At 72.1% G+C, this 41,314-nt stretch carries 30 protein-coding genes, 1 tRNA gene and 1 pseudogene (1 of these 32 running past the window's edge); 19 read left to right on the top strand and 13 right to left on the bottom strand.

Annotation, left to right across the window (positions count from 1 at the left end; all coding sequences use genetic code 11):
- Positions 1–584, bottom strand: a pseudogene (locus ABZZ04_RS09045) (protein phosphatase); the annotation flags it as partial.
- 222 nt (positions 585–806) lie between these two features.
- Positions 807–1,139 (bottom strand): hypothetical protein, encoded by a 333-nt coding sequence (locus tag ABZZ04_RS09040; protein ID WP_356931515.1) that lies wholly within the window; start codon positions 1,137–1,139, stop codon positions 807–809.
- Positions 1,140–1,499: 360 nt separating this feature from the next.
- Here ABZZ04_RS09040 and ABZZ04_RS09035 point away from each other — a divergent pair, with 360 nt between their 5' ends.
- A complete protein-coding gene (locus tag ABZZ04_RS09035) occupies positions 1,500–2,825 on the top strand; it encodes an alpha/beta hydrolase (protein WP_356931514.1) in 1,326 nt (441 codons plus the stop codon).
- A 52-nt stretch (positions 2,826–2,877) separates the two neighbouring features.
- Here the strand turns inward: ABZZ04_RS09035 and ABZZ04_RS09030 are convergent, their stop codons facing one another.
- Positions 2,878–3,420, bottom strand: a complete 543-nt coding sequence (locus ABZZ04_RS09030; protein WP_356931513.1) for an SRPBCC family protein — start codon at positions 3,418–3,420, stop codon at positions 2,878–2,880.
- Positions 3,421–3,613: 193 nt separating this feature from the next.
- Between ABZZ04_RS09030 and ABZZ04_RS09025 the strand changes: the two genes are divergently transcribed.
- The gene (locus ABZZ04_RS09025) at positions 3,614–5,914 is read left to right on the top strand and encodes an ATP-dependent RecD-like DNA helicase (protein ID WP_356931512.1); all 2,301 of its coding nucleotides are present in this window, start codon (positions 3,614–3,616) and stop codon (positions 5,912–5,914) included.
- 129 nt (positions 5,915–6,043) lie between these two features.
- Positions 6,044–7,333, top strand: coding sequence for a citrate synthase (locus tag ABZZ04_RS09020; RefSeq protein ID WP_283851652.1), 1,290 nt, complete (start codon positions 6,044–6,046; stop codon positions 7,331–7,333).
- Between the two features lie 550 nt (positions 7,334–7,883).
- On the opposite strand, the gene ABZZ04_RS09015 is transcribed toward ABZZ04_RS09020, so the two are convergent.
- The 3 genes from ABZZ04_RS09015 to ABZZ04_RS09005 form a co-directional block, all read right to left on the bottom strand.
- A complete protein-coding gene (locus tag ABZZ04_RS09015; protein WP_356931511.1) occupies positions 7,884–10,229 on the bottom strand; it encodes a heavy metal translocating P-type ATPase in 2,346 nt (781 codons plus the stop codon).
- Between the two features lie 121 nt (positions 10,230–10,350).
- Positions 10,351–10,659 (bottom strand): heavy-metal-associated domain-containing protein, encoded by a 309-nt coding sequence (locus ABZZ04_RS09010; RefSeq protein ID WP_356931510.1) that lies wholly within the window; start codon positions 10,657–10,659, stop codon positions 10,351–10,353.
- 90 nt (positions 10,660–10,749) lie between these two features.
- The gene (locus ABZZ04_RS09005; protein ID WP_356931530.1) at positions 10,750–11,622 is read right to left on the bottom strand and encodes a PrsW family intramembrane metalloprotease; all 873 of its coding nucleotides are present in this window, start codon (positions 11,620–11,622) and stop codon (positions 10,750–10,752) included.
- Positions 11,623–12,019: 397 nt separating this feature from the next.
- On the opposite strand from ABZZ04_RS09005, the gene ABZZ04_RS09000 reads away from it, so the two are divergent.
- Positions 12,020–13,075, top strand: a complete 1,056-nt coding sequence (locus ABZZ04_RS09000) for a zinc-dependent alcohol dehydrogenase family protein (RefSeq protein WP_356931509.1) — start codon at positions 12,020–12,022, stop codon at positions 13,073–13,075.
- 66 nt (positions 13,076–13,141) lie between these two features.
- Here ABZZ04_RS09000 and ABZZ04_RS08995 read toward each other — a convergent pair whose 3' ends face one another.
- Together ABZZ04_RS08995 and ABZZ04_RS08990 are read right to left on the bottom strand one after the other, a co-directional pair.
- On the bottom strand, positions 13,142–13,546 hold the full coding sequence (locus ABZZ04_RS08995) for a peptidoglycan-binding domain-containing protein (protein ID WP_356931508.1): 405 nt from the start codon (positions 13,544–13,546) through the stop codon (positions 13,142–13,144).
- 113 nt (positions 13,547–13,659) lie between these two features.
- Positions 13,660–14,646, bottom strand: coding sequence for a sugar phosphate isomerase/epimerase (locus ABZZ04_RS08990; RefSeq protein ID WP_356931507.1), 987 nt, complete (start codon positions 14,644–14,646; stop codon positions 13,660–13,662).
- A 132-nt stretch (positions 14,647–14,778) separates the two neighbouring features.
- Between ABZZ04_RS08990 and iolC the strand changes: the two genes are divergently transcribed.
- The 5 genes from iolC to mmsA are packed head-to-tail and all read left to right on the top strand — an operon-like array spanning position 14,779 to position 21,071.
- Positions 14,779–15,846 carry a 5-dehydro-2-deoxygluconokinase gene (gene iolC, locus ABZZ04_RS08985; RefSeq protein ID WP_356931506.1) on the top strand — a complete coding sequence of 356 codons (1,068 nt, stop codon included), beginning with the start codon at positions 14,779–14,781 and terminating at the stop codon, positions 15,844–15,846.
- Positions 15,843–16,775, top strand: coding sequence for a deoxyribose-phosphate aldolase (locus ABZZ04_RS08980; protein ID WP_356931505.1), 933 nt, complete (start codon positions 15,843–15,845; stop codon positions 16,773–16,775). The genes iolC and ABZZ04_RS08980 overlap by 4 nt, the downstream gene beginning before the upstream one ends.
- Positions 16,776–16,784: 9 nt before the next feature.
- Positions 16,785–17,669 carry a 5-deoxy-glucuronate isomerase gene (iolB, locus tag ABZZ04_RS08975; protein WP_356931504.1) on the top strand — a complete coding sequence of 295 codons (885 nt, stop codon included), beginning with the start codon at positions 16,785–16,787 and terminating at the stop codon, positions 17,667–17,669.
- The gene (gene iolD / locus ABZZ04_RS08970; protein WP_356931503.1) at positions 17,666–19,546 is read left to right on the top strand and encodes a 3D-(3,5/4)-trihydroxycyclohexane-1,2-dione acylhydrolase (decyclizing); all 1,881 of its coding nucleotides are present in this window, start codon (positions 17,666–17,668) and stop codon (positions 19,544–19,546) included. The genes iolB and iolD overlap by 4 nt, the downstream gene beginning before the upstream one ends.
- A gap of 25 nt (positions 19,547–19,571) precedes the next feature.
- Positions 19,572–21,071 (top strand): CoA-acylating methylmalonate-semialdehyde dehydrogenase, encoded by a 1,500-nt coding sequence (gene mmsA, locus ABZZ04_RS08965; RefSeq protein ID WP_356931502.1) that lies wholly within the window; start codon positions 19,572–19,574, stop codon positions 21,069–21,071.
- Positions 21,072–21,141: 70 nt separating this feature from the next.
- Here mmsA and ABZZ04_RS08960 read toward each other — a convergent pair whose 3' ends face one another.
- From ABZZ04_RS08960 to ABZZ04_RS08950, 3 genes are all read right to left on the bottom strand, one after another.
- Complete coding sequence (locus ABZZ04_RS08960; protein ID WP_356931501.1) at positions 21,142–21,564, bottom strand: hypothetical protein; 423 nt, start codon at positions 21,562–21,564, stop codon at positions 21,142–21,144.
- A 265-nt stretch (positions 21,565–21,829) separates the two neighbouring features.
- Positions 21,830–22,612: a VC0807 family protein gene (locus ABZZ04_RS08955; RefSeq protein WP_356931500.1), complete on the bottom strand. Its 783-nt coding sequence runs from the start codon at positions 22,610–22,612 to the stop codon at positions 21,830–21,832.
- A 221-nt stretch (positions 22,613–22,833) separates the two neighbouring features.
- On the bottom strand, positions 22,834–23,997 hold the full coding sequence (locus ABZZ04_RS08950) for a DUF3103 family protein (protein ID WP_356931499.1): 1,164 nt from the start codon (positions 23,995–23,997) through the stop codon (positions 22,834–22,836).
- Positions 23,998–24,492: 495 nt separating this feature from the next.
- Between ABZZ04_RS08950 and ABZZ04_RS08945 the strand changes: the two genes are divergently transcribed.
- The 3 genes from ABZZ04_RS08945 to ABZZ04_RS08935 all read left to right on the top strand — a co-directional run bounded on the left by ABZZ04_RS08945 (position 24,493) and on the right by ABZZ04_RS08935 (position 28,678).
- Positions 24,493–27,063: an alpha/beta fold hydrolase gene (locus ABZZ04_RS08945; protein ID WP_356931529.1), complete on the top strand. Its 2,571-nt coding sequence runs from the start codon at positions 24,493–24,495 to the stop codon at positions 27,061–27,063.
- Positions 27,060–27,941: an ABC transporter permease gene (locus ABZZ04_RS08940; protein WP_356931498.1), complete on the top strand. Its 882-nt coding sequence runs from the start codon at positions 27,060–27,062 to the stop codon at positions 27,939–27,941. Before ABZZ04_RS08945 ends, ABZZ04_RS08940 begins: the two co-directional genes overlap by 4 nt.
- Positions 27,942–28,063: 122 nt before the next feature.
- Entirely contained in the window at positions 28,064–28,678 is a 615-nt protein-coding gene (locus ABZZ04_RS08935; RefSeq protein WP_356931497.1) for a DUF4291 domain-containing protein, read from the top strand.
- On the opposite strand, the gene ABZZ04_RS08930 is transcribed toward ABZZ04_RS08935, so the two are convergent.
- Positions 28,675–30,261, bottom strand: coding sequence for an ABC transporter substrate-binding protein (locus ABZZ04_RS08930; protein WP_356931496.1), 1,587 nt, complete (start codon positions 30,259–30,261; stop codon positions 28,675–28,677). The genes ABZZ04_RS08935 and ABZZ04_RS08930 overlap by 4 nt on opposite strands.
- A gap of 1,020 nt (positions 30,262–31,281) precedes the next feature.
- Between ABZZ04_RS08930 and ABZZ04_RS08925 the strand changes: the two genes are divergently transcribed.
- The 5 genes from ABZZ04_RS08925 (at position 31,282) to ABZZ04_RS08905 (ending at position 37,196) form a co-directional block, all read left to right on the top strand.
- The gene (locus tag ABZZ04_RS08925) at positions 31,282–32,811 is read left to right on the top strand and encodes a von Willebrand factor type A domain-containing protein (RefSeq protein ID WP_356931528.1); all 1,530 of its coding nucleotides are present in this window, start codon (positions 31,282–31,284) and stop codon (positions 32,809–32,811) included.
- Positions 32,812–32,895: 84 nt separating this feature from the next.
- Positions 32,896–33,354, top strand: coding sequence for a DUF1772 domain-containing protein (locus tag ABZZ04_RS08920; RefSeq protein ID WP_356931495.1), 459 nt, complete (start codon positions 32,896–32,898; stop codon positions 33,352–33,354).
- Between the two features lie 316 nt (positions 33,355–33,670).
- On the top strand, positions 33,671–35,182 hold the full coding sequence (locus tag ABZZ04_RS08915; protein WP_356931494.1) for an FG-GAP repeat protein: 1,512 nt from the start codon (positions 33,671–33,673) through the stop codon (positions 35,180–35,182).
- 89 nt (positions 35,183–35,271) lie between these two features.
- The gene (locus tag ABZZ04_RS08910; protein WP_356931493.1) at positions 35,272–36,564 is read left to right on the top strand and encodes a sensor domain-containing protein; all 1,293 of its coding nucleotides are present in this window, start codon (positions 35,272–35,274) and stop codon (positions 36,562–36,564) included.
- Positions 36,543–37,196: a response regulator transcription factor gene (locus ABZZ04_RS08905; RefSeq protein ID WP_356931492.1), complete on the top strand. Its 654-nt coding sequence runs from the start codon at positions 36,543–36,545 to the stop codon at positions 37,194–37,196. Before ABZZ04_RS08910 ends, ABZZ04_RS08905 begins: the two co-directional genes overlap by 22 nt.
- A 159-nt stretch (positions 37,197–37,355) precedes the next feature.
- Here the strand turns inward: ABZZ04_RS08905 and ABZZ04_RS08900 are convergent.
- Positions 37,356–37,428 (bottom strand) — tRNA-Arg (locus tag ABZZ04_RS08900).
- A gap of 327 nt (positions 37,429–37,755) precedes the next feature.
- On the opposite strand from ABZZ04_RS08900, the gene ABZZ04_RS08895 reads away from it, so the two are divergent.
- Together ABZZ04_RS08895 and ABZZ04_RS08890 are read left to right on the top strand one after the other, a co-directional pair.
- Positions 37,756–39,405 (top strand): dynamin family protein, encoded by a 1,650-nt coding sequence (locus ABZZ04_RS08895; RefSeq protein ID WP_356931491.1) that lies wholly within the window; start codon positions 37,756–37,758, stop codon positions 39,403–39,405.
- Positions 39,405–41,314 carry the 5' portion of a GTP-binding protein gene (locus ABZZ04_RS08890; protein WP_356931490.1) on the top strand. It continues 133 nt past the right edge of the window, so only the first 1,910 of its 2,043 coding nucleotides appear in the window; its start codon is at positions 39,405–39,407; its stop codon lies beyond the right edge, outside the window. Before ABZZ04_RS08895 ends, ABZZ04_RS08890 begins: the two co-directional genes overlap by 1 nt.

The following is a 41,314-nucleotide window of genomic DNA, read 5'->3' as shown; positions in this document are numbered from 1 at the left end:
TGGTGCTTCTCCTCGACGGGGTCGCCCCAGGGGAGTTTGGCGTTCTTCAGGTCCTCGGCGTTGAACCCGTACTGGTCCTTGCGCTCGGAGCCGTCGCCGGCGACCATCTGCGTCCCGCCGAACAGGGCGGTGATCTTGTTGTGGCAGGTGCGTTCGGCGGCCCAGAACGCGGCGACGGTCGCGGTGATGTCGTCACGGAGCTGGTTGTGCTCCTCGACCTTGTCGCCGTCGTACTCCCACTCGTCGTCGTCCTTGTTCTCGTTGACGAACGTCGTCGCGTCGGTCTTGAGCTGGGCGAGCTTGGTGACCAGGGGGCGGATCTCGGTGGCGTAGTCCGACAGGGACGTGGCGACCTTCTCCAGGTCGTCGGCGAAGGTGTCGGCCCGGTCCTTGACCGGTTTCGTCGAGGCGAACAGCTGCTCGGCCTCGGGCGCCCGGTAGTAGGCGGACAGGGCCTGGAACTGGGTGTGGACGGAGGAACCGGTCTCCCGGATGTGCCCGGCGTCCTTCGTCAGGGACGCGTGGTCCTTCTCCAGCTGGCCCAGATCACCGGTGTACTGGGGGATGGCCTCGGGCTTGATCATCGCGTCCGCACCCCGGCCTTCTCAGCCTTCAGTACGTCCCGGACACCTTGTGCTTTCGGGCCACGCCCAGTCACCACGACACCCCCGTGAAACAGCCGGCCGCACCGGCCGGACGAACCTTGGTCAGGAAGAGAGACAGCAAGAAGAGAGCAGAGAGAACAGAGAGACGGAGAAGCGGAGAAGGGAACGGCCGAAGGGAATCGGCCGAGGACCCCGCCGTCGTCAGCGGGCGCCGAAGCGCGCCGCGTCGAAGTTCGCGGACGACATCTGCTGCCGCGCGTTGTCGCCCTGCTCCTGGTCGCCCGAACCGAACGCGGACTCCATCCCGGACTGACCGCCCAGGAGAGCCGCCAGCGAACCGTTCAGCGCCGCCGTGATCTCGTCGGACCGGTTCTTGAACGAGTCGAACGCCACCCGCCCCGAACCGTGGAACTTCCCCTCCATAGGGGCTGCCGCCTGCAGCAACTGACGGATCAGCAGCCCCAGATCATCACTCGACCCACGAGACTTCGACGACAGAGTCGTCAGAACCTGCGCCCCCATGTCGAACTTCATGTCGGCTCCCCCTGCCAAGCTGCGTGAACACATGTTTCGTCATGCCTATCAACTCCGTGTGGCCGGTGCAATCAAAAGCGGGATCGGGGACGGAGGTGTGACGAAGCAGACCGGCTCCACCAGGAGTTGAATCGCTGCCAGTCACGAGGAGGGCGCGGAGCGGATTGCCCGTACCGTCCGCGACATCACCTGCGACGGACAACGCCGGGCCGTGGGCGGACGACATCCCTACGCCGTGCTCACAGGTTCCTGACAAGTGCGGGCCAGGGTGGGACGCGTCCGCCCGCGACGCGTGGAACAGAGCGATCCGGTCGCGGTCGGGCACGAGCACCCGAGGCGACCCGAGAGGCAGGACCGCACATGGCGGTGGGGAAACACAGCAGCAGGACCTTTGGCGGCCGGACCCGTACGGAGGCTCTCGTCGCGGGCGTCGCCGCGGCCGCGCTCATGGTGCTGGTTCCCGCCCTGGCCGCGGGCGGCGAGCCCGCGCCCGCGGCGGACCCCGCTCCGGCGAAAGGCCCGTTCCCGGTGGCGCGGGCGGTCTACGACCTGGGCGACCGGGCCTTCGCCCCCGGAGCGCCGTACAAGGGGAGGAGCGAGATCGCCGGGGTGGTGCACTACCCCGTCGGGCCGGGCTCCGACGGGCCGGTGCGGGGCAGGCATCCGCTGATCGTCATGCAGCACGGGCAGTGGGCCACCTGCGCGGACTGCGGCGCACAGAACGCGCTGGTGAAGGCGGAGAAGGCGCTGGCCCTGGCCGAGAAGGCGGGCGACGAGGCGCGGATGGCCGCGCAGCAGAAGATCATCGACAGGATGAGCGACCGGCTGTGGGCCTGGCCGTGCGGGGCGGGAATCCCGGCGCTGCCGAGCAGTTCCGGCTACGACTACCTGGCCGAACGCCTGGCCCGGCAGGGCTTCGTGGTGGTCTCCATGGGGGCCAACGGAATCAACTCGACCAGCGGCGGCCAGGCGGACTCGGTGTATCGGGCGCGGGCCGCCCTCATCAACGAGCACCTGGACCTGTGGCGCCGGCTCGACGCGGGCAGGGGCCCCTTGAAGGGCGGGATCGAGGACCCGGGGACCGGCCGGTCCGTCGGCGCCGCCTTCGCCGGGCGACTGGACATGCGGAACGTCGGCACCCTCGGCCACTCCATGGGCGGCGGAGGCGTGATGCAGCAGGTCTCCGACGCGCGGCACGGCGACTGGCCCGCCGGGGTGCGGATCGGGGCGGCGCTCGGTCTCGCGCCCACCGCCACATGGGAGAACGAACCGGTCACCGAGGTCCCGCTGGCCGTGCTGTGGGGCACCTGCGACCAGGTCAACACCGGTGAGTACGTGAAGTGGAACAAGGGCGCGAACAAGGCGCCCCTGCACGGCATCACGCTCACCGGCGGCAACCACAACTACTTCAACACCCAGTGGTCCCCCGGCAGCGGCCAGGTGGCCGGTGCGAACGACGCGATCCCCGGCGAGCGGCGCGGGCGGTGCGTCTCGCAGGACGGCAGGAACCAGCAGCACCCGGGACTCGACGAGGCCACCCAGCGCCGGATCGCCACGGGCTACACCGTCGCCTTCTTCCGCCGCTACCTCCTGGGCGACACCTCGCAACAGGCGCTCCTGACCGGCCGGAAGAAGCTGCCCGGAGTGCCGGACGTGGTGAGGACGGAGTACGTGAAGCCGCACTGAAACAGCCGGGGCCGTACCGGAGTCCGGCTTCCGCCGGGCCCCGGTACGGCCCTTAGTCGCTCCGGCCGCCGTCCTCCTCGGCGAGTTCCTTGATGCCGTGGAGGGTGGTCGCCATCCCGGCGCGCAGCTCCTTCAACCGGAACTCGATGATCTGCCGCTCCCGGTCCGGCCGGCCCTCGATGGCCACGAGGAGCCCGCTGCGGCCCGGCCCGATCCTGGCCGTCTGCCGCAGCCGGGTGCCGGAGCCCTCGGCGGCGATCCCGTAGCGCCAGGACGCCATGCACCGCGCGGGGTCCAGCGTGGCTTCGCCGTACCGTCCGTCCGCGTCCGTCACGGCCCAGGCGAACGCCCGCTGCTCGTCCGCCTCGATCACATGGGAGACGGTCCGCCACTCGCCGATCATCGGATGGCGGTTGAAGCCCTCGAAGCGCGCGCCCACCACGGGCCGGGCCGCCCCGTCGAGCCACGCAACGCTCTGCAGCTCCGGGCTGAGCCGGGCGGGCAGGCCGATGTCCGACACCAGCTCCCAGACCCGCTGCACGGTCGCGTCGACGTGGACGGTGACCTCCACGCTCAGTCCGTCCGAGTACTTCACGACTTCCCCCTCCTGTCGGAGCCATCGACGTTCCGGCCGGGTCCGGCACGCACAACGGCACTCAGTGCCCCTTCCCGGCCCTCCCCAACCCTCCTCGGCCCGCTCGATCCTCCCGGCGCCCCGCGGTTCTCCGCGCAGCGGAGGGCTCCGGGACCGGGGAAACGCTGTCAGTGGGAACCGATACCGTCGGGACATGTCCAACATGGCCGTCCTCGAAGGTGTGCTGGAGCGCATCACGTACGCCAACGAGGAGAACGGATACACCGTCGCCCGTGTCGACACCGGCCGGGGCGCGGGCGATCTGCTGACCGTGGTCGGCTCGCTGCTGGGTGCCCAGGTCGGTGAGTCGTTGCGCATGGAAGGCCGCTGGAGCTCGCACTCGCAGTACGGCAAGCAGTTCACGGTGGAGAACTACACGACCGTGCTGCCCGCCACCATCCAGGGCATCCGCCGCTATCTCGGCTCCGGCCTGATCAAGGGCATCGGCCCGGTCATGGCGGACCGGATCACCACCCACTTCGGGGTCGACACCCTCGACGTCATCGAGCAGGAGCCGAAGCGGCTGATCGAGGTGCCCGGCCTCGGACCCAAGCGGACGAAGATGATCGCCGCCGCCTGGGAGGAACAGAAGGCGATCAAGGAAGTGATGGTCTTCCTCCAGGGGGTCGGGGTCTCCACCTCCATCGCCGTCCGCATCTACAAGAAGTACGAGGACGCGTCGATCTCCGTCGTGAAGAACCAGCCCTACCGGCTGGCCGCCGACGTCTGGGGCATCGGCTTCCTCACCGCCGACAAGATCGCCCAGGCCGTCGGCATCCCGCACGACAGCCCGGAGCGGGTCAAGGCCGGTCTCCAGTACGCGCTGTCGCAGTCCACCGACCAGGGGCACTGCTTCCTCCCCGAGGAGCGGCTGATCGCGGACGGGGTGAAGCTCCTCCAGGTCGACACGGGCCTGGTCATCGACTGCCTCGCCGAACTGGCCGAGGACCCGGAGGGCGTCGTACGGGAGAAGGTGCCGTCGCCCGAGGGCGGCGAGCCGGTCACCGCCGTCTACCTGGTGCCCTTCCACCGCGCCGAGATCGCCCTCGCCGCCCAGGTGCAGCGGCTGCTGCGGACCCCCGACGAACGGCTGCCGGCCTTCGCGGACGTGGACTGGGACAAGGCGCTGGCCTGGCTCACGAAGCGTACGGGGGCGGATCTGGCGCCCGAGCAGGAGGCGGCGGTCCGGCTCGCGCTCACCCGGAAGGTCGCCGTCCTGACCGGTGGCCCCGGCTGCGGGAAGTCGTTCACCGTCCGGTCGATCGTGGAGCTGGCGCGGGCCAAGAAGGCCAAGGTGGTGCTGGCCGCGCCCACCGGGCGGGCGGCCAAGCGGCTGTCCGAGCTGACCGGCGCCGAGGCATCCACCGTGCACCGGCTGCTCGAACTGAAACCGGGCGGCGACGCCGCGTACGACCGGGAACGCCCGCTGGACGCCGATCTGGTCGTCGTCGACGAGGCGTCGATGCTGGACCTGCTGCTCGCCAACAAGCTGCTGAAGGCGGTGGCGCCCGGCGCCCATCTGCTGCTCGTCGGCGACGTCGACCAGCTGCCGTCGGTCGGCGCGGGGGAGGTGCTGCGGGATCTGCTCGCCGACGGCAGCCCCGTACCCGCCGTCAGGCTCACCACGATCTTCCGCCAGGCCCAGCAGTCCGGAGTCGTCACCAACGCGCACCGGATCAACTCCGGGATCCCGCCCCTCACCCAGGGCCTCAAGGACTTCTTCCTCTTCGTGGAGGACGAGACGGAGGACGCCGGTGTGCTCGCGGTGGACGTCGCGGCCCGCCGCATTCCCGCCAAGTTCGGGCTGGACGCGCGCCGGGACGTCCAGGTCCTGGCCCCGATGCACCGCGGACCGGCCGGGGCGGGCACGCTCAACGGGCTCCTCCAGCAGGCCATCACCCCGGGCCGGCCGAACCTCCCCGAGAAGCGGTTCGGCGGCCGGGTCTTCCGGGTCGGCGACAAGGTCACCCAGATCCGGAACAACTACGACAAGGGGGAGAACGGCGTCTTCAACGGCACGGTCGGCGTCGTCACCGCCCTCGACCTGGACGAACAGAAACTGACGGTCCTCACCGACGAGGACGAGGAGATCGGCTACGACTTCGACGAGCTGGACGAGCTGGCCCACGCGTACGCCATGACGATCCACCGTTCCCAGGGCAGCGAGTACCCGGCGGTCGTCATCCCCGTCACCAAGAGCGCCTGGATGATGCTCCAGCGGAACCTGCTGTACACGGCGGTGACCAGGGCCAAGAAGCTTGTCGTACTGGTCGGCTCCCGGCAGGCGATCGGCCAGGCGGTCCGCACGGTTTCCGCAGGCAGGCGCTGTACGGCGCTGGATTATCGGCTGTCAGGGGGCTCCGGCGGAGGATCGACGGAAAAAATGATCGATCAAATCGGTGGGAAACATCACGCAGCCCTTCCGGAACCGGAACCGAGGGGGCAGGATGAGTAGGCTCGCGGCACTCAGTGCCGCGAGTAGGTCCAATGGACGACCCCGAGTGCACTCTCCTGAGCCAAATGGGGGAGGGTGGAGACAGTCAGGGAACCTCGAAGAAGAGGCACTACGTCGGTGAGGGATGACGTGAGCGACAACTCTGTAGTACTGCGGTACGGCGACGGCGAGTACACCTACCCGGTGATCGACAGCACCGTCGGCGACAAGGGCTTCGACATCGGGAAGCTCCGGGCCAATACCGGTCTGGTGACGCTGGACAGCGGATACGGCAACACCGCAGCCTATAAATCCGCCATCACCTACCTCGACGGTGAGCAGGGCATCCTCCGCTACCGCGGCTACCCCATCGAGCAGCTCGCCGAGCGCTCGACGTTCCTGGAGGTCGCGTACACGCTCATCAACGGTGAGCTTCCCAAGGTCGACGAGCTGTCGGCCTTCAAGAACGAGATCACCCAGCACACGCTGCTGCACGAAGACGTCAAGCGCTTCTTCGACGGCTTCCCGCGCGACGCCCACCCGATGGCCATGCTGTCCTCGGTCGTCAGCGCGCTGTCCACGTTCTACCAGGACAGTCACAACCCGTTCGACGAGGAGCAGCGCCACCTCTCGACGATCCGGCTGCTGGCCAAGCTGCCGACGATCGCGGCGTACGCCTACAAGAAGTCGATCGGCCACCCCTTCGTCTACCCGCGCAACGACCTCGGGTACGTCGAGAACTTCCTGCGCATGACCTTCTCGGTCCCCGCCCAGGAGTACGACCTGGACCCGGTCGTCGTCTCCGCGCTCGACAAGCTGCTCATCCTGCACGCGGACCACGAGCAGAACTGTTCGACCTCCACCGTGCGCCTGGTCGGCTCCTCGCAGGCGAACATGTTCGCCTCGATCTCCGCCGGCATCTCGGCGCTGTGGGGCCCGCTGCACGGTGGCGCCAACCAGTCGGTGCTGGAGATGCTCGAGGGCATCCAGGCCAACGGCGGCGACGTCGACTCCTTCATCCGCAAGGTGAAGAACAAGGAGGACGGCGTCCGGCTGATGGGCTTCGGCCACCGCGTCTACAAGTCCTTCGACCCGCGCGCCAAGATCATCAAGGCCGCGGCCCACGACGTGCTGTCCGCGCTCGGCAAGTCCGACGAGCTGCTGGACATCGCGCTGAAGCTGGAGGAGCACGCGCTCTCCGACGAGTACTTCGTCTCGCGCAACCTCTACCCGAACGTGGACTTCTACACGGGTCTCATCTACCGGGCCATGGGCTTCCCGACCGAGATGTTCACCGTGCTCTTCGCGATCGGCCGTCTGCCGGGCTGGATCGCCCAGTGGCACGAGATGATCAAGGAGCCGGGTTCCCGCATCGGCCGCCCGCGTCAGATCTACACCGGCGAGGTCCTGCGCGACTTCGTTCCGGTCGAGAGCCGCTGAGCCGGCCGCACCCCCCGCACGACCCCTGGCCGTCACGGCGGCCGGTCGACTTCGCCCCGCGTACCGCGCTTTCGCACAGAGCGCGGTGTTCGGGGCGATCCGCGTTCCCGGCGGAACACCGCGCCGGACAGAGAGAAGCGCCTCGCCATCGATCCCCCCACGGGCCGACAGCGAGGCGCTTCCCATGTCCCGGAGCGGATTCCCCCCACGGGATCCGGCCGGGCGTCTTCGGGAGCCGAAGCTCCTGGGTGCTCCTCGACCGCAGCGAACTGCGTCGTTCTTCCATCTGTACTGCGTGTACCGCTGTACTGCGTGTGGTGCCGTACTGCTGGTGGTGCCGTACCGCTCGTGCGATCTGCCGGGGTACGTACGCACGGGAGGGCCGCTCAAAGCTCCCCGGTGCACGTGCCCCGGCCAACGCTTGCCCGGAGCGTCCCCCAAGACACTCCGCGGACGTCCCCCAAGACATCCTTGGCATCGCACTCTTAGACTCACGAACCCGCCGGATGGTTACCCTGAAATCCATGTGATCTGGATCTCTTTGTGGAAATTAGGTGAAGGCGCGCAACCGCAGGCTGTTCGTCACGACGAAGACCGATGAGAACGCCATCGCCGCTCCAGCAATCATAGGGTTGAGCAGGCCAAACGCCGCAAGGGGTAGGGCGGCGACGTTGTAGCCGAATGCCCAGAAAAGGTTGCTTCTGATAGTGCTCAGGGTGCGTCGGGAGAGCCGGATCGCGTCGGCGGCCACCTTGAGATCTCCACGAACCAGCGTGAGGTCGCTCGCTTCGATCGCTGCATCCGTGCCGGTGCCCATCGCCAGACCGAGGTCGGCGGTGGCGAGCGCGGCCGCGTCGTTGACCCCGTCGCCGACCATGGCGACCGAACGGCCCTCGGCCCGGATCCGCTCGATGACGTGCACCTTCTCCTCGGGAAGCACCTCGGCGTGGACCTCGTCGATCCCGACGGCACGGGCCACGGCCTCGGCCGCGGCACGGCTGTCGCCGGTCAGCAGGACGGGGTGGAGGCCCAGGGCGCGGAACTCCGCGACGGCCTCCGCGCTGGACTCCTTGATCCGGTCGGCCACGGTGAGGACGCCGCGCGCCTCGCCGTCCCAGGCGACCGCGATGGCGGTACGTCCCCCGGCCGCCGCGTCCGTGACGGCGCCGGACAGTGCGCCTGGGAGGGCGATGCCCGCGCGGGCGAGGAGTTGTTCGCGGCCGACGAGGACGGCGTGGCCCTCGACGATGCCCTGGACGCCGAGTCCGGCGATGTTGGTGAAGTCCTCGGGGGTGGGGAGGGTGGTGCCGGTGCGTTCGGCGGCTCCGGCGGCGACGGCCTGGGCGATGGGGTGTTCGGAGGCGTGTTCGAGGGCGCCGGCGAGGCGCAGGACGTCGTTCTCGGTGGTGGTGTCGGTGGTGTGGACGGTGAGGAGGGTCATGCGGCCGGTGGTGACGGTGCCGGTCTTGTCGAGGACGATGGTGTCGACGCGGCGGGTGGTCTCCAGGACCTCGGGGCCCTTGATGAGGATGCCGAGCTGGGCGCCGCGTCCGGTGCCGACCATGAGGGCGGTGGGGGTGGCCAGGCCCAGGGCGCAGGGGCAGGCGATGATCAGTACGGCCACGGCCGCCGTGAACGCCGCGGTCACGTCGTCCGTGGCGAGCAGCCATCCGACCAGCGTGGCCAGTGCGATCAGCAGCACCACGGGGACGAAGACGGCGGAGATCCGGTCGGCGAGGCGCTGGGCGGCGGCCTTGCCGTTCTGGGCGTCCTCGACGAGCTTCGCCATCCGGGCCAGCTGGGTGTCGGCGCCGACCCGGGTGGCCTCCACGACGAGCCGGCCGGAGGCGTTCACGGTGGCCCCGGTGACGGAGTCCCCGACGCCGACGTCCACGGGCACGGACTCACCGGTGAGCATGGCGGTGTCCACGGCCGAGGCACCCTCGACGACGGTGCCGTCGGTGGCGATCTTCTCGCCGGGACGGACGACGAACCGGTCGCCGACGGAGAGTCGGCCGACGGGAACGCGCACCTCCGCGCCGTTCCGCAGGACGGCGACGTCCTTGGCGCCCAGGTGCATCAGCGCGCGCAGGGCGGAACCCGCCTTCCGCTTGGACCTCGCCTCCAGGTAGCGGCCCAGCAGGATGAAGGTGACGACACCGGCGGCCACCTCCAGGTAGATGGTGGAGGCGCCCGCGGTGCGCGAGACGGTGAGGTCGAAGCCGTGCCGCATCCCGGGCATGCCCGCGTCCCCGAGGAACAGCGCCCACAGCGACCAGCCGAAGGCGGCCAGGGTGCCGATCGAGACCAGGGTGTCCATGGTGGCCGCGCCGTGCCGGAGGTTGGCCCAGGCGGCCCGGTGGAAGGGCAGCCCGCCCCAGATCACGACGGGAGCGGCGAGGGTGAGCGAGAGCCACTGCCAGTGGTCGAACTGGAGGGCCGGGACCATCGCGAGCACGACGACGGGGGCGGCGAGGACGGCCGAGACGATCAGCCGTTGCCGCAGCTGCCGCAGCGGACCGTCCTCCTCCGAGGTGTCGGTGCCGGCGCCGGCGGCGGTGCGGGCTTCGGTGTCGGCGATGTCGCCGGTACCGGTACCGGCATCGGTATCGGTGTCCGGGGGCGGGGCGGGGGGAGCGGCTTCGGAGTGTTCCACCGGTTGCGCCGTGTAGCCGGTCCTCTCCACCGTGGCGATCAGATCCGCGAGGCCGGTCCCCGGACCGTAGGAGACCCGGGCCTTCTCGGTGGCGTAGTTGACGGTGGCGGTGACGCCGTCCATCCGGTTGAGCTTCTTCTCGACGCGAGCCGCGCAGGAGGCGCAGGTCATCCCGCCGATCGAGAGTTCGGCCCGCGAACCCTCCGCCGTCGGGGTCTCGGCCGCTGTTGCGCTGTGCATGTCCGAACTCCTGAAATGCCGACCGGGCCGTGCCCCACCAGTATCTGCTGGTGGGTCCGGCCCGGCGGCAAAGGGGGTGATTCGGCTGTATTCGATATGTGTCGGTGGTGCCCGATGGTGCTCAGGCCCGGCCGACGAGCTCGTAGCCGGCCTCGTCGACGGCGGCGCGCACGGCGTCGTCGGACAGCGGGGCCCCGGAGACGACGGTCACCAGGCCGGTGGAGGCCACGGCCTTCACCGAGGTGACGCCCTCGATGCCGGAGACCTCCTCGGAGATGGCACCCTCGCAGTGGCCGCAGGTCATGCCGGACACCTGGTAGACGGTGGTCACCGCGCCCGCCTGCGCACCGGTGTCCGCGCTGTCGTGGCAGGAACCGGTGGACGAGCAGCAGGAGCCGGTGGCCTGGGGGAGCTGGGTCTCGGCGGTCATGGTGTTCTCCTCTTCGACGGACGCGGAAGGTTGCGGTGCCGGGTGCCTCCGGGAGTTCCCCGGCGGCCCAACACGCATCACTATATACCCCTAGGGGGTATGAACGCGAGCCCCTGGCCGCCGATCCGGTCCGGCGGCCCGTGCACCCCGTGCCAGCGACCGCAGCCAGGCCAGTGCGACGAGCGTGATCACGACGAGGCCGCCGACCGAGAAGAGGGTGAACAGGTGCTGCTGCTCGGCGGTGGGGGTCGGCATGTATCCCTGGGCGAAGAGCGTCCGGCTCAGGCCCGCCCCGGTCACCCTGGCGACCAGCCAGATCGCGATGCCGTGCATCGAGTCCCAGAGCGAGTGCAGCACGGCGACGCCGAGATACGTGCCGATCACGGGCGCGGCGAAGCGGAAACGCCCGTTCGGCTGCCGGAAGGAGAGGAGCACGCCACCGGCGATCGCGGTCCACAGCCCGTGCCCGAACGGCGCGAGCACCCCGCGCAGCACCTCGGTCTCCAGCAGGGCGCGCAGGTCGATGCCTTTCATGGTGACGGCGGCGTTGAAGGCGTAGCCCGCGCTCTCGAAGGCGGCGAACCCGAACCCGACCGTCGCGCCGAGCACCAGCCCGGCCCGCATGCCGTGGACCCGGGGATGACGGCGGAGCACGAGCATCAGTGCCGCGAGCTTCACCGCCTCCTCGATCAGCCCGACGCCCAGGAACATCCAGAGGGACGGGTGCAGCAGGTAGTACTCCATGACGGAGGCGCCCAGCACGCCCAGGATCCCGCCGGTCAGGAAGCAGCCGAGGATGAGGTTCGCGCCGAGGTCGCGGCCGTGGCGCTCGTACGCCCACAGGACGAAGACGGCCGGGACCAGGAAGCTGCCGAGCAGGATGAGGGTCGGCAGCAGGGTGGTGTTCCGGGTGGCGTACGTGACGATCGCGGTCAGCAGCCAGAGGGCGATTCCGCCCCACAGGCACCGTTTCCAGAGTCCGGGGCGTGGCTGCGGCGGTTCCGGGGCGGCCCCGGGGCCCCTCGGCGCGGACTCGGCCCGCCGGTCGGAGGGGGCCGGGGGCGGCGGAGGTCGGCTGGGATCGGTGTACCAGTTCACACGGACTCCTGCGTGGATCACCCGATGGATCGATCGATGGTCAACCGCTGTGAGGCTTCCGGTTTGTCCGAATTTTATTCGGGGCGGCGCGATCGGGCATTCGGGGGAACGGGAGCGGCGGGCGGCCCGGGGCGTAGATTCGGCGGTCCGGACGGCGGGCCGCGGAACGGGAAGGACGAGGGGCGGGGGACACCCGGGACGTGTCGCGGCCGACCGGTCCGGGGCGTGGACGGACGAGGCTGGACGAAAGGCTGGGCGACCGGTGCGAGCAGTGGTGTTCGAGGAGTTCGGGCAGGAAGCACGGGTCCGGGAGGTACCGGACCCGACCCCCTCCGAGCAGGGCGTCGTGGTCCGTGTCGAGGCCACCGGGCTGTGCCGCAGCGACTGGCACGGCTGGATGGGGCACGACCCGGACATCACCCTGCCGCACGTGCCCGGCCATGAGCTCGCCGGTGTGGTCGAGGCGGTGGGCCGCGGTGTCGTCGGCCAACGCCCCGGCGACCGGGTCACCGTGCCCTTCGTCTGCGCCTGCGGTCGCTGCCCCGCCTGCGCGGCCGGGGCCCAGCAGGTCTGCGAACGGCAGACCCAGCCCGGCTTCACCCATTGGGGCTCGTTCGCCGAGTACGTGGCGCTGGAGCAGGCCGACGTCAATCTGGTCCCCGTGCCCGACGGACTGTCCTCCGCCACGGCGGCCGGCCTCGGATGCCGGTTCGCCACGGCGTTCCGGGCGGTCGTGGCACAGGGCCGGGTGGCGCCGGGGGAGTGGGTCGCGGTGCACGGCTGCGGCGGGGTCGGCCTGTCCGCCGTCATGATCGCGGTGGCCTGCGGGGCCCGGGTCGTCGCCGTCGACGTGTCGGCGCAGGCCCTGGAGCTGGCGCGGAGCTTCGGCGCGGCGGAGTGCGTGGACGCGTCCGGGCACCCGGACGGGGCGGACGGGGCGGTCCGGGAACTGACGGGCGGGGGCGCCCATCTGTCGCTCGACGCGCTGGGCTCCCCGGCCACCTGTGCCGCATCGGTGCGCAGCCTGCGCCGGCAGGGCCGCCACGTGCAGGTCGGCCTGCTGCCCTCGGCGGCCGGCGACCCCGTCGTGCCCATGGCCCGGGTGATCGGCCTGGAGCTGGAGATCCTCGGCAGCCACGGCATGGCCGCGCACGCCTACCGGCCGATGATGGACATGGTCCTGGCCGGCACCCTCCGCCCCGACCTGCTGGTGACCTCCACCATCGGCCTGGACGCGGCCCCGGCGGCACTGGCCGCGATGGGGACGGCGCCCGGGGCGGGGGTGACGATCATCGAACCGTGGCGATCACGTCCCTGACGAACACCGCCCCGGCCCCTTCCCGGCCGCCGCGCCGCGGCCGTGACGCGGCGGCGGGAGCGGGAGCTACGGGAAGGGGAGGGGCGTCACGCGGTTCGGGCCCGCGTGCCAGAGCGCCGACCAGGTGGCCGGGGTGACCCGGCCGGTCGGGACGAGCGGCGGGTGGTCCGCCTGGAAGCGCTGCACGGCGACGAGCGTCTGCGGCCCGAACGCGCCGTCGACCGCGGACCACGGCAGGTAGTGGCGGTTGGCCAGCATGCACTGGACCTGCGAGACGCGCTCGCCCCGCTCACCGGGGCCGGTCGGCCCGTCGCCGTCGTAGAAGGCGCAGACCGGGCTGGAGCCGGGCGGCGGCGCGGGATTGCCGGTGTCGGCCGAGGCGCCCGGCGCCGAGACGAGGGCGGCGGACAGAAGGGCCGTGGTCAGGGCGGTCGCGGCCGCCCGGCGGGGCGACGGCATCTTTCGGGTCATGGCGGGTTGCTCCCTGTGCGGTGGTGCGGTGATGTGGCGTACGGGGTGCCGGTGCCCGGCCGGGACCGGGCACCGGCTTCCCACCGAGGACAACACCGCGCACCGCCACCACGTCACTGCCCCGGACCGCCCGGCGTGTCCGGAGCCCGCCCCGGCCCGTCGCCGGCCGGGGCCGCGCCACCGCCCCGCGGCCCGCCGCAGGAACGGAGGAACTCCCGGGTGCGGCGGGCGACGGGGAACGGCCGGTCGGGCGGACACGGGTACATGTCCTGCTCGACGATGGCGAAGAGGTCGACGTCCAGCTTCCGGGCCGCGGCGAGCACCGGCTCCAGCGCAGGGACCCCGCCCGGCGGCTCGCACATCACGCCCCGGGCCACGGCCGGCCCGAACGGCACCTCCTCCGCCACGACCCGGGCCAGCACCTCCGGATCCACCTGCTTGAGGTGCAGATAGCCGATCCGTTCGCCGTAGGTTTCGATCAGTTCGACGCTGTCGCCGCCGCAGTAGGCGTAGTGCCCGGTGTCGAGGCAGAGCGAGACGAGGTCGGGATCGGTGGCGTCGAGGAAGCGGCTGACGTTCTCCTCGGTATCGATGTGGGTGTCGGCGTGCGGATGGACCACGATCCGCAGCCCGAACCGGTCCCGCACCTCGCGCCCCAGCCGCTCCGTCTGGGTGGTGAGGTCGCGCCACTGCTCCGCCGTGAGCTCGCGGTCCTCCAGGACCTCGCCCGTCCGGTCGTCGCGCCAGAACGAGGGGATGACCACCAGATGCCCGGCCCCCATCGCCCGGGTGAGTGCCGCGATGTCGGCGACATGCGCCCAGGTCCGGTCCCAGACGCCCGGCCCGTGGTGCAATCCGGTGAAAACCGTTCCGGCCGAAACCGTGAGCCCCCGGCGCCGGGTCTCCTCGGCGAGGCGGGCCGGGTCGGTCGGGAGGTAGCCGTACGGGCCGAGCTCGATCCACTCGTAACCCGCCGCGGAGACCTCGTCGAGGAAGCGCCGCCAGGGCACCTGACGCGGGTCGTCGGGGAACCACACCCCCCACGAGTCGGGTGCCGAACCGATGCGGATGCGGGACGGGGCGGGCGCCGAGGACGTCATGGCGCCCAGCCTTCCGGCCGGGGCGGCGGGTGTCAATCATTCGTCCGTATGTCCGGACAAAGCATTGACACGATTGCGGGGCAGGGTTAGACCTGGGGTCAGTCGCCCCGGACGCCGGTCGAAGGGATGCACATGCCTGAGCCGTACGACGTGATCACCATGGGGCGGATCGGGGTGGATCTCTACCCGCTGCAGACCGGGTTGTCACTGGCCGAGGTCGACACGTTCGGAAAGTTCCTGGGCGGCTCGCCGACCAACGTCGCCGTCGCGGCGGCCCGGCTCGGACGGCGGACGGCGGTGGTGACCCGCACGGGCCGGGACGCCTTCGGGGAGTACCTCCACCGGCAGCTGCGGGAGTTCGGGGTGGACGACCGGTGGGTGACACCCGTCGACGCGTACCCGACACCGATCACCTTCTGCGAGATCTTCCCGCCCGACGACTTCCCGCTCCACTTCTACCGCCGGCCCAAGGCCCCCGACCTGGAGATCCGCCCCGGGGAGCTGGACCTCGGGGCGATCCGTGCCGCCCGGGTCTTCTGGATGACGGGCACCGGGCTGTGCGCCGAGCCGAGCCGCGCCGCGACCCTCGCCGCCCTGCGCGCCCGCGACCGGTCCGGCACCACCGTCTTCGACCTCGACTGGCGCCCGATGTTCTGGGACGAGGCGGAGGAGGACACGGCGGAAGCGGACGCGGTGGTGGGGAAGGCCGTGGAAGGGGACGTCACGGCGCAGGACCCCGGCCCCGCGCCCCGTTCCGTCCCCGCCGCCCGCTACCGCGAGGCCCTCGCCCACGCCACCGTCGCCGTCGGCAACCTCGACGAGTGCGAGATCGCGACCGGTGAACGCGAACCGCGTGCGGCGGCCCGCGCCCTGATCGACGCCGGGGTCGAACTCGCCGTCGTCAAGAAGGGCCCCGGGGGAGTGCTCGCCGTCCACCGCGACGGCACGGTGGCCGACGTGCCACCGCTGCCCGTCGAGGTCGTCAACGGCCTCGGCGCCGGGGACGCCTTCGGCGGGGCGCTCTGCCACGGGCTCCTCGCGGGCTGGGACACCGGCCGCGTCATGCGGTACGCCAACGCCGCCGGCGCCATCGTCGCCTCCCGGCTCGCCTGCTCGTCCGCCATGCCGTTCCCGTACGAGGTCGAAGCGGCCCTGGCCGAGGGCGCGGTCGTCCCCCACCCCGCCGGAGCCGCCCCGTGACACCCCCGGCCTCCTCGGTCCGCGACCTCGTCCGGCTGCGCGTGCACCACCCCGAGGCCGTCGCCGAAGCGGCGGCGCGCCGCCGCAGACGCCCCCTGATCGGCGACCGCGGACGGCTGATGATCATCGCGGCGGACCATCCGGCCCGCGGCTCCCTCGCCGTCGGCGACCGCGAACTGGCCATGGCCAACCGCTTCGAACTGCTGGAACGGCTCCGTCTCGCCCTCTCCCGCCCCGGCGTCGACGGCGTGCTCGCCACCGCCGACATCCTCGACGACCTGCTGCTCCTCGGCGCGCTGGAGGACAAGGTCGTCATCGGCTCGATGAACCGCGGCGGCCTCGCGGGCGCCGCCTTCGAACTCGACGACCGGTTCACCGGCCACCGCCCCCAGGACCTCGCCCGGCTCCGCTTCGACGGCGGCAAGCTGCTGCTCCGGATCGACTACGACGACCCCGGCTCGCTCGACACCATGCACGCCACCGCCCGCGCCATCGACGCCATGGCCGAGCACCGGCTGCCGGTCTTCGTCGAACCGTTCCTCTGCCGCCGCAGCGAGGGCCGCGTCCACAACGACCTCGGCGCGGAGGCGGTCACCACCTCGATCGCCATCGCGTCGGGGCTGGCCGGGACCTCCGCGTACACCTGGCTCAAGGTCCCCGTCACCACCGACCCGCACGACATGGCCCGGGTGATGGAGGCGTCGACGCTGCCCGCCGTCCTGCTGGGCGGGGAGGTGGGCGACGACCTGGACGGCGCGTTCGAGAAATGGCGCACGGCACTGCGACTGCCCACCGTCCAGGGGCTGGTGGTGGGGCGTTCGCTGCTCTACCCGGCCGGCGGGGACGTGGCCGCGGCCGTCGACACGGCCGTCTCGCTGCTGGAGCCGGCCGGATCCGGGGAAAACGGAAACGGGCCGGAGAACGGGTAGGGAACGGCCATGACGACGGACGACGAACGGCAGCACCACCACCTCCGCGCCGGAACCACGGCGAACGGCCCGTACGCCCTCGACATCGGCCCCGAGCAAGCCGGATGGGACCGGTCGGGCCTGCGCGTCCTGGAACTCGGACCCGGCGGAATTCACACGCTCGTCACCGGGGAGTGCGAGTGGATCGTCCTTCCGTTGACCGGTGGCTGTACGGTGCACATCTCAGGTGAGATCTTTGAACTGCTGGGCCGGGAAAGCGTGTTCAGCGGCGTGACCGACTTCGCCTACGTACCGCGCGACGCCCATGCACAGATCGCCTCCGGCGCTGGAGGCCGCTTCGCCCTGGCAGGAGCGAAGTGCGAGCGACGACTCCCCGCTCGCTACGGCCCCGCGCCGGAGGTACCGATCGAACTGCGCGGCTCGGGGACCTGCTCGCGCCAGGTCAACAACTTCGCCGCCGCCGACACCTTCGAGTGCGACCGGCTGATCGCCGTCGAGGTCCTCACCCCCGGCGGCAACTGGTCCTCCTACCCGCCGCACAAGCACGACGAGCACATCCCCGGCGTCGAGTCCGTCCTGGAGGAGATCTACTACTTCGAGGTGGAGCACGACGGCCTCGGCTACCACCGGGTGTCGCCGTCGCGGACCGGCGGCACGGACGTCCTCGCCGAGGTGCGCACCGGCGACACGGTCCTGATCCCCGACGGCTGGCACGGCCCGTCCATCGCCTCCCCGGGCCGCACCCTCTACTACCTCAACGTGATGGCGGGCCCGGGGGAGCAGCGGGAATGGCTGATCAGCGACCACCCGGAGCACGGCTGGATCCGCGACACCTGGCCGTCGCAGCCGATGGACCCCAGACTTCCCCTCCACGGGACGGAGGAACGCCCATGAGCACCCGCCGCCTCACCACCGCCCAGGCCCTGGTGGCCTTCCTGGCCCGCCAGTACACCGAACGCGACGGCCGGCGGCAGCGGCTGATCGGCGCCACCTGGGGCATCTTCGGCCACGGCAACGTCGCCGGCATCGGCCAGGCGCTCGTCGAGTCGGGCCGGGCCATGCCCTACCTCCAGGGCCGCAACGAACAGGCCATGGTGCACGCCGCCGTCGGCCACGCCCGCCAGTGCGGGCGGCTCTCCGCGCACGCCGTCACCACCTCCATCGGCCCCGGCGCCACCAACCTCGTCACCGGCGCCGCCCTCGCGACCGTCAACCACCTCCCCGTACTCCTCCTGCCCGGCGACACCTTCGCGACCCGGCCCGCCGACCCGGTGCTCCAGCAGATCGAGGTCCCGTACGCGGGCGACGTGTCGGTCAACGACTGCCTGCGCCCCGTCTCCCGCTACTTCGACCGGATCACCCGCCCCGAGGCCCTGGTCCCGGCCGCCCTCCAGGCCGTACGGACCCTGACCGACCCGGCGCAGACCGGTGCCGTCACCCTCGCGCTGCCGCAGGACGTGCAGGTCCAGGCGTACGACTGGCCGGAGGAGTTCTTCGCCGAACGCGTCTGGCACGTACGCCGCCCCGCCCCCGACCCGCAGGAGTTGGACCGGGCGGTGCGGGCGGTGCGCGCCGCCCGCAGACCGCTGATCGTGGCGGGCGGCGGCGTCCACCACAGCGCGGCCGAGAGCACCCTCGCCGCGTTCACCGCCGCCACCCGCATCCCGGTCGCCTCCACCCAGGCCGGCAAGGGCTCCCTGCGGTACGACCACCCCGCCGACGTCGGCGGCATCGGCCACACCGGCACCGCGACCGCCGACGAGCTGGCCCGCACCGCCGACCTGGTCATCGGCATCGGCACCCGCTACTCCGACTTCACCACCGCCTCCGCCACCCTCTTCGCGAACCCCGGGGTCCGCTTCCTCAACCTCAACATCACCGGCTTCGACGCCCACAAGCTCGGCGCCCTCCCGCTCGTCGCCGACGCCCGTACCGCCCTCGAAGCCCTCACCACCGCGCTCGCCGAACGCGACCACCGCGTCGACCCGGCCTACGAGACCGAGTACACCGACGCCAAGGAGCGCTGGGAGCGGCGCGTCACCGCCGCGTTCACCGCCCCCGACCCGCACGCCCGCCCCACCCAGGCCCAGGTCGTCGGCCTCCTCGACGGCCTCGTCACCGAGGACGACATCCTGATCAACGCGGCCGGTTCGCTCCCCGGCGACCTGCACAAGCTCTGGCGGGCCCGCTCCCCGCGGCAGTACCACGTGGAGTACGGCTACTCCTGCATGGGCTACGAGATCCCGGCCGCGATCGGGGTCCAGCTGGCCGCCCCCGACCGCCCGGTCTGGGCCCTCGTGGGCGACGGCACGTACCTGATGAACCCCACCGAGATCGTCACCGCCGTGCAGCTGGAGCTCCCGGTGAAGCTGGTCGTCCTGCAGAACCACGGCTACGCGTCCATCGGCGGGCTCTCCGAGGCGGTCGGCGCCGAACGGTTCGGCACGGCCTACCGCCACCGCGCCGCGGACGGCACGTTCACCGGCCCCCCGCTGCCCGTCGATCTCGCGGCCAACGCGGGCTCGCTCGGGATGCGGGTGCTGCGCGCCGGGAGCGTGCGCGATCTGCGCGAGGCCCTCCGCGAGGCGCGGGCCGCGGACCGTCCCACTTGTGTCTACGTCGAGACCGAAACGGCAGACACAGTGTCGGGCCCCCCTCCGGCGCAGGCGTGGTGGGATGTTCCCGTTGCCGAGACGGCCACCCGGCCGTCGGCCGTGAAAGCCCGGGAAGAGTACGACCGCCACGTCGCCGACCGTCGCCACCACCTCTGAAGACGCCACCGAAGGAGTTTCTGTCATGAAGACCGTCAACCACTGGATCGGTGGCAAGACCGTCGAGGGCGCGTCGGGCAACTACGGCCCGGTCACCGACCCGGCCACCGGAGAGGTCACCACCCGGGTCGCGCTCGCCTCCCTCGACGAGGTCGACGCCGCGGTCGCCGCCGCGAAGGACGCCTACGCCTCCTGGGGCACGTCCTCGCTGGCCACCCGCACGGCGATCCTGTTCCGCTACCGCGCGCTGCTGGACGCCCGCCGCGACGAGATCGCCGCGCTGATCACCGCCGAGCACGGCAAGGTGCACTCGGACGCGCTGGGCGAGGTCGCCCGCGGCCTGGAGATCGTCGAGCTGGCCTGCGGCATCACCACCCAGCTCAAGGGCGAGCTGTCCACCCAGGTCTCCAGCCGGGTCGACGTCGCCGCGATCCGCCAGCCGCTCGGCGTCGTCGCAGGCATCACCCCGTTCAACTTCCCGGCCATGGTGCCGATGTGGATGTTCCCGCTGGCCATCGCCTGCGGCAACACCTTCGTGCTCAAGCCCAGCGAGAAGGACCCGTCGGCCGCGAACCTGCTGGCCGAGCTGGCCGCCGAGGCCGGCCTGCCGGACGGCGTGCTGAACGTCCTGCACGGTGACAAGGTCGCCGTCGACGGCCTGCTGAACCACCCGGACGTCGCCGCGGTCTCCTTCGTGGGCTCCACCCCGATCGCCCGGTACATCCACACCACCGCCTCCGCCAACGGCAAGCGCGTCCAGGCGCTCGGCGGCGCGAAGAACCACATGCTGGTGCTGCCCGACGCGGACCTGGACGCCGCGGCCGACGCCGCCGTCTCCGCCGCGTACGGCTCCGCGGGCGAGCGCTGCATGGCGATCTCCGCGATCGTCGCGGTCGGCTCGATCGCCGACGAGCTCGTCGCCAAGATCAAGGAGCGCGCCGAGAAGATCAAGATCGGCCCCGGCAACGACCCGGCGTCCGAGATGGGTCCGCTGATCACCGCCGCCCACCGCGACAAGGTCGCCTCCTACGTCGCGGGCGCCGCCGCCCAGGGCGCCGACGTCGTGCTCGACGGCACCGGCCACACCGTCGAGGGCTTCGAGAACGGCCACTGGATCGGCCTCTCCCTGCTCGACAACGTGTCCACCGACTCGGACGCGTACAAGGACGAGATCTTCGGCCCGGTGCTGTGCGTCCTGCGCACCGAGACGTACGAGGAGGGCGTGGCCCTCATGAACGCCTCGCCGTTCGGCAACGGCACCGCGATCTTCACCCGGGACGGCGGCGCCGCCCGCCGCTTCCAGCTGGAGATCGAGGCCGGCATGGTCGGCGTCAACGTGCCGATCCCGGTGCCGGTCGGCTACCACTCCTTCGGTGGCTGGAAGGACTCCCTCTTCGGCGACCACCACATCTACGGCAACGACGGGGTGCACTTCTACACCCGCGGCAAGGTCGTCACCACCCGCTGGCCGGACCCGGCCGACGCCCCGGCGGGCGTGGACCTGGGCTTCCCCCGCAACCACTGATCCGTTCCGCATCCCCTCCCGACGGCCCGCGCGGAAACTCCCCCCGTCCGTGCGGGCCGTTCCCGTGCTCTCACACGCGTCGCAGACCCAGGTACTGGAGCGCGCCCATGGCCGCCACCGTCAGGCCCTGGAACACGATCCATCCGTTGCCGACGCCCGTCGCGGTCAGCGCGTCCACGGCGACCGCCACGACGCTCGCCACGGCCCAGGCCGTGTTCAGGGCGATGATGGCGACGACCGGGCCGCGGCCGATGTTCTCCTGGCGGGAGACGGCCAGTACCCACAGCGCGTACCCGACGAGGAACACGCCCACCGGGTACTGCACCGAGAGGCGCACGCCGAGGAACGAGTCCAGGACCGTGGCGAGCCCGAGGTATCCGAGGCCGTTCGCACCGGTGAGGACGGCGTCCGCCAGGAGGGCGAACCGGAGAAGGCCGTCGGAGCGGTCGGTGCCCGTCGCAGTGACCGTACCCGCGTTCCGGAACGACATCATGAGGTCTTCCTTTCGTTGCTGTGGCGCCGGTCCGGGTGCGGGACCGGAGGGGCGCAGGCCCCTGCGGGGAAGGTAATGACCGGCCCGTGAACGCCTCAATTACCGGAGAGGTAATGGCAGTCCGGCAGAAAGGGCCGGGGAAGGGCCGACGGAACGGACCGGCGGAGCGGACGGAAAAGGGCCGGGGAGGAGCCGCGAACGGCTCCTCCCCGGCCCTCGGCCTCCGGCCCCCCTCCGGCCGGTGGCCCGTCATCGGGTCATCGGGTCACCGGGCGGCGGTCTCCGCCTTCGCCGCCTTCTCCGCGCAGACGGCCTCGGCGATCATCCGCTGCATCGGGACGGCTCCCACCCGCCCCGAGACCAGGAACGCGGACACCATCGTCATCACCATGATCACCGTGCCGAGCCACACCATCGTCTCGACCGGCACCGTGTACGCCCCCACCGTCCGCACCACGCACTCGCCCAGCAGCGCCGCACCCCACACCATCGAGAACCGGATCTCCGCCCGCCGGAACGCCGCCGACCCGGCCGACAGCCGCTGCCAGGCGGCGGCCCTGGCCGCGTCGCCCCCCACCAGCCAGGGCCGCACGCCCGCGGTCATCATCGGCTGCCCCTTCAGCGCGGTCACCAGGACGGTGATCCCGATGACGCTGCTCACCCCGCTGTCCTTGGCGAGCATCAGCCGCGGGTCGCCCACCACCAGACTCGTCAGCAGGCTCACCGCGTTGACCGTCACGATCAGCGCCGCCAGCCCGTTGAGCCGGTGCCCGCGCACCACGCTCCACACGGTGCGCACGGCCGGCAGCACACTGCTCCAGGCCAGCGCGGCGAACGTGCTCATGCCCGTCGCCTTCAGCGCGTAGTACGAGGCGAGCGGCACCGCCACGTCGACCAGCAGCGGCAGCACGCTGTCCAGCACCGTCCTGCGCTGCGTGGACCGGCCGGCGGCGGCCGGGGCGTCCGCGGCGGGCGAGGCGGATGCGATGGCGGCGGCGACCGGAACGACTGCGACGGGGGCGGTGACGGTGGCGGCCGGGCTGGTCATGACGGGTTCCTCTCCCGTGTGGCGGGGGCCTTTCGCGGCCCCGCTCTCGATGTGTACAGACTGGCCGCCGGGGCCCGTTGCCCGGCAGAGCCACGTGTACCGAGGTCCGTATGACGAATGTCAGGTGCCCGGCATGACACCCCCGGGAACGCCGCCCGGCCCCGGGGAGCATGCGCGCCGCCGCGCGCCGCGCATGCTCCGGTACGTCGCGCCGCGCCCGGTCAGATCTCCGGCACGTGGTACGGGGAGACGGTCATCCAGCCGTTGCCCGCGGCGCCGTCGCGCCTGCCGCTGCTGGTCCTGGCGAGGGTGTACCAGGAGTCGACGTAGTCCGGGTCGTCGGTCCACCAGTTGGTGGGAATGGCGTCGAGCAGCGCGTCGGCCAGGGGAATGTACGCACCCTGGTCGGTGATGGTGAGCAGGATCGTGACGATGGCCTTGGCCAGGGCCTGGTAGTTGGTGTCGCCGTCGTCCTCCATCATGACCGCGTCGGCCATGTCGTACTTGTAGTTGGACCAGTTCACGAGGACCTGGCCCGGGTAGTAGGTCGTGTCCGCCTTGTTCAGATAGGGCATCTCGACGGTGTCGACGCGGGGCTTGCCGTCCTTGCCGAAGCCCGTGACGAGGGTGAAGATCTCGGCGTCGCCCTTGAAGAACGGCTCCTGGTCGTCGGAGATCCGCACCGAGTCGATCCGGGTGGTGTCGATGCCCGACGCGGCGGCCAGGGTGTTGGGCCCGGCGACCGGCGCGGGGGTGTTCAGCCCCTTGGACCGCAGGGTCCTGTCGATGACCTTCAGCCCCTCGGCGACGGCCTTCGAGCCGTCGACGTCGACGAGGTAGACGGGCCGGCCGGGGGCCCTGTCCTGGGACAGCTCGTGGGCCACGCCCCTGCTGTCGTACGCGGTGAACGTCGAGACGTCGTCGTCGGACGGGGCGGCGGCCACCAGCGGGGCCGATCCCTGGACGAGCCGGTTCCTCATCGACGCGTCGGCCAGGCCGAGCCGCAGCAGCGGACCCGCGCCGTCGCCCAGGCCCTTGGCGGCGGCGACGCCCCGGTCGGCCCCGGCGACCTCGGCGGCGAGCCTCCGGCCGGCCGCGGCGGTGGCACCGCCGGTCAGCTCTCCGAGGCCGACCGAATCCGTGGTCAGGGCGGCTCTGCGGACCTCTCTGCTCCAGGCCGGGTCGGCGAGGGAACGGGCGAGCGCGAGCGCGGTGGCGTCCTCGATGCCGGCGACCGAGGAGGCGGACGTGGTGGAGGCGGCGGGGGAGGCCGCCGCGTTCGTTCCGGGCTGCGATGCCAGCGCGGTGCCCTGGAGCGGGATCAGCGCGGTCGCGGCCAGGGTGACACCGATCAGTGCCGTGCGCAGCGATGCGGAGGTACTCAAGGATCTCTCCTGACGGAAGAAAGACGGAGTGCTGCGGGAATGACGAGGCGACCACCGCGCCCGACGAGCGGCTGAGGGACGGTCACATCGGTCTATGCGAGTAGACCGCGTTTCTGTGTCCATGACAAGGTTGCCCGGGGCGACGGGATGCCCCGCACGGCGACCCGACGGCACATCCGTTCCGGCGACGCGCCCGTACCGGCTGTGCGACCGCCCCGATGGCGTGTCCGTTCCGACTGTGCGACCGCCCCGATGGCGCGTCCGTTCCGCCGCCGGGCCCGTCCCGTCGCCACGGCATACCGCGTCCGCAGTACGGCGGACGGGCGCCGTACGCCCAGGGGAGGCCGAGGAGTTCCCCCCGGTGGCTGTCCGCGCGCGGCGGTCGTCCGCTTAGGGTCGGGAACCATGGACACCTCCGATGCGCACGCGCCCCGGTGGCGGCGGTTGCTGCTCCGCGGGCGGGGCCGATGGGCCGCGGGCCTCGCGGCATTCGCCGTGCTGGCCGGTGCGGGAACCTGGACCGCCGCGGCCGACGACGGCACGCCGGCCGTGCACCGCAAGGACCGGACGATGCGGTTCGACGGGGTGTCCATCGACACCTCGTACTTCACCACCGGCGGCACGCAACGCCGGCCGGCCGTGCTGATCGGGCACGGATTCGGCGGCAGCAAGAACGACGTGCGGGACCAGGCCGAGCAACTGGCCGGCGCCGGATACGCCGTGCTGACCTGGTCCGCGCGCGGGTTCGGGAAGTCGGGCGGGGAGATCTCGCTCAACGCCCCCGACCGCGAGGTCCGGGACGTGTCCCGGCTGATCGACTGGCTCGCGGACCGGCCCGAGGTGGAACTCGACGCCGAGGGCGACCCCCGCGTCGGGATCACCGGTGCCTCCTACGGCGGAGCCGTCTCGCTCCTCGCCGCCGGGCACGACGAGCGCGTCGACGCCGTCGCGCCGCAGATCACCTACTGGAACCTGGCCGACGCCCTCTTCCCCGACGGGGTCTTCAAGAGGCTCTGGGCCGGAATCTTCGTCACCACCGGCGGCGGCTGCCAGAAGTTCGAGAAGCGGCTCTGCGAGATGTACGAACGGGTCGCCGTCAGCGGGAAGCCGGACGCCGCCGCCCGCACGCTGCTGACCGAACGTTCCCCGAGCGCCGTCGCCGACCGGATCCGGGTGCCCGCGCTCGTCGTGCAGGGACAGACCGACTCCCTCTTCCCGCTCGGCCAGGCCGACGCCATGGCCAGGGCGATCAGCGGCAACGGCGCCCCGGTCGCCGTCGACTGGATCACCGGCGGACACGACGGCGGCGACCCGGAGACCGACCGGGTGCAACAGCGCGTCGGCCGCTGGTTCGACCGGTACCTGAAGGGCGACGAGAACGCCGACACCGGCCCCGCCTTCCGCGTCACCCGGACCGGAGGCGTCGACTCCACCGACGGGGCCGCCCTCGCGCGCGGGGCGAGCAGCGACACGTACCCGGGGCTGGAAAGCGGGAAGGAGGAGATCGGCATCGGGCGGCGGACACAGACGTTCCGCAACCCCGCCGGAGCCAGTCCGCCGGCCGTCTCGGCCGTACCCGGCGTCGGCGGCGGCCTCTCCCGGCTGTCGTCCCTCGGCGTCGGGCTCTCGCTCGACTTCCCCGGCCAGCACGCCGGCTTCGACTCGGCCCCGCTGGACGCGCCGCTGAGCGTCACCGGCACTCCGACCGTGACCGTCGACATCGAGACGGACTCCGGCGACGCCGTCCTGTTCGGGAAGGTGTACGACGTGTCCCCGGACGGCGGGCAGCAGCTGCTGCCCTCCCAGCTGGTCGCCCCCGTCCGCATCCCGCAGGACCGGCAGGGCAGGGGCGTACGGCTGACGCTCCCCGCGATCGACCACCGCTTCGACGCCGGGCACCGGCTCCGCCTGGTCCTCTCCACCACCGACCTCGGCTACGCCTCACCGGCCGCGCCCGCGACGTACACCGTGACCCCCGCCGGTCCGCTCACCGTCCCCACCGCCCCCGATCTGAGGACCGCGGCGGCCCCGCTGCCCCGATGGACCTGGGCACTCCCGGCCGCCGCCGTCGTGATCGCCGCCGCGCTGCTGCTCACCGCCCGCCGCCGCACCGCGGCCCCCGCACCCGACCCGGCGCTCGCCGACGTGCCGCTCCGGATCACCGGGCTGTCGAAGAAGTACGCGAAGTCCACCGACAGGTACGCGGTGAAGGACCTGTCCTTCCGGGTCGGGAAGGGGCAGGTGCTCGGACTCCTCGGCCCCAACGGCGCGGGCAAGACCACGACCCTGCGCATGCTGATGGGACTCATCACGCCCGACGACGGCGAGATCCGCGTCTTCGGACAGGCCGTCCGGCCCGGTGCGCCCGTGCTGTCCCGCGTCGGCGCGTTCGTCGAGGGCGCCGGTTTCCTGCCGCACCTGTCCGGGCGCGCCAACCTGGACCTGTACTGGCAGGCCACCGGAAGGCCCGCCGAGGACGCGCACATCGAGGAGGCCCTGGAGATCGCCGGGCTCGGCGACGCCCTGGCCCGCGCCGTCCGCACGTACTCGCAGGGCATGCGGCAACGGCTCGCCATCGCCCAGGCCATGCTCGGCATGCCGGACCTGCTCATCCTCGACGAACCGACCAACGGGCTCGACCCGCCCCAGATTCGCGAGATGCGGGACGTGATGATCCGGTACGCGGCCGGGGGCCGGACCGTCATCGTCTCCAGCCACCTGCTCTCCGAGGTCGAGCAGTCCTGCACCCACCTCGTGGTCATGGACCGCGGCCGGCTCGTCCAGGCCGGCCCGGTCGCCGAGATCACCGGGTCCGGGGACACGCTGCTGGTCACCAGCGCGCGCGAGGTGGCCGAACCCCTCGCGGAGAAGGTCGCCGCGCTGCCCGGGATCGGTTCGGCCGCCCGCACGGAGGACGGCCGCGGGCTGCTCGTACGGCTCGACGGCGCCACCCCGGCCGAGCTGATCGCCGAACTGGTCCGGCTCGACGTGCCGCTGACCGGTGTCGGGCCGCACCGCCGACTGGAGGACGCGTTCCTCACCCTGATCTCCGGAGGCTCCGCATGAGTGCCGCAGCCGATGTCACCGAAGCCGCCGTCGGGGCCCCCGGCTACCGCGCCCGGCACACCCTGCCGCTGCGGGTCGAGGCGATGCGCCAGCTGCGCAGACGCCGGACCCTGGTCATGGGCGGGGTGCTGGCGGCACTGCCGTTGGTCCTGATCGTCGCGTTCGCGATCGGCGGCACGCCGGAATCGCGGGGCGGCGGCAACGACCGGATCACCCTGATGGACACCGCGACGGCCTCCGCCGCGAACTTCGCCGCGACCTGCCTGTTCGTGTCCGCGGGGTTCCTGCTCGTGGTGCCGGTGGCGCTGTTCTGCGGGGACACCGTCGCCTCCGAGGCCGGCTGGTCCTCGCTGCGCTACCTGCTGGCGGCGCCCGTGCCGCGGGCCAGGCTGCTGTGGAGCAAACTCGTCGTGGCGCTCGGCTTCAGCCTCGCCGCGATGGTGCTGCTGCCGCTCGTCGCCCTGGCCGCGGGGGCCGTCGCGTACGGCTGGGGGCCGCTCGCACTCCCCACCGGCGGCGCGCTCGCGACCTCGGACACCGTGCCCCGGCTGGCGCTCGCCGTCGCGTTCGTCTTCGTCTCGCAACTGGTCACCGCCGGACTGGCGTTCTGGCTGTCGACCAGGACCGACGCCCCGCTGGGCGCGGTCGGCGGCGCGGTCGGGCTGACCATCGTCGGCAATGTGCTGGACGCCGTCACCGCACTCGGCTCCTGGCGCGATTTCCTGCCCGCGCACTGGCAGTTCGCCTGGGCGGACGCGCTCCAGCCCGAACTGGAGTGGGCCGGCATGGCGAAGGGCGCGGCGATCTCGGTGACGTACGCGCTGATCCTGTTCGCCCTCGCCTTCCGGGGCTTCGGCCGCAAGGACATCGTGTCCTGAACCGGGCGCCCGGCCCGCCCGGCCCCGCCCCCGACGGGCGGGCCGGGCGCAGGGCACCGGCCCCGGACCAGGGGCCGGGAATTCGTTCGCAGGGACCGTCGGGACGGTGTTCTGATGGGGCCATGACCGCTCCGACCAGGCCGCAGTACGAGATCCGTGCCCAGCACACGGACGACACGATCACCGTCTACCAGGCGTACACCCCGTCCATCGGCCTCCCGGCCGCGCGCGACGGGCGCTTCCCCGACAGCTGGAAGCGGGACCGCATGACGTGGATCAAACCGAGCTTCCTGTGGATGATGTACCGCTGCGGCTGGGGCACCAAGGAGGGCCAGGAGACCGTGCTGGCCGTCGAGATCACCCGCGAGGGCTTCGACCGTGCCCTGTCCGGGGCCGAACTCTCGCACTACGTCAGGGGAGTCCACCCCGACCACGCCGCCTGGCAGCACGCCCTGCGCCGGGCTCCGGCACGCGTCCAGTGGGATCCCGAGCGGGACCTGCGCCTGGAACGGCTGCCGTACCGCTCCCTCCAACTGGGACTCTCCGGCGAGGCGTCGCGGCGGTACGCGGACGAGTGGACGGTGTCCATCCGCGACGTCACCCCGCTCGCCCGGCAGGTCCACGCACTGGTCGCGGCCGGGGACCTCGACGGGGCGGCGGGTCTCCTGCCCCGGGAGACCCCGTACCCCCTGGGCGCCGCCCCGGTCCCGGTCGCGACCGGTGACCCCGCCGCCTAGGACGCGGTGCTGAGCTCCCAGAACCGGAAGACGGTCGAGTTGTCCAGGCAGTTCTGCAGGCCCCGGACGTTCTCGTGGGCGACCGCGTACTGCTTGCCCTGCCACAGCGGCAGCAGCGGCAGCTGGTCCGCCACGATGTCCTGGAGCTTCATGAACTCCTGCCGGGTCTTCGCGCGGTCGGTCATGGACGACGTCCGCGGGATGATCCGGGAGATCTCGCCGTTCTCGAAGTTGTTCGACAGGACGTTGCCCTTGCCGAAGAACGGCTGGGTGAAGTTGTCGGGGTCGGGGTAGTCCGGCACCCAGCCCTTCACGTAGATGCCGTACTTGCCCTCGGCGATGTTCTCCTCGTACTCGTCGAAGGCGACGGACTTCATCCGGGCGTCGAAGAGGCCGCTCCGGTTCAGCTGCTCGGCGATGGTCCGCAGCTCGTCGTCGGTGGCGGGACCGTAACGGCTCGGGGTGGACCAGAGGGTGAGCTTCACCTTGTCGGTGATGCCGGCGTCCTCCAGGATCTTTTTCGCCTGCTTCGGCTGCGGGCTGTCCCCGTACGTGTCGAAGAAGGAGGTCCCGTGGCCGGTGATGCCGACCGGGACGATCGAGTAGAGCGGCGTCGCCGTGGACTCGTAGACCTTGCTGACCAGGGCGTAGCGGTCGACGAGATGGGCGATGGCCTTGCGCACGGCGATCTTGCCGACCACGGGGTCGGCCACGTTGAAGACCAGGTGCTGGACCTCGGCGCTGTTTCCCTGGACGACCTCGATGCCGTCCTTCTCGGCGCCGGGCGACGTGTCCAGGGCGGCTATCGCCTTGGCGGTGAGACCGCGGTACGCGATGTCCACGTCGTCCTTCTCCAGGGCCGACTTGAGAGCCTGCTGGTTGCCGCGGAACAGCCGCAGCGTCACACCGGAGTTCTTCACCTCGGCGTTGCCCCGGTAGCCGGAGTACACCGAGAAGTCGGCCTTCGACTTGTCGATGGAGTCCAGCTCGTAGGGGCCGGAGCCGACCGCCTTGTCACCCTTGAGCAGGCTGTCCGCCGGGTAGACCTCGTGGTCCACGATGGAACCGGCACCCGAGGCGATCTTGCTGGGGAACGTCGCGTCGGGCACCTTGAGACGGAAGACGACCGTCCGCACGTCCGGGGTCTCGATCGACTCGATGGTGGAGAGCAGCGGCGCCGGGCCCGCCGGGTCGTTGATCCTGATCGCCCGGTCGAAGGAGTACTTGACGTCCTTCGACGTGAGGTTGTGGCCGTTGCTGAACTTCAGTCCGTCGCGCAGGGTGCAGGTGTAGGTCTTGCTGTCCTCCGAGAAGCCGCACTCGTCGGCCGCCTCCGGCACCGGGGTCGAGGAACCGGGCGGGAAACTCAGCAGGGACTGGAAGACGTTGTTGAACAGCAGCCAGGACCCGGGGTCGTAACCCGCGGCCGGGTCCGTCGCGAGGATGTCGTCGGACATCCCGACGACCAGGCTCTCCTTGGAGTCGAACTGCCAGATGTCGTTCTGGGACCCGCAACCCGTCAACAACGTCGCTGCCAGGCCCACGGAGATCAGGGCGCCCGGCCGACTCGTACGAACCTTCACAGAACGTGCCTCATACTCTCGGCCGGGAGTGGGTGTTCCCGGACAACCGGATCGGGTCAGGAAGTGCTGTGAACACCGCGGCCGTCCGACGGAGCCGGTTTGGTCGCCGGGGCCGTGGTACGGACCGGCGGCCCTTCCGGACCTGATGTTCACCCAGGAACTCTACGCGCGATGACCCGACGCCAAATTCCAGCAGATGAACGGGAGAAGACAGGTTGTGGTCGGTCTCGTGGTGCCGTTGAACATCCTTATTAGTACACGGCGCCGAGCGGCGGTGCAGCATGCGAAGGAAAAAGCCGGGAGCGGCAGGCGGGTTGGCCTGAAAAGCCTGGCGACTGTTCGTGAGGGCCGACCGGCGGAGGGCTTCGGGGGAGGTGTGTTCCGGTGTGCCCACTGGTGTCGACCATGTCATAGCAGCAGATCAGGGCTGCGTCACCGCTCCTTTTGGACACCGTGGACGCCTGTGTGCCGAAAGCCGCCGGACCCTATCCCTGGATAAATGAGGGAAACCCCGTTTCCAGCGCCTTCCCGCCCTGATGGCGGTTCGGAAGCGATTCACTTGCGTTCGCCTTTCTGGTCCTCCTGGTCCCTCTGGTCCCCATCTGGTGCCACTCGGGCGCCTTTTCCTCATCGCTACCGGAGCGTCACCTTCCGCGGCATGTGACGGTTTGGGGCGACCTCGCACGGACCCCGCGGCCCGCGCGGGCGGAGAGCACGGATACGGGCACGGCCACCCGCACCGGCTCGGCGACGTGCCCCTGCCGTGAGGACTTCGTGTCCCGATCTTGACGTCCGGCCCGTTTCCCGGCCGTTGTTGCCGCATCGAGACTCTTCCGCAACATCCTCGTCGACTCCGACGCGCCACCTCGCACGTCACATTCACAAGTGCAGGCACCAAGACATTGGGGGGAAACGATGGAACGCCGGACAAGGAAGCACGGGGCGCGCCGGGCGGGCACGTACGGTGCGGGACTCCCGCGGACGTGGCAGGGGGCCCTCGGCGTGCTGCTGGCGGGAGGGATGCTGCTCACCGGATGCTCGGGCACCTCGCACGACTCCGCCACGACCGACAGCCGGGGCGTGCGGGGCGGAGCGCCCGCGCCCGCCGCCCCGGGCGGCGCGGCCGAGAGCGGCGCGGAGAAGAAGCGGGACGTGGCCGGGCCGAAGGAGTCCGCGCCGCCGGTCGCACCCGACTACCTGTCCACCTTCGCCCTGGACGTCGACACCGCCTCCTACGGCTACGCGCGCCGGGTCCTGGCCGACGGCAGCCTGCCGAGGCCGGACACCGTGCGGCCCGAGGAGTTCGTCAACAGCTTCCGCCAGGGCTACCGCAGGCCGGAGGGCAACGGCTTCGCCGTGAACATGGACGGGGCCAGGCCCGCGGCGAAGAACGCCGACTGGTCGCTGGTACGGGTCGGGCTGGCCACCAGGGCCGCCCCCTCCCCCGACTCCCGCCCGCCCGCCGCGCTCACCTTCGTCGTCGACATCTCCGGCTCGATGGCCGGGGCGGGCCGCCTCGGCCTGGTGAAGCAGTCCCTGCGCATCCTGGCCGGTGAACTCCGCGACGACGACTCGATCTCCCTGGTCACCTTCAGCGACGAGGCGGAGACCCTGCTGCCGATGACCCGGGTGGGGGGCCACCGGGACAAGATCCTCGACCGGGTCGACTCCATGGAGGCCACCGACTCCACCAACGTGGAGGCCGGCATCAGGCGGGGCTACGAGGAGGCGGTCGAGGGCCACGTCAAGGGCTCCACCAACCGGGTCGTCCTGCTCTCCGACGCGCTCGCCAACACCGGCGAGACCGAGGCCGAGAACATCCTGGAGCGCATCGACTCCGCCCGCCGCGAGTACGGCATCACCCTCTTCGGGGTCGGCGTCGGCAGCGAGTACGGCGACGCGCTGATGGAGGAGCTCACCAACAAGGGCGACGGCCACACCACGTACATCGCCGACGAGGCCCAGGCCCGCAAGGTCTTCGTCGACCAGCTGCCCGCCCACATCGAGCTGACGGCACGCGACGCCAAGGCCCAGGTCGCCTTCGACCCGGAGACCGTGAAGCAGTTCGAGCTCATCGGGTACGAGAACCGGAAGGTCGCCGACGAGGACTTCCGCAACGACCGCGTCGACGGCGGCGAGGTCGGCCCCGGCCACACGGTGACGGCGCTCTACGCGGTGCGTCTCAAGGAGGGCGCGTCCGGCCACGTGGCGACCGCGACCGTGCGCTGGCAGGACCCGAAGACCAGGGCACCCCGCGAGCGGACCGGCTCCATCACCACGGACGCGATCGACGGCCCGCTGTGGGGCGGCGCCTCCGAGCGCCTCCAGGTGACCGCCGTCGCCGCCTACTTCGCCCAGTCGCTGCGCGGCGAGGAACTGACGGGCGCACCCGGTCTCGGTGAACTCGCCTCGCGGGCCGGGAAACTGGCCACCGACACCGAGGACGACTCGGTGCGGAAGCTGGCCACCGCGATCGAGCAGGCCGCCCGGCTGCGTGACGGCAGGCGCGACGGGGCGACCGGGGGAGAACCCGAGGGGGAGATCGACTGACCTTCGGCCGAAGGGAGTTGACGCGTCGCACCGCCCTGCGGAAGTGGGCTGTGCGACGCGTGCGCCGACGACATGATGTATCCCATGTCCTCCTCCCTCGAATCCCTGTTCCTGGCCCTCGCGGTCATCACGACCGGGCTCTACGCCGGACTGATGCTGACGTTCCTGACCTCGATCATGCCCGGCCTGGCGATCCTGCCGGACGAGCGGTTCACGGACGCCATGCGCCGCTTCAACGAGAAGGTGCCCGGCCCGTTCTTCCTGCTCCTCTTCTTCGGGGTGATCGCCTTCCCGGCCGTCGTGGTCTTCGGTGACGACGGCATCGACCGGGTGCTCGCCCTGGCGGCGCTGGCCTGCGCGATCGGCAGCCACCTGATCACGGTCGCCGGCAACGTCCCGCTGAACAACCGGCTCGCGCAGTCGGAGGGCGACGACGACAGCGCCGCCCGCGCCGCCTTCGAAGGCCGGTGGAACCGGCTCCACCGGGTCCGGACGCTCCTGTCGCTCGCCGCGTTCGTCCTGCTGACCGTGGTCGGCTCGTAGGACGCCCCCGCGACACGTCCCCTCCGCGCCACACCCCGTCCCCTCCGCGCCGCACTCCGGCCCCTTTGCGCGGGCCGGATCCCTTCGCGCGGGCCGGATCCCTTCGCGCGGGCCGGATCCCTTCGCGCGGGCCGGACCACGAACGGACCCGCCGCGCGCCCGGCGCGTGGAGGAGCTGTGACGGTCCGGCCCGTGGGGCAACCCCGGCACGTTTCCGCCGGTCTGAGGATGCACGGTGCCGGTACCCCGCGCACCCTCCGGAACGTTCTCCTCGAACTCCGGAACGTTCCTCCCGAACCCGACCGAAGGAGCCCCCGTGGCAGCCCGTGCCCTCGGAACCACCGTGGTCCTCGCCATCACCGTGGCGACCGCCGTGATCACCCTTCCCACCGCCGGGGCGGCGACGCCCGGAAAGGCCCCCGCCGCGGCCCCGGCGTCCGCGGGAACCGCCGTCCCCACCCCGGCCGCGCGCCGCGACGACTTCAACGGCGACGGCTACCCGGACGTGGCGTTCACCGCCCCCGACGCCACCGTCGCGGGCAAGGCCGGAGCCGGGTACGTGGGCGTGGTGTACGGCTCCGCGAAGGGCCTGCAGACCTCCACCAAGCAGGTCTTCAACCAGGACTCGCCCGGAATACCGGGCACCGCCGCGGCCGGTGTCCGGTTCGGCGGTGCGACGGCCGGTGCCGACCTCGACGGGGACGGGTACGGCGACCTCGTCGTCGGCGCGGAGAATGAGAAGGCCGGCACGTCCGGGTCGGCCGGTTCGCTCACCGTGATCTGGGGCGGTCCGCAGGGCCTGTCCGGCGGCGCGACGCTGCTGACCGGCGACGAGCAGTACGAGGGCATCGGCGGCGAGATCGCCGTCGGCGACTTCGACGGCGACGGCGACGCGGACGTGGTCACCCTCGGCAGGAGCGACCTCCACGTCCTGTCCGGCCCGTTCGGGCGCGACGGCGGCGCGGCGGCCCCGGTCAGGGAGATCCGCGACATGGACGACCTGCGGTACATGGACATCACCGCGGGCGACTTCGACGGCGACGGCCGCGACGACCTCGCCGGTGTCGTCCACGACGGCGACGAGTACGACGCCCGGCGCGCCATCGTCCGCAGGGGCGGCGCCACCGGCCTCGCCGAGGACTACACCGTCGTCAAGGGAGCGAACGGCTACCCCCTCCAGGCCGGCGAGTCCGTCGCGGCCGGCCACGTCGACGGCGACAAGTACGCCGACCTCGTCGTGGGACGCATGGTCGAGGGCTACGACAGCGACGTGGACAACCCGCTCGCCCGGGGCGGCATGGTCACCTACGTCCCGGGCGGCGCCACCGGACCGCGGGGCGACCGGGCCAAGGCCTTCAACCAGGACAGCACCGGTGTCCCCGGCGCCGCCGAGGTGGGCGACGGATTCGGCGCCTCGCTGTCGGTCGGCGACATGAACGGCGACGGCTACGGCGACATCGCCGTCGGCGTCCCCGGCGAGGCCCTCGGCACGAAGAAGCGGGCGGGCTCGGTCCTGATCCTCCCCGGCACCGCCTCCGGCCCCACCGGGACCGGCACCCTGGGCTTCAACCAGGACACCGCGGACGTCCCGGGGGCCGCCGAGGCCGGGGACGGGTTCGGTGCCGCCGTGAAGCTGGTCGACGCCGACCGCGACGGCCGCGGCGAACTGGTCGTCGGCGCACCCGGCGAGAACACGGGCGCGGGCTCCCTGTGGGTCCTCCCGTCCACGGCGTCCGGCGTGACGGCCAAGGGCTCGTTCACCTTCGGCCACGGCACCCTCGGCACGGTGGGCACGGGCGCGCGACTGGGCGCGTCGTTCAACCGCTGACGACACATCCCGGGGGTGGGGCCCGCCCCACCCCCGGGAGTCGGGCAACGGGTATGTCCCGCCCCGAAATCGCCTCCTACGGTGGGGCCATGAGCTCCCGCACCGTGTGGCAGGCCCTGCCGAACCCCCGTTACCCGCTGTCCTCCTGGCCCTGGCGGTCGGCCGGTTACCTGATCAGCGGCGCGGTGGCGGGGGCGGCCCTCCTGGTGGCGGGTGTCCTCGGGGTGGTCGTGGGCGGCGCGCTCTCCCTCGTACTGATCGGGCTGCCGCTGCTCGCACTGACGGCCCTGGCCGGGATCCCGGTGGCCGCCCTGGAGCGGCGCAGGCTGCGGCTGATGGACCTCGCACCGGCGCCGGACCCGCACCGCAGGCCCGCCGAACCGGGGCTGCGGAGCTGGCTGACGTGCCGGTTCCGGGAGCGGGCCACCTGGCGTGAACTCGGGTACGCGCTGCTGTTCGCCGTGGTCCTGTGGCCGCTCGACGCCCTCGTGGTGGCCGTCTGCGCGCTCGTACCGCTGACGATGGCGGCCACCCCCGTACTGCTGCGGGTGTACGGGGACGGCGAGGAACTCCGCGTGGTGAAGCTGTGGACGGTCACGACGTGGCCCGAGGCCTTCGCGACGGCGGCGGGCGGGCTCGTGCTCCTGCTGCCGGGCGGCCACGCCCTGGGTGCGGCGGCCGGGGCGCGCGCGGCGCTGACCCGCCTCCTGCTCGTCCCCGGACCGACGGAACTGGACGACCGGCTGGTCGAACTGGCCCGCTCCCGCGTCCGGTTGGTCGACGCCTTCGAGGCCGAGCGCCGCCGCATCGAGCGCGACCTCCACGACGGGGCCCAGCAGCGCATCGTCGCCCTCACCATGATGCTCGGCCTGGCCCGGCTGGACGCCCCGCCCGGCCCGCTCGCCGACCAACTGGCCAGGGCCCACGAGGAGGCGGGCCGGGCCCTGGCCGAACTGCGCGAACTGATCCACGGCATCCACCCCCAGGTCCTGGCCGACTACGGCCTGCGGGCGGCGGTCGCCGACGCCGCCGAACGCTCCGTGATCTCCGTCGACCTCCGGCTCGACCTGCCCGGCAGACTCCCCGAAGCCGTCGAGGCCGCCGCGTACTTCGTGGTCTGCGAGGCGCTGGCCAACGTCGCCAGACACAGCGGGGCGAGCCGCGCCGAGGTCAGCGGCGGCCACACCGGGGACCGGCTGTTCCTGGAGGTCCACGACGACGGCCGGGGCGGCGCGAGCACGACCGGGGGCGGCAGCGGACTGACCGGCCTGGCGGACCGGGTGTCCGTGCTCGATGGCAGACTTGCGCTGTCCAGCCCGCCCGGGGGACCGACCCGATTGCGTGTGGAGATTCCTTGCGAGTGGACCGATCGCTCCGTGTAGTCCTGGCCGAGGACAGCGTGCTGCTGCGCGACGGACTGACCGGCCTGCTCGGCCGGTTCGGCCACCAGGTGGTCGCGGCGGTCGGGGACGCGGAGGCACTCGTGGCGGCCGAGGCCGAACACGCCCCGGACATCGTCGTGACGGACGTCCGGATGCCGCCCGGCTTCCAGGACGAGGGCCTGCACGCCGCGATCCGCCTGCGCACCCGGCGCCCCGCGCTCCCCGTGCTGGTCCTGAGCCAGTACGTGCAGCGCACCTACGCCGCCGACCTCCTCGACTCCGGCGACGGTTCGGGCGTCGGCTACCTGCTCAAGGACCGGGTCGGCCAGGTCGAGGAGTTCGTCGACGCCCTGCACGAGGTCGCCGACGGCGGCACGGTCGTCGACCCGGAGGTCGTACGCCAGCTCCTGCGCCGCCGCCGCGACCCCCTGGAACGCCTCACCCCCCGCGAACGCGAGGTGCTCGCCCTGGTGGCCCAGGGCAGATCGAACGGCGCCATCGCCCGCGAACTGGTCGTCTCCGAGGCGGCGGTGGGCAAGCACATCGGCAACATCCTCGCCAAACTCGACCTTCCCCCCGCCGACGAGACACACCGCAGGGTCCTGGCAGTCCTGACCTACCTCCGCGCCTGACCCACAGGGTCCCGGTCCCGCCGGGCGCCGCTCCTGGCCCTCCCGGGCGGAACCCCGGTCACCAGGTCTTATGCCGTCACTACGCGGTCTTCGCTAGCGTGCACCCGCCCGAGAAAAAAGGCCCTCCCGATCGGAGGGCCCATGGGCCTGCGTGCTGTGCGCCCCCGGCAGGACTCGAACCTGCGGCCAAGTGCTTAGAAGGCACCTGCTCTATCCACTGAGCTACGGGGGCCGGTGGTGGCCTCGGCGGACTGGAGCCCTGGGGCCGGGCCGGTCGGTGACCAGCCGGAACAAGGATAGAGCTCCTGTCGCCTCGTCCTGGTTGCTTCACCTGCGTGGCACGATGTGGAGGTTCGGTGAAGCGAACCGATAATCGCAGGTAGGTGGGATTCGCGCACCGCTTTTGGCGTCTCGCGCGCCGGGTGTTGTGCACTCGTTATGCCTGCGCCCCACTCGTCCCCTCTGTCCCGACTCCATTTTCGATGGAGAACCGGCGCGCAGAGGTGGCTATACGCTTCAAAAAGGCTCCAAAATTGGGCATTCTTCGCATGTGGTGACCTTGGATGGACGGCCTCAGCTCATCGACGCACTTTCCGCCCTGCGCGACCGTGTCGCTGCGGTGCGTCTTCCGCTTCCGCTGCCGGGGGCGGCGCGTGCCCGGCAGACCCGGGACGAACTGCTCGCCCAGCTCGACGACTACCTGCTTCCCCGACTGAGGGATCCCGAAGCACCCCTGCTCGCGGTCGTGGGCGGATCGACCGGCGCGGGGAAGTCGACGCTCGTCAATTCCCTGGTGGGGAGACGGGTCAGCGAGGCCGGGGTGCTGCGGCCGACCACCCGGACACCTGTGCTGGTCTGCCACCCGGACGACCACCACTGGTTCGCGGGGGTGCGCGTGCTGCCGCAGTTGACCAGGGTCTGGCTGCCCCCGCAGGAGACCGGCGACCCCGGCAGGTGCGACGGCCTCGACGAGCTCGACGGGGGCGAGGAGGAGGACGCGAACTCGTTGCGCGTCGAGACCGCGCCCGGGATGCCGCGCGGGCTCGCGCTGCTCGACGCGCCCGACATCGACTCGCTCGTGGTGCGCAACCGGGTGCTGGCCGCCGAGTTGATCTGCGCCGCGGACGTGTGGGTGATGGTGACCACGGCCTCCCGGTACGCGGACGCGGTGCCCTGGCATCTGCTGCGCACCGCCAAGCAGTACGACGCCTCGCTCGTCACCGTCCTGGACCGGGTGCCGCACCAGGTGATCGGCGAGGTCTCCCGGCAGTACGGGGCGCTGCTCACCCGGGCCGGCCTCGGCGAGGTGCCGCGCTTCACCATCCCCGAACTGCCCGAGTCGGCCGGCGGCGGCAACGGGCTGCTGCCCACGACCGCGGTCGCCCCGCTGCGGGCCTGGCTCAGCCACCGGGCCCAGGACCCGGCGGCCCGCCAGCAGGCCGTCGGGCGCACGGCGGCCGGGGCCATCGCCTCGCTGGACGTGCGGATGCTGGAGCTGGCGGGGGCCGTCGCGGCCCAGTACGCGGCGTCGGTACGGCTGAGCGGGGTGGTCGAGGACGCGTACCGGACGGAGGGCGCCCGGGTGCGGCGGAGGCTGCGCAGCGGCGGCGTGCTCGCCGGGGACGCCCGGACCAGATGGCGCGGCTACCCCCTGTACAGCACCTCCGAGGAACTCCTCGAAGCGCTGGTCGAGAGCCTCGCCACGCTCCTGCAGTGCGCCGTGGCCGCCGCCGACGAACAGATCCGCACGACCTGGCGGCGCGATCCGGCGGCCGGGGTGTTCGGCTTCGAGGACGTCGGCCGGGAGGCCGGGGGATGGGGGCCCGCCGAGGACATCCGGGGCCGGATCGCCATGGCCGTACGGCGCTGGTGGCGGGTCCTGGAGGAACTGGCCGAGGAGGAGGTGCGCAGGCTGGAGCGCAACGCCGCACCCGACGCCGGGACCGTGACGGCGCTGCTGGCCGCCGCGCTGCTCGGCGGCCGCCGCACCCGCGGTGCCGGGGAGCAGCTCGCCGAACGGATCGGCGCCCAGGGCGCGCTGCGGCTGCGCGACAAGGGCGGGGCCCTGCTCACCGACTGCCTCGACCGGGTGCTGAACGGCGAGCGCGACCGGCGGCTCGCCCCGCTCGACGCGCTCGACGTGGCCCCGGAGCCGCAGGCCGAACTGATCGCCGCGCTGTCCGTACTGCAGAAGGAGAGGTGGCAGTGATGACTGCCGTCACCGACGAGGGAACCGGCCGGGGCGGGAGCCCCGCTCCGCACGGGAACCGGGACGCCGACGTCCCGGGGTGCAGGACCGGTACGAGGACGGGTACGGGCCCGGCCGCCGAAGGCGCCGTACGGGCGGCGGACACCGGCCGGGACATCGACGACGAGGGGCGTGCCGACGGCGGGGCGGACCGTCCGGCCGAGCCGGGCCGGGAGTGGAACGACGGGCTCATCGCCCGGCGGGCCGCCGCCAGGACGGCCGACCCCGAACCCGAGACCGTGGGCGACGACGACGCGCGGCTGCCCCAGGTCGAGGCGTACGTGCCCTCCGGCGGTCCGCTCCGGCCGAGGCTGGACGCGCTGCGCGAACTCGTCGGGCTGTCCAGGGCCCGGCTCGACGGGGCCACCCTCGCCGAGGCGGGGCGGGTGCTCGACGAGGCGGCGGCACGGCAGCGGCTCTCCTCCCGGCACACCGTCGTCGCCATCGCGGGAGCGACCGGAAGCGGCAAGTCGACCCTCTTCAACACCCTCGCGGGCGCCCAGATCTCCGACACCGGGCTGCGCAGGCCGACGACCTCCGCCCCCATCGCCTGTTCCTGGACCGACGGGGCCGCGGGCCTGCTGGACCGGCTCGCCGTCCCGGGGCGGCTGAGGCGCAGGCCGCAGCAGAGCGGCACGGAGACCGACGAGGCACTGCAGGGGCTCGTCCTGGTCGACCTGCCCGACCACGACTCGGCGGCGACCGGCCACCGCGACCAGGTCGACCGGGTGCTCGCGCTGGTCGACGCGGTGATCTGGGTCGTCGACCCGGAGAAGTACGCGGACGCGGCGCTGCACGAGCGCTATCTGCGGCCGCTCGCCGGGCACGCCGAGGTCACCTTCGTCGTCCTCAACCAGATCGACCGGCTGCCCGGCGACACCGCCGACCAGGTCCTCGACGACCTGCGCAGGCTGCTCGACGAGGACGGCATGGCCCTGGGCGAACACGGCGAACCCGGCGCCACCGTCATGTCCCTGTCCGCGCTCACCGGCGAGGGGGTGGGCGAACTGCGCGAGATGCTCGGCCGGTTCGTCCAGGAACGCACCGCGGCGGCCCGCCGGCTCTCCGCGGACGTCGACGTCGCCGCGGCCAGGCTCCGCCCGGTGTACGTGGCCGAGGGGCGGGCCGGTCTCGGCGAACAGGCCCGCGAGGAGTTCGCCGACCGGCTCGCGGAGGCCGTCGGGGCGGCGGCGACGGGTCAGGCGGCCGAGCGCGAGTGGCGCCGCAACGCCGGACGGGCGTGCGGCACGCCGTGGTTGCGGCTGTGGCGCTGGTACGAGTCCACCAGGCGGCCCGGGAGCCAGGAGCGTCCCGCGCAGCCCGCGCCCCCCGAGGAGCGGCTCACCTCCCGGCAGCGCGTCGAGCAGGCGGTCCGGGCGGTGGCGGACGAAGCCGCGGACGGGTTGCCGGGCCCCTGGGCGCAGGCGGTCCGCGAGGCGGCTGTGAACGGTGCGGAGGGGCTGCCGGAGGCGCTCGACGAACTGGTCGAGCGGGCCGGGGCCGTGGAGGAGCGGGGCCGGGCGAACGGTACGGGCGGAGCCGACGGCGCGGGCGAGGAGGGGCGCGGCGCGGCGGCCGGGGAACCGGGGGCGGCCGGGACCTCCGGCGCGGCGCACGGCGGGCGGGCGAACGGGCGGCCGCCGAGGCCGAAATGGTGGCCGGCCGCCGTGCTGGCCCAGGTGTCGATGACGCTGCTGCAGGTCTTCGGCGGTCTCTGGCTGGTCGGCCAGATCGTCGGGTTGCTCGAACCGGGCTTCGTCGTCCCGGCCCTGGTGATGCTGGCCGGGGTCGTCGGAGGCCCCCTGGTGGAGTGGTCGTGCGTGGCCGCGGCGCGCGGGCCGGCGCGACGGTACGGGCAGGAGGCCGAGCG

The organism is Streptomyces sp. NPDC006435, assembly GCF_040612315.1.
Taxonomy (GTDB): Bacteria; Actinomycetota; Actinomycetes; order Streptomycetales; family Streptomycetaceae; genus Streptomyces.
This window is presented reverse-complemented; position numbering and strand designations above follow the sequence as displayed.

What these genes read in the sequence shown, in the direction of transcription:
- ABZZ04_RS09010 (WP_356931510.1), bottom strand. Translation starts at nt 10,659, where the DNA reads ATGACCGCCGAGACCCAGCTCCCCCAGGCCACCGGCTCCTGCTGCTCG.
- ABZZ04_RS08955 (WP_356931500.1), bottom strand. Translation starts at nt 22,612, where the DNA reads ATGACCAGCCCGGCCGCCACCGTCACCGCCCCCGTCGCAGTCGTTCCG.
- ABZZ04_RS08940 (WP_356931498.1), top strand. Translation starts at nt 27,060, where the DNA reads ATGAGTGCCGCAGCCGATGTCACCGAAGCCGCCGTCGGGGCCCCCGGC.
- iolD (WP_356931503.1), top strand. Translation starts at nt 17,666, where the DNA reads ATGAGCACCCGCCGCCTCACCACCGCCCAGGCCCTGGTGGCCTTCCTG.
- ABZZ04_RS09040 (WP_356931515.1), bottom strand. Translation starts at nt 1,139, where the DNA reads ATGAAGTTCGACATGGGGGCGCAGGTTCTGACGACTCTGTCGTCGAAG.
- iolB (WP_356931504.1), top strand. Translation starts at nt 16,785, where the DNA reads ATGACGACGGACGACGAACGGCAGCACCACCACCTCCGCGCCGGAACC.
- ABZZ04_RS09015 (WP_356931511.1), bottom strand. Translation starts at nt 10,229, where the DNA reads ATGCACAGCGCAACAGCGGCCGAGACCCCGACGGCGGAGGGTTCGCGG.
- ABZZ04_RS08920 (WP_356931495.1), top strand. Translation starts at nt 32,896, where the DNA reads ATGTCCTCCTCCCTCGAATCCCTGTTCCTGGCCCTCGCGGTCATCACG.
- ABZZ04_RS08935 (WP_356931497.1), top strand. Translation starts at nt 28,064, where the DNA reads ATGACCGCTCCGACCAGGCCGCAGTACGAGATCCGTGCCCAGCACACG.
- mmsA (WP_356931502.1), top strand. Translation starts at nt 19,572, where the DNA reads ATGAAGACCGTCAACCACTGGATCGGTGGCAAGACCGTCGAGGGCGCG.
- ABZZ04_RS08995 (WP_356931508.1), bottom strand. Translation starts at nt 13,546, where the DNA reads ATGACCCGAAAGATGCCGTCGCCCCGCCGGGCGGCCGCGACCGCCCTG.
- ABZZ04_RS08910 (WP_356931493.1), top strand. Translation starts at nt 35,272, where the DNA reads ATGAGCTCCCGCACCGTGTGGCAGGCCCTGCCGAACCCCCGTTACCCG.
- iolC (WP_356931506.1), top strand. Translation starts at nt 14,779, where the DNA reads ATGCCTGAGCCGTACGACGTGATCACCATGGGGCGGATCGGGGTGGAT.
- ABZZ04_RS09025 (WP_356931512.1), top strand. Translation starts at nt 3,614, where the DNA reads ATGTCCAACATGGCCGTCCTCGAAGGTGTGCTGGAGCGCATCACGTAC.
- ABZZ04_RS08990 (WP_356931507.1), bottom strand. Translation starts at nt 14,646, where the DNA reads ATGACGTCCTCGGCGCCCGCCCCGTCCCGCATCCGCATCGGTTCGGCA.
- ABZZ04_RS08925 (WP_356931528.1), top strand. Translation starts at nt 31,282, where the DNA reads ATGCTGCTCACCGGATGCTCGGGCACCTCGCACGACTCCGCCACGACC.
- ABZZ04_RS08960 (WP_356931501.1), bottom strand. Translation starts at nt 21,564, where the DNA reads ATGATGTCGTTCCGGAACGCGGGTACGGTCACTGCGACGGGCACCGAC.
- ABZZ04_RS09035 (WP_356931514.1), top strand. Translation starts at nt 1,500, where the DNA reads ATGGCGGTGGGGAAACACAGCAGCAGGACCTTTGGCGGCCGGACCCGT.